At 67.2% G+C, this 56,381-nt stretch carries 52 protein-coding genes, 2 tRNA genes and 2 pseudogenes (1 of these 56 running past the window's edge); 24 read left to right on the top strand and 32 right to left on the bottom strand.

Annotation, left to right across the window (positions count from 1 at the left end; genetic code table 11):
• The 5 genes from H7K45_RS28555 to H7K45_RS28535 all read right to left on the bottom strand — a co-directional run.
• Positions 1–586: the beginning of a carboxylesterase/lipase family protein gene (locus H7K45_RS28555; RefSeq protein WP_263999540.1), read on the bottom strand. It extends 923 nt beyond the left edge of the window; the window shows 586 of its 1,509 coding nt (coding positions 1–586); its start codon is at positions 584–586; its stop codon lies beyond the left edge, outside the window.
• Between the two features lie 653 nt (positions 587–1,239).
• The gene (locus H7K45_RS31620) at positions 1,240–2,142 is read right to left on the bottom strand and encodes a rhomboid-like protein (RefSeq protein WP_308206443.1); all 903 of its coding nucleotides are present in this window, start codon (positions 2,140–2,142) and stop codon (positions 1,240–1,242) included.
• A 9-nt stretch (positions 2,143–2,151) separates the two neighbouring features.
• The gene (locus H7K45_RS28545; protein WP_372512679.1) at positions 2,152–3,090 is read right to left on the bottom strand and encodes an adenylate/guanylate cyclase domain-containing protein; all 939 of its coding nucleotides are present in this window, start codon (positions 3,088–3,090) and stop codon (positions 2,152–2,154) included.
• A 20-nt stretch (positions 3,091–3,110) separates the two neighbouring features.
• Positions 3,111–3,788 (bottom strand): TetR/AcrR family transcriptional regulator, encoded by a 678-nt coding sequence (locus H7K45_RS28540; protein WP_263999620.1) that lies wholly within the window; start codon positions 3,786–3,788, stop codon positions 3,111–3,113.
• 28 nt (positions 3,789–3,816) lie between these two features.
• Positions 3,817–4,716 (bottom strand): alpha/beta fold hydrolase, encoded by a 900-nt coding sequence (locus H7K45_RS28535; protein ID WP_263999538.1) that lies wholly within the window; start codon positions 4,714–4,716, stop codon positions 3,817–3,819.
• 181 nt (positions 4,717–4,897) lie between these two features.
• Here H7K45_RS28535 and H7K45_RS28530 point away from each other — a divergent pair, with 181 nt between their 5' ends.
• Positions 4,898–5,518: a TetR/AcrR family transcriptional regulator gene (locus H7K45_RS28530; RefSeq protein WP_263999537.1), complete on the top strand. Its 621-nt coding sequence runs from the start codon at positions 4,898–4,900 to the stop codon at positions 5,516–5,518.
• Positions 5,519–5,522: 4 nt separating this feature from the next.
• Positions 5,523–5,936 (top strand): isocitrate lyase/phosphoenolpyruvate mutase family protein, encoded by a 414-nt coding sequence (locus H7K45_RS28525; RefSeq protein WP_263999536.1) that lies wholly within the window; start codon positions 5,523–5,525, stop codon positions 5,934–5,936.
• A gap of 12 nt (positions 5,937–5,948) precedes the next feature.
• Here the strand turns inward: H7K45_RS28525 and H7K45_RS28520 are convergent, their stop codons facing one another.
• Together H7K45_RS28520 and H7K45_RS28515 are read right to left on the bottom strand one after the other, a co-directional pair.
• A complete protein-coding gene (locus tag H7K45_RS28520; protein WP_263999535.1) occupies positions 5,949–6,785 on the bottom strand; it encodes an SDR family NAD(P)-dependent oxidoreductase in 837 nt (278 codons plus the stop codon).
• An 8-nt stretch (positions 6,786–6,793) separates the two neighbouring features.
• The gene (locus H7K45_RS28515) at positions 6,794–7,642 is read right to left on the bottom strand and encodes a helix-turn-helix transcriptional regulator (RefSeq protein WP_263999533.1); all 849 of its coding nucleotides are present in this window, start codon (positions 7,640–7,642) and stop codon (positions 6,794–6,796) included.
• 149 nt (positions 7,643–7,791) lie between these two features.
• Between H7K45_RS28515 and H7K45_RS28510 the strand changes: the two genes are divergently transcribed.
• Positions 7,792–8,589, top strand: coding sequence for an alpha/beta fold hydrolase (locus H7K45_RS28510; protein WP_263999532.1), 798 nt, complete (start codon positions 7,792–7,794; stop codon positions 8,587–8,589).
• Here H7K45_RS28510 and H7K45_RS28505 read toward each other — a convergent pair.
• Both H7K45_RS28505 and H7K45_RS28500 read right to left on the bottom strand, forming a co-directional pair.
• Positions 8,520–9,470, bottom strand: a complete 951-nt coding sequence (locus H7K45_RS28505) for an alpha/beta fold hydrolase (protein WP_263999531.1) — start codon at positions 9,468–9,470, stop codon at positions 8,520–8,522. The genes H7K45_RS28510 and H7K45_RS28505 overlap by 70 nt on opposite strands.
• A complete protein-coding gene (locus H7K45_RS28500) occupies positions 9,463–10,530 on the bottom strand; it encodes a Gfo/Idh/MocA family protein (RefSeq protein ID WP_263999530.1) in 1,068 nt (355 codons plus the stop codon). The genes H7K45_RS28505 and H7K45_RS28500 overlap by 8 nt, the downstream gene beginning before the upstream one ends.
• A gap of 94 nt (positions 10,531–10,624) precedes the next feature.
• On the opposite strand from H7K45_RS28500, the gene H7K45_RS28495 reads away from it, so the two are divergent.
• Together H7K45_RS28495 and H7K45_RS28490 are read left to right on the top strand one after the other, a co-directional pair.
• Entirely contained in the window at positions 10,625–11,791 is a 1,167-nt protein-coding gene (locus H7K45_RS28495; protein ID WP_263999529.1) for an oxygenase MpaB family protein, read from the top strand.
• Positions 11,792–11,795: 4 nt separating this feature from the next.
• A complete protein-coding gene (locus H7K45_RS28490) occupies positions 11,796–13,040 on the top strand; it encodes an acyl-CoA dehydrogenase family protein (RefSeq protein ID WP_263999528.1) in 1,245 nt (414 codons plus the stop codon).
• Here the strand turns inward: H7K45_RS28490 and H7K45_RS28485 are convergent.
• On the bottom strand, positions 13,037–14,716 hold the full coding sequence (locus H7K45_RS28485; protein WP_263999527.1) for an amidohydrolase: 1,680 nt from the start codon (positions 14,714–14,716) through the stop codon (positions 13,037–13,039). The genes H7K45_RS28490 and H7K45_RS28485 overlap by 4 nt on opposite strands.
• A gap of 123 nt (positions 14,717–14,839) precedes the next feature.
• On the opposite strand from H7K45_RS28485, the gene H7K45_RS28480 reads away from it, so the two are divergent.
• Together H7K45_RS28480 and H7K45_RS28475 are read left to right on the top strand one after the other, a co-directional pair.
• The gene (locus H7K45_RS28480; protein ID WP_263999526.1) at positions 14,840–16,219 is read left to right on the top strand and encodes an APC family permease; all 1,380 of its coding nucleotides are present in this window, start codon (positions 14,840–14,842) and stop codon (positions 16,217–16,219) included.
• Positions 16,220–16,241: 22 nt separating this feature from the next.
• Complete coding sequence (locus H7K45_RS28475; protein WP_263999525.1) at positions 16,242–17,582, top strand: helix-turn-helix domain-containing protein; 1,341 nt, start codon at positions 16,242–16,244, stop codon at positions 17,580–17,582.
• On the opposite strand, the gene H7K45_RS28470 is transcribed toward H7K45_RS28475, so the two are convergent.
• Genes H7K45_RS28470 through infC form a run of 4 tightly spaced genes read right to left on the bottom strand, consistent with a single transcriptional unit; the run spans position 17,572 to position 19,682 of the window.
• Complete coding sequence (locus H7K45_RS28470) at positions 17,572–18,360, bottom strand: TrmH family RNA methyltransferase (protein WP_263999524.1); 789 nt, start codon at positions 18,358–18,360, stop codon at positions 17,572–17,574. The two genes, H7K45_RS28475 and H7K45_RS28470, sit on opposite strands and share 11 nt — an antisense overlap.
• Positions 18,361–18,391: 31 nt before the next feature.
• Positions 18,392–18,781, bottom strand: coding sequence for a 50S ribosomal protein L20 (gene rplT / locus H7K45_RS28465; RefSeq protein ID WP_149482073.1), 390 nt, complete (start codon positions 18,779–18,781; stop codon positions 18,392–18,394).
• A gap of 46 nt (positions 18,782–18,827) precedes the next feature.
• Complete coding sequence (rpmI, locus tag H7K45_RS28460; protein WP_263999523.1) at positions 18,828–19,022, bottom strand: 50S ribosomal protein L35; 195 nt, start codon at positions 19,020–19,022, stop codon at positions 18,828–18,830.
• 24 nt (positions 19,023–19,046) lie between these two features.
• Positions 19,047–19,682, bottom strand: coding sequence for a translation initiation factor IF-3 (gene infC / locus H7K45_RS28455; protein WP_263999619.1), 636 nt, complete (start codon positions 19,680–19,682; stop codon positions 19,047–19,049).
• Between the two features lie 249 nt (positions 19,683–19,931).
• On the opposite strand from infC, the gene H7K45_RS28450 reads away from it, so the two are divergent.
• From H7K45_RS28450 to H7K45_RS28430, 5 genes are all read left to right on the top strand, one after another.
• Positions 19,932–20,306 (top strand): DUF1844 domain-containing protein, encoded by a 375-nt coding sequence (locus tag H7K45_RS28450; RefSeq protein ID WP_263999522.1) that lies wholly within the window; start codon positions 19,932–19,934, stop codon positions 20,304–20,306.
• A 45-nt stretch (positions 20,307–20,351) separates the two neighbouring features.
• Entirely contained in the window at positions 20,352–23,666 is a 3,315-nt protein-coding gene (gene lysX / locus H7K45_RS28445) for a bifunctional lysylphosphatidylglycerol synthetase/lysine--tRNA ligase LysX (RefSeq protein WP_263999520.1), read from the top strand.
• A gap of 96 nt (positions 23,667–23,762) precedes the next feature.
• A complete protein-coding gene (locus H7K45_RS28440) occupies positions 23,763–25,139 on the top strand; it encodes an alpha/beta hydrolase (protein WP_263999618.1) in 1,377 nt (458 codons plus the stop codon).
• Positions 25,140–25,200: 61 nt separating this feature from the next.
• The gene (locus tag H7K45_RS28435; RefSeq protein ID WP_263999519.1) at positions 25,201–25,482 is read left to right on the top strand and encodes a hypothetical protein; all 282 of its coding nucleotides are present in this window, start codon (positions 25,201–25,203) and stop codon (positions 25,480–25,482) included.
• Between the two features lie 4 nt (positions 25,483–25,486).
• Positions 25,487–26,665: a winged helix DNA-binding domain-containing protein gene (locus H7K45_RS28430; RefSeq protein WP_263999518.1), complete on the top strand. Its 1,179-nt coding sequence runs from the start codon at positions 25,487–25,489 to the stop codon at positions 26,663–26,665.
• Here H7K45_RS28430 and uvrA read toward each other — a convergent pair.
• Positions 26,655–29,546: an excinuclease ABC subunit UvrA gene (gene uvrA, locus H7K45_RS28425; protein WP_263999516.1), complete on the bottom strand. Its 2,892-nt coding sequence runs from the start codon at positions 29,544–29,546 to the stop codon at positions 26,655–26,657. The two genes, H7K45_RS28430 and uvrA, sit on opposite strands and share 11 nt — an antisense overlap.
• Before the next feature lie 120 nt (positions 29,547–29,666).
• On the opposite strand from uvrA, the gene H7K45_RS28420 reads away from it, so the two are divergent.
• Positions 29,667–30,356, top strand: a complete 690-nt coding sequence (locus tag H7K45_RS28420) for an MBL fold metallo-hydrolase (protein ID WP_263999515.1) — start codon at positions 29,667–29,669, stop codon at positions 30,354–30,356.
• Entirely contained in the window at positions 30,353–30,853 is a 501-nt protein-coding gene (locus H7K45_RS28415; RefSeq protein WP_263999514.1) for a DUF427 domain-containing protein, read from the top strand. The genes H7K45_RS28420 and H7K45_RS28415 overlap by 4 nt, the downstream gene beginning before the upstream one ends.
• Positions 30,854–30,872: 19 nt before the next feature.
• Here the strand turns inward: H7K45_RS28415 and H7K45_RS28410 are convergent, their stop codons facing one another.
• The 3 genes and pseudogenes from H7K45_RS28410 to H7K45_RS28400 form a co-directional block, all read right to left on the bottom strand.
• Entirely contained in the window at positions 30,873–31,316 is a 444-nt protein-coding gene (locus tag H7K45_RS28410; protein WP_263999513.1) for a universal stress protein, read from the bottom strand.
• 266 nt (positions 31,317–31,582) lie between these two features.
• Positions 31,583–32,469: pseudogene (locus tag H7K45_RS28405) on the bottom strand (acyl-CoA thioesterase).
• Between the two features lie 69 nt (positions 32,470–32,538).
• Positions 32,539–32,609 (bottom strand) — tRNA-Cys (locus tag H7K45_RS28400).
• A gap of 88 nt (positions 32,610–32,697) precedes the next feature.
• Here H7K45_RS28400 and H7K45_RS28395 point away from each other — a divergent pair.
• The gene (locus H7K45_RS28395) at positions 32,698–33,402 is read left to right on the top strand and encodes an MgtC/SapB family protein (RefSeq protein WP_263999512.1); all 705 of its coding nucleotides are present in this window, start codon (positions 32,698–32,700) and stop codon (positions 33,400–33,402) included.
• A 4-nt stretch (positions 33,403–33,406) separates the two neighbouring features.
• Here the strand turns inward: H7K45_RS28395 and H7K45_RS28390 are convergent, their stop codons facing one another.
• From H7K45_RS28390 to uvrB, 3 genes are all read right to left on the bottom strand, one after another.
• Complete coding sequence (locus tag H7K45_RS28390; RefSeq protein ID WP_263999511.1) at positions 33,407–33,868, bottom strand: DinB family protein; 462 nt, start codon at positions 33,866–33,868, stop codon at positions 33,407–33,409.
• A gap of 62 nt (positions 33,869–33,930) precedes the next feature.
• Positions 33,931–35,346, bottom strand: coding sequence for an MFS transporter (locus H7K45_RS28385; protein ID WP_263999510.1), 1,416 nt, complete (start codon positions 35,344–35,346; stop codon positions 33,931–33,933).
• A 52-nt stretch (positions 35,347–35,398) separates the two neighbouring features.
• Positions 35,399–37,561 carry an excinuclease ABC subunit UvrB gene (uvrB, locus tag H7K45_RS28380; RefSeq protein ID WP_263999509.1) on the bottom strand — a complete coding sequence of 721 codons (2,163 nt, stop codon included), beginning with the start codon at positions 37,559–37,561 and terminating at the stop codon, positions 35,399–35,401.
• Between the two features lie 60 nt (positions 37,562–37,621).
• Between uvrB and H7K45_RS28375 the strand changes: the two genes are divergently transcribed.
• Both H7K45_RS28375 and H7K45_RS28370 read left to right on the top strand, forming a co-directional pair.
• A complete protein-coding gene (locus tag H7K45_RS28375) occupies positions 37,622–38,128 on the top strand; it encodes a ribonuclease FAU-1 family protein (protein WP_263999617.1) in 507 nt (168 codons plus the stop codon).
• Between the two features lie 11 nt (positions 38,129–38,139).
• Positions 38,140–38,721 carry a hypothetical protein gene (locus tag H7K45_RS28370; protein WP_263999508.1) on the top strand — a complete coding sequence of 194 codons (582 nt, stop codon included), beginning with the start codon at positions 38,140–38,142 and terminating at the stop codon, positions 38,719–38,721.
• A 7-nt stretch (positions 38,722–38,728) separates the two neighbouring features.
• On the opposite strand, the gene coaE is transcribed toward H7K45_RS28370, so the two are convergent.
• Both coaE and rpsA read right to left on the bottom strand, forming a co-directional pair.
• Positions 38,729–39,907, bottom strand: a complete 1,179-nt coding sequence (coaE, locus tag H7K45_RS28365) for a dephospho-CoA kinase (protein ID WP_263999507.1) — start codon at positions 39,905–39,907, stop codon at positions 38,729–38,731.
• A 94-nt stretch (positions 39,908–40,001) separates the two neighbouring features.
• Complete coding sequence (gene rpsA / locus H7K45_RS28360; RefSeq protein ID WP_263999506.1) at positions 40,002–41,462, bottom strand: 30S ribosomal protein S1; 1,461 nt, start codon at positions 41,460–41,462, stop codon at positions 40,002–40,004.
• Positions 41,463–41,619: 157 nt separating this feature from the next.
• Here rpsA and H7K45_RS28355 point away from each other — a divergent pair, with 157 nt between their 5' ends.
• Positions 41,620–42,759, top strand: coding sequence for a PrsW family intramembrane metalloprotease (locus H7K45_RS28355; protein WP_263999505.1), 1,140 nt, complete (start codon positions 41,620–41,622; stop codon positions 42,757–42,759).
• On the opposite strand, the gene polA is transcribed toward H7K45_RS28355, so the two are convergent.
• A complete protein-coding gene (polA, locus tag H7K45_RS28350) occupies positions 42,756–45,416 on the bottom strand; it encodes a DNA polymerase I (RefSeq protein WP_263999616.1) in 2,661 nt (886 codons plus the stop codon). The two genes, H7K45_RS28355 and polA, sit on opposite strands and share 4 nt — an antisense overlap.
• 44 nt (positions 45,417–45,460) lie before the next feature.
• Complete coding sequence (locus H7K45_RS28345) at positions 45,461–46,363, bottom strand: LysR family transcriptional regulator (RefSeq protein WP_263999504.1); 903 nt, start codon at positions 46,361–46,363, stop codon at positions 45,461–45,463.
• A gap of 71 nt (positions 46,364–46,434) precedes the next feature.
• On the opposite strand from H7K45_RS28345, the gene H7K45_RS28340 reads away from it, so the two are divergent.
• The 3 genes from H7K45_RS28340 to H7K45_RS28330 are packed head-to-tail and all read left to right on the top strand — an operon-like array spanning position 46,435 to position 48,817.
• Positions 46,435–47,109 (top strand): alpha/beta fold hydrolase, encoded by a 675-nt coding sequence (locus H7K45_RS28340; protein WP_263999503.1) that lies wholly within the window; start codon positions 46,435–46,437, stop codon positions 47,107–47,109.
• A 56-nt stretch (positions 47,110–47,165) separates the two neighbouring features.
• A complete protein-coding gene (locus tag H7K45_RS28335; RefSeq protein ID WP_263999502.1) occupies positions 47,166–47,618 on the top strand; it encodes a Zn-ribbon domain-containing OB-fold protein in 453 nt (150 codons plus the stop codon).
• Positions 47,615–48,817, top strand: a complete 1,203-nt coding sequence (locus H7K45_RS28330; RefSeq protein ID WP_263999500.1) for a lipid-transfer protein — start codon at positions 47,615–47,617, stop codon at positions 48,815–48,817. The genes H7K45_RS28335 and H7K45_RS28330 overlap by 4 nt, the downstream gene beginning before the upstream one ends.
• Here H7K45_RS28330 and H7K45_RS28325 read toward each other — a convergent pair.
• The 6 genes from H7K45_RS28325 to H7K45_RS28300 all read right to left on the bottom strand — a co-directional run bounded on the left by H7K45_RS28325 (position 48,814) and on the right by H7K45_RS28300 (position 54,685).
• Positions 48,814–49,578, bottom strand: coding sequence for an ABC transporter ATP-binding protein (locus H7K45_RS28325; protein WP_263999499.1), 765 nt, complete (start codon positions 49,576–49,578; stop codon positions 48,814–48,816). The two genes, H7K45_RS28330 and H7K45_RS28325, sit on opposite strands and share 4 nt — an antisense overlap.
• The gene (locus tag H7K45_RS28320; RefSeq protein ID WP_263999498.1) at positions 49,562–50,401 is read right to left on the bottom strand and encodes an ABC transporter ATP-binding protein; all 840 of its coding nucleotides are present in this window, start codon (positions 50,399–50,401) and stop codon (positions 49,562–49,564) included. Before H7K45_RS28320 ends, H7K45_RS28325 begins: the two co-directional genes overlap by 17 nt.
• Positions 50,398–51,603 carry a branched-chain amino acid ABC transporter permease gene (locus tag H7K45_RS28315; RefSeq protein WP_263999497.1) on the bottom strand — a complete coding sequence of 402 codons (1,206 nt, stop codon included), beginning with the start codon at positions 51,601–51,603 and terminating at the stop codon, positions 50,398–50,400. The genes H7K45_RS28320 and H7K45_RS28315 overlap by 4 nt, the downstream gene beginning before the upstream one ends.
• Positions 51,600–52,604, bottom strand: coding sequence for a branched-chain amino acid ABC transporter permease (locus H7K45_RS28310; protein WP_263999615.1), 1,005 nt, complete (start codon positions 52,602–52,604; stop codon positions 51,600–51,602). The genes H7K45_RS28315 and H7K45_RS28310 overlap by 4 nt, the downstream gene beginning before the upstream one ends.
• Before the next feature lie 84 nt (positions 52,605–52,688).
• Positions 52,689–53,900, bottom strand: coding sequence for a branched-chain amino acid ABC transporter substrate-binding protein (locus H7K45_RS28305; protein WP_263999496.1), 1,212 nt, complete (start codon positions 53,898–53,900; stop codon positions 52,689–52,691).
• Between the two features lie 176 nt (positions 53,901–54,076).
• On the bottom strand, positions 54,077–54,685 hold the full coding sequence (locus tag H7K45_RS28300) for an ANTAR domain-containing response regulator (protein WP_263999495.1): 609 nt from the start codon (positions 54,683–54,685) through the stop codon (positions 54,077–54,079).
• Positions 54,686–54,779: 94 nt separating this feature from the next.
• Between H7K45_RS28300 and H7K45_RS28295 the strand changes: the two genes are divergently transcribed.
• The 3 genes from H7K45_RS28295 to H7K45_RS28285 all read left to right on the top strand — a co-directional run bounded on the left by H7K45_RS28295 (position 54,780) and on the right by H7K45_RS28285 (position 55,906).
• Positions 54,780–54,856 (top strand) — tRNA-Leu (locus H7K45_RS28295).
• A gap of 115 nt (positions 54,857–54,971) precedes the next feature.
• Positions 54,972–55,274, top strand: coding sequence for an ArsR/SmtB family transcription factor (locus H7K45_RS28290; RefSeq protein ID WP_263999494.1), 303 nt, complete (start codon positions 54,972–54,974; stop codon positions 55,272–55,274).
• The gene (locus H7K45_RS28285) at positions 55,274–55,906 is read left to right on the top strand and encodes a cation efflux transmembrane domain-containing protein (RefSeq protein WP_263999614.1); all 633 of its coding nucleotides are present in this window, start codon (positions 55,274–55,276) and stop codon (positions 55,904–55,906) included. The genes H7K45_RS28290 and H7K45_RS28285 overlap by 1 nt, the downstream gene beginning before the upstream one ends.
• Positions 55,907–55,991: 85 nt before the next feature.
• On the opposite strand, the pseudogene H7K45_RS28280 reads toward H7K45_RS28285, so the two are convergent.
• A pseudogene (locus tag H7K45_RS28280) lies at positions 55,992–56,381 on the bottom strand (hypothetical protein); the annotation flags it as partial.

Raw genomic sequence — 56,381 nt, 5'->3', positions numbered from 1 at the left:
CGGCGCTCTCCCCGAAGATGGTCACGTTGTCGGGGTCACCGCCGAACACGGCGGCGTTGTCGCGGACCCAGCGCAGGGCCATGACCAAGTCACGGAGGAACAGGTTGTCCTCGATCGGGTGCTCCGGTGTGGACAGCGACGACAGCTCGAGGCAGCCCAGTGCCCCGAGCCGGTAGTTCACCGAAACGTAGACGCACCCCCGACGCGCCAGCGAGGCACCGTCGTAGATCGGGGTGGCGGAGCTGCCGAGGATGTAACCGCCGCCGTGGATGAAGAACATCACCGGTAGCGGTTCGTCGGACGGCTTCTCCGGCGCGACGACGTTGAGCGTCAGACAGTCCTCGCTCATGGGTTGAAACTTGCCGATGCCCAGCAGGGTGTACTTGCGGTCCTGTGGAGCGCAGTAGGTGAACCCGTGGCAGTAGCGAACCCCTGGCCACGGCTGAACCGGCCGGGGCGCACGCAGTCGCAGCGGCCCCACCGGAGGGCTGGCGTAGGGAATCGATCGCCACCGGTGGACCCCGTCGGCGGTGAAACCCTCGATCACGCCGCTGTCGACGGTCACGCGAATGGTGCGTTCGTGCATGTCCCGACGTTAGCGAACAATACGAACCCGGAGGTGCCTGACGGGCCGTTCGGGTTGGTACCGCTACCCTGTGCGTCATGCGAATCGTCCTGCTGATCGGCATGTCCGCGCTGGTGGCGGGCTGTTCCGGCGGAGCGGGCGGGCCGGTCGCCAGCACTCAGGGCGTGCCGTCGGGCTCGCCCCAGACGTCGACCCAGACCTCCACCAGGACGACGGCTGCGCCCACGAGTCGGCCCTCACCGGTAGCTGCAGCGCCCCGCCAGGGTGCCTCGATCGCCGACGTCAGCGCGTGGATCGAGGCCGGGACGCCCGTCGACGTGGCGGGCTACCGGACGATGACCCGCGACGGTCAGTCGACCACCCTTGGCGACGGTGTCGCGTTCACCACCGCGGGCGCCGAGACCAACTGCGTGACCAACCGCTACCAGGACGGTGCGCTGGCCTGCCTGGTCAAGTTGGCCGATCCACCACCGCGGCCGCCCGGCATCGAGACGGCGTGGAAGGCCAACTGGGTCGACTTCACCGGCACGACCGTCGACGTGGGATCACCCCACGGCGATCCCGGCCCCTTCGTCGACGGCACTGGTGCCGAACTGGCCGCCGGTCGAAGCCTGGCCTTCGGTGACTACCGGTGCCGCGCGGACGCGGCGGGACTATTCTGCGTCGACTACGCCCATCAGACGGCAATCGCCTTGAGTGCCAGGGGCGTCGAGCCGTTCGGGTGCCTGCGGAAGACCGCGCCGCCGGCGGACATCGGCCTGCGGTTCACCTGCTGAGGGGTTCGCCTTCGGCCCTCGCCGAGACCTCGGCAGGGTCCATGCCGCGGCCCCTGCCATGGTGACGGCGGCCCCGGCCAGGCCCGCCGCCGCGGCGGCGCCGATCAGTCCAGGCGAGCTGGCGAACACCATGAACCCGAAGCACGACGCCAACCCCAGCAGAGCCGCCGTCGGGTAGGTCCACGGACGTGGTGCACCGAACCACGTCGCGACGAGCATGCCCAGCATCAATGCCACGAGGTGACCGACGTCGGTGAAGTCCTGGTCGACGACGACTGCGGTCACCGCCACGGCCACCCACCAGCCCATCCACGCCGGTCGCCAGCGGCGGGGTATCGCCGGGGTGATGGCACCGAGCACCGCGGTCGCGCCGTAGCTCATCCCGACGTCGGCGGTGCGGGTCACGCTTCGGGGCAGCCAGCCGTAGGTGACCGCGACCCACAGTCCGGCGGCCACCACCAGCGTCGCACCGACGTGGCCCACCGCGAAGGCGATGATCAGTCGGCGGCTGCGCCACAGCAGTTCGGCGAGCGCGAGCAGGCAGATCAGGCCCGGGAGCCAGTCGGACAACGGGCCCGCGTCGACGACGAACGCGCTGCCGAGCAGCGTGCCCAAGTGGCCGTGCCGGAGATTGTGCAGATTGGTACTGGCGTGCAGGATGATGCGGTCCTGCACCGCGGGGTCGAGGCTCACCAGGGCCACGGTGACGACGGCGAGGACGACGGCATAGCCCACGGTCACCCGGACGCGGGCCAGTCGAGCGAGGATCGCCGTTACCATCGCCACCGACTATGCCCCTGGCGCCTCGGCCTCGGCCTCGTCGCTACCTGGCAGATCCCTGCGGGTCTTCACCCAGTACATCACCAGGTCGCCGGGAACCCCGGGGGTCTTCGCCGAGAACAGTTGTCTACGCACCCGTTTCACCGTGACACCCAAGGCGTCGAAGTCCTCGTCGGAGATGCGCTCCAGGGTCGCATTGGTCACCACCAAACCACCCCTGGTGGCGCGGTCCATCACTCGGGCTGCGACGTTGACGTCGACGCCCAGCCAGTCCGAGCCGATGCGCTGCGGCCGACCGGTGTGGATGCCGGCGCGCATCAACGGCGTGTGACCGCCGACCTCGACGGTCTTCACGGCCTCCAGGGCTGCCAGCACCGACTCGACGGCGGTGGCGGGATCGCGGAACACCGCCATCGCGCCGTCACCCATGCGCTTGACGATCCGGCCACCTGCCTCCAACAGCGGTGGCTCGGTCACCTGGGTGACCCGCCGGACCAACTTCAGCGCGGCGTCGTCGCCCGCGCGCAGCGACCAGTCCGAGAACCCGACGAGATCGGTGAACACCAGCGTCACTTCGGGATTGGCCGGCTGGCCCGACACTCGTTCGGTCAGCGCCTGCCACACTTGGAGTCCGGCGAGGCTGACCTCGCGCGACGCGGCGTTGCGGTCGAGGATGCGGTCGGCCGCACGCGCCGCCGCCCTTGGGCCGCCGACACCGGCCACCGACAGGGGGTCCCCGAAGTCGGGGTCACCGGGCAGCATGCGACGGGCCCGTCTGACGAGCGCGACGATGCCCTCGTCGTGGTTGGTGTTCTTCAACCAGCGCAACGGACCGCCACGGTCACCGGACCGTTCCTCGAACGATTCGGCCTCCACGCCGACCAGCCTAAGTGTCTCTCCTGGCTCGAGCCGTGGGGTGTCGCTCACATCGCGACGGCCGATCGAGATCGGCCCAGGTCGCAGCCGTATCACGTACCGGTGCTCAGCGCGATGGCCCGCATCCCCATGTCGGCGACGGCACGTGCCTCGGTGTCGTTGAGCGGCCCCAAACCGTTGAACATCCGAAACACGACCGGCCCGAACAGCAGGTCGATCGTCAGTTCTGGATCCAGGTCGGGTCGCAGCTGGCCGCGCGATTGCCCCTGCCGTATGAGCGCGGCGGTGGCGGCGCGTCGCTGCGAGAAGAATGCGTCGCGCAACGTAGTCGTGCCTTGGTCCTGGCTCGGCGCGGCACCAAGGATTTGTGCCACGACCCGGCCTCGAGCGCTGGCGTAGAAGCGGGCGAGCCGGCGAACTTGGTCGGTAAGGTCCCGCACCGCGTCCCCAGAATCCTTCACGGGAACCGCTGTGGTGGCGATGTCACCGTAGGCCGACGCCGCCAGATCGAAACCGTTCGTCCAGTGCTTGTAGATGGTGGCCTTGCTGACCCCACTTCGCCGAGCCACTTCGTCGACTGTGAACCCTGCGACTCCCCGCTCATCCAACAAACCGACGGCCGCGTCGAGCACTGCTCGTCGCGCCTGAGTGCTCACCGGCCGGCCACGCTTGCGGCCCACGGGCGGTTCGGCGTCGAGCGACGCTTCGGTCTTCGGCATGCCCGACATGATAGTGAACGATGCGTTTGCATAAATGGAGTTGATCGCCATGGTCACCGTGGGAGCGCGCATCGCACGGTCACTCGCTCGAAACACGTTGCGCGCGTATCGCCTCTGCAACCGCGCGTGGTGCCTCGTGCTGCGGAAAGTGTCCGACGCCGGAAAGCTCGACCACCTCGGCCCGCGGCAGGAGCATCTTCGCCTCCTCGAGGACGTGGCGGCCCGACACCGGGTCGTCCAGTCCCCAGACCAGCTTCACGGGGCCATCCCAGGCGGCGAGGGCGGCCTCCCACTTCTGGTGGTGGGCAGCGCGTTCGGCGTTGTATTCGATGTGCAGGTACGCGAGTCGGTGGCCATCAAGGTAGGACATGCCGATCCACAGGTCGTCGAACTCGGCGTCGGTGAGCGCGGCTCCGCGTACTCCGTCCAGCCCCGTTCGGGTTCGGGATGCGGTGATGCGACTGGCGACCAGTCTGCCGACGATCGGGATGATCAGCAGCTTCTGCAATCGCGTGGGCCGGTACGCGCTGTAGACGATGCCGCAGTTCAACACGACCACGGAGTGCACCGCGAACGCGAGGCCGTGAGCCAAGCTGCGGTGAAGGAGTTCCTGACCGACGATTCCCCCGTAATCATGGACGACGAGGCGTACTTCGTGGACGTCGAGGTGGGCCAAGAGATCTGCGACGGTGTCGGCGGATTCGTCCACCGTATAGCGATAGGGGTGCGGCTTGTCCGAGACGCCGTAGCCGAGGAAGTCCATGGTGATCACGTCGTGGTCGCGCACGAGATCGGCGGCGACCGCCGCGTAGTCATAGGACCAGGTCGGAAACCCGTGCAGCAGAAGCACTGTCGGCCCCCGGCCGCGGCGGCGATACGCGATGCAATGCCCGCGGCGGCTCTGGAACGTCTCGTTCTCGTCGATCCATGCGCGGGCCGCGGGCACGCTGGTTGCGGGATGTTCGTGATCGTCGATCATGGGCTGTCCTTCGTGTGAGGCGGCACCGCCGCGATCGAGATTCCGCTTCCCCCGGCGAGGTTCGTCGTTGCATACAGTCTTTAATTGACATACAAATGTGTATCACGATGCAATTCTGTCGATGGGATGTCAAGTGTGGGTTACGCTCGATCGAAGGCTCGAAACGGGAGGTCGACGACCAATGGCTCGCTTGACGCGCATCGAGCAGAAGGCGGTGACCCGCCGACGACTCGTCGACGCCGCTAGCCGCGTCTTCAGCCGAGTCGGGTTCGAGGCGGCACCCATTGACGTCATCGCCGAAGAGGCAGGGTTCTCCCGGGGTGCCTTCTACTCCAACTTCGAATCCAAGGACGACCTGTTCGTCGAGCTTCTCGGCCGCCATCTCGATGAAGAGATGGACACGCTCGGTCGATCACTGGACCGCATAACATCCGCTGCCGATCTGGCTCCGGCAATCGAGCGCCGCTATCAAGTACTCGGTGGTGACAGCAGCTGGTGCCTACTGACCACAGAGTTCCAGCTCTATGCGATGCGCGGCGGTAGCAAGGCGGCCGAGTTCGCAGAGATCTACGAACGCTACCGACAGCGCCTTGGCGAGCTCATTGCCTGCCACTTCAATCGCCTCGGTGTCAGCTCCGACCTCACTCCGTACGAATTTGGCGTCTCTCAGATCGCCCTATCCCATGGTCTGGCGTTGCAGCGGGCAGCAAACGACTCCTTGGACAAGAGCCTCCCGGCGCGAGCGCTCGCCACGTTCATGCGAGGGGCCATCGCCGACACGGCGCGCCCACCGTCGCCCTAGCCCCATGACTCCATCGAGCCGTTACGAAGAATTCCTGGCGCTGCACCACCAACCCCGTGCCTTCGTCATGCCCAATGCGTGGGACGGGCTTTCGGCTCTCATCCTCACGCAGAGCGGTTTTCCCGCCCTCGGCACGTCCTCGGCGGCCCTGGCGGCCACCGTGGGCCGAGTCGCCCCTCGACCGGTGAGCGTCGCAGTGGGCACCGTGGCTGAGACGCTGACCGTCGACGAATTGTCTTCTCTTGGAGTCAAGCGAATCAGCACCGGGCCGGCCCTGTACCGGCACGTGGCCGCCGCATTGCAACGTGCTGCCAAGACCCTCGTCGGCGGCGACGTCGCCGGGGCCACCTCGGGCATGACGCACGCCGAGATGACCGCCATCATCAGCTTCGGACCCGAGCGCTTACACGGGCGTTGACCAGCACGGTCGTCAGATCCTCGCGAAATCCGTTGCGGCCGCTCGGGTTCGCTCGGCCTCGGCAGTCTCCGCCAACGATGCTGCCTTCTGCGCCATCAGGGCCACGCTGTCACTGCCGAGCGGCAACCGTAGCGGCGGGTCGTCGGCTGCGGCCAACGCACGGATGGCGGCCACCGCCTTGCCCGGGTCCCCCGGTTGCTTGCCTTCGAGCCCGTCGATCGCGTGCTGCAAGGCTCCGACGGTCTCGGTGTAGGCGTCGTCGGACGTCCTCGGTCGACGCTGTTCGTGGTGCGCCAGGAAGTCGGTACGAAACGATCCTGGTTCGACGACCGAGACCTTTATCCCCAGCGGGGCTAGTTCTGCACGCAGCGCCTCGGAGATCGCCTCCACGGCGAATTTGGTGGCCCCGTAGATACCGCGGCCTGCCCCCACGGCGATACCGGCGCTGGAGCCGATGTTGACGATGTGCCCGGATCCTTGCGCGCGCAGGGTTGGCAACACGGCACGGGTGACGTTGAGCACGCCGAAGACGTTGGCGTCGAAGATCGATCGCACCTCGGCATCCGACACCTCCTCAATCGCACCGAAGACGCCGTAGCCGGCGTTGTTGACCACGACGTCGACACCGCCGAATCGCCGAACTGCGTTCTCGACCGCCGAAGCTGCCTGCTCTTCGTCGCCGACGTCGAGGGCCTGGACCGAGAGTCGGTCGCCGGCATCCGAGAATGCTCCGGCGACGCCCTCCGGCCGGCGGGCTGTCGCCACGACGTTCTCGCCAGCCTCCAGCGCCGCCGCCACCAAGAGACGGCCAAAGCCACGGGACGTTCCCGTGATGAACCACGTTGACATGGCATTCCTCATCTCGTGTCGTCGAGCCGGTCCAAGGTCGAGTCGGAAGCCGCTTCCACCGTGTTTCTCAGCCGCGAAAGGGCCTCCTCCGCAGCGCCGCCCGGTTCGGCGTGGTACACCACGAGGTGCTGTCCGGGAGCATTTGCGACTGTGAGGTTTTCAAAGGACAGCGACAACGGCCCAAGGATCGGGTGCTCGAAGTGCTTCGTCTCACCGCGCTTGGCTCGCACCTCGTGGCGACTCCACAGCGAGGCGAATTCGGAGCTCCTGACCGACAATTCGCCTACCAATTCGACGAGCCGACGGTCGTCTCGTCTAGCGCAGTCGATGCGCAGGGCCGCCACGCAGCCTTCGGCGATGAGCGCCCAGTCCCGGTAGAAGACCCGCGCCGCGGGGTCGAGGAAGATCGCCCGCAGCAGGTTGGTCTCGTCGCCGAGCCAGCCGAAGAGCGCACGGCCCATCGAGTTGACGGCGAGTAGGTCCAAATGGCGGTCGTACAGGAGTGCAGGTGTGTCCGTCCATCCCTCCATCAGCGCGACGAGGCCCGGCGCGGCCGTCTCCGGCCGAGACGGGTCTGCGGCTCCGCGGGGCGGCGGTGGTCCCACCAGCGCTCGCAGGTACGCGTTGGCCTCCTCGTCGAGCAACAGGGCGGCCGCAAGGGCGTCGAGGACCTCAGTCGAGGGCCGCACGTCACGGCCCTGCTCCAAACGCACGTAGTAGGCGGTGCTGATGGACGCCAACATGGCGACCTCTTCGCGGCGCAGGCCGGGGGTGCGCCGCGAACCGTTGGGCAGGCCGTGCTGCGCGGGTGCCACCAGCGCGCGTCGGGCTCGGAGGAATTCGCCCAAGTGCGGCATTACGCGATCCGTGCCTTCACGTTAGGTCGGCTCTTTCGTTCCTGGGTAGCCCCAGCAGGTGCACCCACGTTGGGACCATCGGACAGCCGCCCCGCCCGAGGTCGCCTAGGGTGTTTCAGGACCACCATCCACTGACGGAAGAGATTCGAATGCAGTTGTCGCGCAGGACGTTGGGCCTCGCGGGTGTTGCGAGTGTGGTGGGGCTCGGCCTGAGTGCGCGGTCGACGGCTCTCGCCCGCGCAGACGATCTGGCGGTGGCGGAGATTCGGGCGCGCAGTGTCGTACTCGTGCACGGCCTGTATGCCGACGGATCGTCCTGGATCGACGTCGTCCCGCACCTGCAGGATGCCGGCCTCGTCGTCGCGGCCGTACAGAATCCGCTGACGACCCTCGCCGATGCCGCAGCCGAGACGCGCCGCGTCTTGGCGCTGCAACCGCGCCCGACAGTGCTCGTCGGGCATTCGTGGTCGGGCACCATCGTCTCCGAGGTGGGCGGAGACGACGGCATCAGCGCGCTGGTCTACGTTGCCGCTCGCGCACCCGAGGCGGGCGAGGACTTTCCGGCCCTGGCGAAGCAGTTTCCCGCTCCACCCGCTTCCGCTGGAGTCGTCACTGCGGCCGACGGTTACGCGCAACTCGACGAGACCACCTTCCTGACCGACTTCGCAGGGGACGTGCCGACGCAGCGGGCCCGGGCGCTGTTCGCGGTGCAGGGCCGCAATCTCGCCACGCTGACCAGCGAGCGGACCACCGCTGCGGCGTGGCACGACCGGCCGACTTGGTACCAAGTCTCGACCAGGGACCGCACGATCGATCCCGAACTCGAACGCTTTCTGGCCCGACGGATGGGTGCACACACCGTCGAGCTGGACACCTCTCACCTGTCCCCGGTGACTGAACCCGGCCCGGTGGCCGCCGTCATCTTGGCGGCCGCCGGCGTCAGGTGATTCGAAGCGCTCGACCTGGCGGTGACCGCGTCCAGGACGGCCGCCGCGAAGTCGTCCGGTGCCTCCACCGGGGTGAAGTGGCCGCAGCCGACGACGCGAAGTTCTAGCTCGGCGAAGTAGTCCTCCAGGTGGTCGGCCCATTCGCGCCGGATCAACGCATCCGTGCCGGGCCACAGCACGATCGTCGGTGTCGCGATGCGAGCGTTGCGCTTTGGCGGCGTCTCGTGCAGCGCCGTGTTCACCGCCCCGGCCCCGGCGCGGTAATAGTTCACGGAGGCTACGAGAGCACCGGAGATCGCGTAAATGTCCGTGAGACGGTCGATCTCAGCTTCGTCGGGGCTGAAGTCGGGTCCCGTCCAGTGATTCCAGAAGTAGCTCAGGTACGCGCGGACGGCGTCGGACCGTCCGTCGAGCGTCTGCTCGACCAACGGAAGTTGATGAAAGGCCTGGTACCAGTACTCGCGTTGGGTGTCGGGGTCGAGGATGCGGGAGCGCACGCCGGGCAGCGGGGGTGACAGCACCAGGTACCCGACGCGGTCGGGGTGCCGTTCGGCGACCTCTCGAGCCACCCGTCCGCCGACGTCGTAGCCGGCGAGCACTACTTGGTCGACCTCGAGTTCGTCCATCAGGGCCACGACCGAACGGGCCTGCGCCGCAACGTCGTACTGCTCCACCGGGTCCATGTCGTGCTTGTCGGACTCCCCGAACCCCCTCAGGTCCGGCACGATGACGTCGGCGCGGTCACGTAGCAGATCGGTAACGGCCCGGTAGTCGTGCCGGTCACCGGGCCAACCGTGGAGCAGCACGACGGGGTGCCCGGCGCCGGTACGGTCGTAGGCCAGGCGGAACCCGTCGACGGCACGGACTTGACGTTCAGTCATGTACCACTTCCGGGTTCGTCTTCTGGATTACCTCGACGAGTCGCTGGAGCCGCACTGCGTCACGGGGTCCCGGTGCGGTGTGAGTGTCGTCGCGGACGTCGTCGCGTAGCGCGGCGTAGACCCCGGCGGTGTTGACTGCCACGGCCGGCAGCGACGCCAATTCACCGTGTTCCACGTCGACGCGTTCACCGTTGACCGTGAGCACGAGGGTCCCAGCCTGAAAGCCGGACGGGCCGCCGCCGCTGAGGGTGATCACACCGTCGCGACCCACGACGTCGAGGCGGAAGACCGCATCGTCGACGGGTCGTCCGCCGACGACGTCGGCGGCGAGCACACCGCCCCCGGCGAGTCTGCCCTGGACGAGGATGTGATCGGCGATGGTGCGTTGACGCGTCGTGGTCGAACCGGCCACCGACACCGTCGGGTACTGAATGGACGTCATCGCCGAGCACGACGTCACGTACCCGGCCAGGTGGGTGGCGAGGTCCAGCGTGTGGCCGCCCATGATGGTGGGCAGGTTCATTCCGGTAGCTAGATCCTCCAGGTAGAGAGCGGACTGGTCGACGACGCTGCCGAAGGCCGCCACCGCGGAATGAACTGTGGCATAGAGAATCCCGCCAATGTCGCCGCGGCTGATCCGCCGCAGCGCCTCGACGGTGGCGGGGCTCTTGCGGCCCTGCAGCCCGACGGCCACATGGCATCCGGTCGCGTCGGCGAGGTCGGCGATCTCGGCGGTCTCGGCCACGGTCGAGGCCACGGGCCATTCCGTGATGACGTGTTTTCCTGCGCGGAGGGCCGCGATGATCAGCTCGTGATGAGACGACACCGTGCTGGCCACCGCCACGACGTCGACGTCGTCGCTGCGAATTAGATCGAGGGGGTCGACGTACGCCGCGGGTGCGTCGAATGCGGCGGCGGCCTTGGCGGATTCTGGGCGCCTTGTCGCCACCGCGACCAGTTCTAGTCCGGGCAGCGACTGGATGGCGGGTACGTGGGCAGCCCGCGCCCATCCACGCTCCGCGTTCGCGCCGATCAAACCGACACCAAGCTGAGTGATCACGAGAACCTCCATCCGGGACAATTTCTAAACGTATCGTTCAATTTAGCGAGCTCGCACTCTTTTGTAAACGTGTCGTTCAGAAATGGAGTTCGCGATGGCCGTGGATCGCCCGGCTGCCAGCGACACGTCGGGCGATCGTGGACAACGCGCGTTGTCACGAATACGTTGGGAGGACGACCCGACCTCGTACGGCTGTGAGGACGAAGTGCCCCTGGATTCCACGACGCCCCACGGAATTGCGACGCCTACCGAGCCGTTGGGCCCCGATTCCCTTACCTGGAAGTACTTCGGCGACCTTCGCACCGGCCTGCTTGGCGTCTGGATCGGCGCCATGCAGAACATGTACCCGCAGCTCGGCGCCGGCGTGGAGGAACACTCGGTGCTGTTGCGAGAACCACTGCAACGGGTGGCGAGGTCGGTCTATCCGATCATGGGCGTGGTCTACGACGGCGACCGCGCCTCCCACACGGGGGCTCAGATCAAGGGGTACCACGAGACCATCAAGGGCACCGACGCCCACGGCCGTCGGTACCACGCCCTCGATCCCGAGACCTTCTACTGGGCGCACGCCACGTTCTTCATGCTCATCCTCAAGACCGCGGAGTACTTCTGCGGCGGCTTGACCGAGGCGGAGAAGCGTCAACTCTTCGACGAGCACGTCCAGTGGTACCGGATGTACGGCATGAGCTTTCGACCGGTGCCCGCCAGTTGGGAGGACTTCCAGGTCTACTGGGACACCACGTGTCGTGAGGGGCTGGAGATCAACCAGGCAACATTGGACATCTTCTCCATCCGCATCCCCAAGCCCTGGTTCGTCGCGCTGCCCACCCCGGTCTGGGACCAGTTGTTCAAGCCGATGGTCGCCGGACAACGGTGGATCGCCGCCGGCCTGTTCGCTCCCGACGTTCGCGAGAGAGCGGGCATGCGCTGGACTCCGGGCGACGAGGTGGTGCTGCGCCTGTTCGGCAAGCTGGTCGAGTTGGCGTTCGTCGCGGTGCCCGATGAAATCCGCTTGCATCCACGGGCATTGGCGGCCTACCGGCGCGCGTCCGGTCGCGCGCGGGCCGATGCCCCGCTCGTCGAGGCTCCGGCCTTCATGGGTCCCCCTCGCGAACGCCGGGGTCTGCCGGTGCATTACGTCCCCGGCGGTTCCGCGGCATCGGCGCTCGTCGAACGGGCCGGTTCACTGGTCCACACCACGTTCTCCCTCGCCGGCCTCCGTCCAGCGCGCGGTCGGCGTGCGCACCGAAAGGCAGCCTGAACACATGCTCGAATGGTCAGACGTCGACGTCGCCGTGCGCGACGCGGTCCGAGAGTTCGTCGACCGGGAAGTCCGGCCCCACGTCGACGACTTGGAGAGCGGCGACATGGCGCCCTACCCGGTCATCCGAAAGCTGTTCGCCACCTTCGGCATCGACGCGATGGCCAAGGAGTCGCTGGAGAAGCGACTGGCGGCGATGCGCGAGGGAACGGGTCGGTCTGGCAGTGGATCCTCCGGCGGCATGTTCGGCGGCGGCGGCGCGCAGGCCGGCATGGGCTTCGTGCTCATCAGCGAACTGTGCCGGGTGAGCATGGGTCTGGTCACGGGCGTCGGCGTCAGTCTCGGCCTGACCGTGCCGACCATTGCGTCACGCGGCACGTTGGCCCAGCAGGAACGGTGGCTGCCCGAGCTCGTCACGTACGAGAAGATCGGCGCCTGGGCGATCACCGAGCCCGATTCGGGTTCCGACGCGTTCGGCGGCATGAAGTCCTACGTGGTGCGCGACGGGGACGGGTACGTCCTCAACGGTCAGAAGACGTTCATCACCAACGGCCCAGACGCCGACGTGACCGTCGTCTATGCGAAGTTGGACGAGAAGGACGGTGCGAGCAAGCGCGACCGCAAGGTCTTGACCTTCGTCCTCGACAAGGGCATGGACGGTTTCGTGCAGTCGAAGCCCTTCCGCAAGATGGGCATTCACAGTTCCCGCACCGGTGAACTGTCCTTCCACGACGTCCGCCTCGGCCGGGACCGGCTCTTGGGCGAGACCGAGGACAATGCCTCGGGGGACGGCCGCGACAGCGCGCGCTCCAACTTCTCCGCCGAGCGCATCGGGGTCGCCGCGATGGCGCTGGGGGTGATCGAGGAATGCCTGCGGCTCTGCGTGGACTACGCGACGTCCCGCACGCTGTGGGGGCAGGAGATCGGCCAGTTCCAGCTCATCCAGCTGAAGCTGGCGAGCATGGAGGTCGCCCGAATCAACGTGCGCAACATGCTGTTTCGCGCCATCGAGGCCACCCAATCGGGGGTGGCCATCTCGCTCCCCGAGGCATCGGCGATGAAGTGGTACTGCTCGCAGGCGGCGACCGACGTCGCCATGGAGGCCGTCCAGGTCTTTGGCGGCAACGGCTACATGACCGAGTACCGCGTGGAGCAACTGGCCCGCGACGCCAAGTCGTTGATGATCTACGCCGGCAGCAACGAAGTGCAGATCACCCACGTGGCGAAGGGGTTGCTGCGGGGCGATTAGAGCGAACCGCTGACCACACGTCCTTCGAAGAGCACCGCGTCGACCTTGACGTCTCCCATCGAGTTGGCCGGCATGGTGAAGACGTCCTGATTCAGCACCGCCACGTTGGCGAGCTTTCCGACCGTGAGTGAACCCATTTCGTCGGCAAGTCGCATCTGCGCGGCACCGTTGATCGTGTAGCCGGCCAGCAACAGCTCGCGGGGCAGGACCGCGTCGGCGGCCGGCCGCACGTGACCCGGGTATGCCGCCGCGTCCAAGGGATATTCGGGGTCGACTCGGGTGGCGGCCACCTGCATGCCGAACAGGGGGTTCCCGCGGTGCAGCTCGTAGGCGGTCACGACGTCGCTCGACAGTGCGACCACGGCGCCGCTCTGCACCATCTCGTTGAAGCGGTACATCCGGTTCCACCGGTCCTCACCGAGGTGCTTCTTGGCGCCCTCACCGAAGTATCCACCCGACCAGTGGGCCGTCCAGTTCACCATGATGCCGAGCTCGGCGGGACGGTGCATGTCGGCGGGGTCGACCAGTTCACAATGGGCGAGGGTCACCTGCGTCGTCCACGGCGAGCCGTCGGCGGCCAGGGTGGTCTGGGCGGCTTCGACTGCGTCGCAGGCGGTGCGGAAGGCGCGATCACCGACGAGGTGGATGTGGACGTCGACGCCGTGGGTGTTGCAGAGCAGGAAGCAGCTGGCGAGTTCGTCGACGTCCATTCCGATGTCACCGAGGTGACTTCCGGAGGCGTGACTACAGGTCGGCGCCAGGACGGCACTGTTGCCACTCTCGTTGGTGCCGTCGAGGAAGAGCTTCACCGTGTTCATGCCGACGTGCCGGCTCGAGTGCCGGGCGTGGTAGTCCTGCAGTCGACGGATGGTCTCAGGAAGGTCTGCGATACCGCGAAACCGAAGCGCGCCTTGGTAGTACACGTGGAGTTCGCCGCGCTGATCGAGTTCCCGGAGCGCGCAAAGGATCTCGTCGTCCTCCACCAAGGCCTCGAACACCGCCGTCACCCCGTGCTCGGTCATGAAGCGAAAGAAGGGGGCGATGCTCTCCGGAGTGAGCTCCTCAGGCGGCCTCCACCCGATCCTCTCGTAGAGCTCGTCTATGAAGTGAAGGTGCACCAGCTCACGCAAGAGACCCGTGGGCTCGCCGTCGTCGTCGCGGACGAACATCTCGAGACCGGGCACCGGATCCGGGGTGTCGCGGGTGATCCCCATCAGCTCGAGCATCCTGCTGTTGACCCAATGCTCGTGCTCGCTGAAGTCCTGACACAGGCAGGGCCGGTCCGACACCGCGGAGTCCAGCAACTCCTTGGTGGGCGCGGCTGCGTCGAAGGTCGCACTCGGGTAGTACTCGAAGTACAGGAACGGGACCTCCTGGGGAGGGTGCGCCGCCGCGTAATCGTGGATGAAGCTCAAGATCTCGTCGACGTCGGTAGTCCACGGCAGTCGCACGTGCCAGGAACTCTTGGAGACCATGCTCGGGTGGGTGTGCGAATCCACGAACCCGGGCACGACGGTGCGGCCCCCGAGGTCGTAGACCGGCAATCCCTTCTCCCCCGACGTTGGTTCACCGATTCCGACGTAGGTGATCAGACCGTCTTCGATCACCACCGTGTCGGCCGTCGGCAGCTCCGGGTCGGCGGTGTACACCACGGCATTCGTCAGCACCATTCCCATGGCGACGACGCTAGGCGTCGGTGTCGCGCCTGGACATGACGATCGTGCTGGATGAGCACGACGATCCTGCCGTGATGTCGTCTGGCGCTGCCCCGGCGGTCGCCACGTGCCTACATTTGCCGAATGACTGACCTCAAGCGGGTGCTCACGCTGCGCAACCTGGTGGTGTTCGGCCTGGCGTACCTGGCTCCCACGGTGGTGTTCAACTACTTCGGCGTCATCACCACCCTCACCGGCGGCATGATGACGCTGGCCTACGCGGTCACCACCGTGGTGATGTTCTTCACCGCGTACAGCTACGCCCTCATGGTGAAGGCGTTCCCGGTCGCCGGATCGGCGTACACCTACGTGCGCAGAGGGGTCCATCCGCATCTGGGCTTCCTCACCGGATGGGTGATGCTGCTCGACTACGTTCTGCTTCCGATGGTGTGCTATCTGCTCGTCGGGATCTACATGAACGAGTTCGTCACCGCTATTCCGGTGTGGGCGTGGGTGGTGCTGGCCGCTGCGATCGGGGCCGTCACCAATGTCCTCGGCGTCAAAATGGCCGCGGGGATCAACACCGTCGTGGTCGCCGCACAGGTCCTGTTCGCTCTGGTGCTCGTCGGCATCGTGATCGCATTCGTACTGCGCGGCAACGGAAGTGGCACGCTGCTCGACGGTGCCGCGCTCTACGATCCCACCACGTTCGACGGGCCCAACGTGCTGTGGGCCGCGTCGATCCTGGCGGCGTCCTTCCTGGGCTTCGACGCGGTGTCGACGATGGCGGAGGACACCGTCGATCCGGCGCGGACGGTACCTCGGGCGGTGCTGATCGTGCCCATCGCCGCCGGTATCGGCTTCTCCGTCATCTCCTACTTCATGCAGATCGCCTGGCCGGCGGCGGCGACGGAGATCGAGGACCCCGACTCGGGCATCTTCGAGCTGCTCGTCCGCCTTGGCGGGGACACGCTGTCCACGGTGTTCCTGGTGACCGACAACCTGGCCAGCATGATCTGCGCGATCGCCGGCCTGGCCGCTGCATCGCGCATCCTCTTCGGCATGGGCCGGGACGGGGTGCTGCCCCGTCGGTTCTTCGGTTCGATCAACGAGCGCTTCCAGACCCCGGTCAACAACATCCTGCTGATGACGGCGATCTCCCTCACGGCGGTCTTCTACGCCGACAACCTGATTGGCGCCGCGGCGCTGGTGGCCTTCGGCGCGCTCAGTGGCTTCATCCTGGTGAACTACGCGGTGATCAGTCACTACGTCATCCGCGGCCGTCGCCGTTCCGGCCTCGACCTCCTGCGGTACCTCCTCCTGCCCGGCATCGGGATGGCGGTGTGCGTCGTGCTGCTCTACAACGTCGACGTGCACGCCAAGATCCTCGGCCTGGCGTGGCTAGTGGCCGGCGTCGTCTACCTCGGCGTCACGACCCGGGGATTCCGCCGTCCCGCCAGGGAACTCGACCTGTCCGAGGAGACCGGCGCCGTTGGCGAAACACGTCAACCAGCGGTGAAGTGACCGCCGGGACTACCGTGGACTGGTGCTCGACGTCCGCATCGACTTCGCCCCCGGAACCCGGGTCAGCACCGACGTCGCCTCCATCCGGCGCACCAGGCTGCACGCGCACCCCAACGCACTGGAGATCGTCTACGTCTTACGGGGCAGTCTCCACACCCGGGTCAGCAGCGAGTCCTTCGATTTGGACGCCGGCGACTTCGTCGTCCTGAACCGAGCCGATCCGCACGTCCTCGAAGGGTCCCCGGAGAACGTCACGGCGGTAGTGCACGTGAATCTCGAGGCGTTCCACGACGTCAGCCCGTACGCCGACCGAATGATGTTCGCGTGCGAATCCTTCGACCTGCCCCGGTACCGCAGGCAGGAGGCGCTGCTACGCGGTCTCGTACTGGACACGGTCGACGCCCGCGACACCGGGGACGACGGCGCACCCGCGACCGAACTCCTGCGGACGCTGTGCAACGGGTACTCGCTCGCGGACTACTACCAGCGTGACCGGCCCCTGACCGCGGCCGCGCGCGAGCGTTTCCACAGCTTGATGGCCTACGTCCAGACCCACGTCGGCAGTCGCGATCTGTTGGAGGAGGTCGCGCGCGAACACCACTACTCCAAGTCCTACGTCTCGCACTTCGTCAAGGAGACCGCGGCCATCAGCTTCACCAGCGCGGTGAACGCCGCGCGCGCCATGCATGCCGAGATCCTCTTGCTGACAACGGATTACACGATGCGTGACATCTCCGCACAGTGCGGATTCTCCGACGTCAAGTACTTCACGCGTTGCTTCGTGGACTGGTTCAAGCAGACCCCCGCCGAGTACCGTGCCGCCAATCGACCCGCGGTGCAGCGTGACGACGACGTCGTACCGGTGCCCGCCGAGGTGACCGCCGAGCTGATTCACGAGCACCGGCGACGAGTGGCGTCGCCCACCGACACTCCGAGACTGTCCATCACGCCGATCCTTCTCAAGAACGTGGGATCGCGGGCCGACCTCCTCACCAAGGTCGCCGACTTCCCCGCCGATCGACCACTTGCTCCGGAAGCCGCGCCTGCAGGCGTGCGGCGTCGAAATCATCTGATGCCAATGCGCTTTGGGCCGGCCGAAGTGCAGGGTCGCGGCGCTCTGAGTGGGCTGGCGTCATTCGATCAGGCTGGCATCACGCCCTGCATCGTCGTGGAGTATTCAGGACGTGAGGCGACGGCGTTCTTGATCGACGCGCTGGCCACGCAGCTGCGCGATGCCGGCCTGACGACGGTTCCAGTGTGGTTGAGCTACAGCGGTATTCATGCCAGGGGGGCCGTCGACTGCCTCGTCGACGACGCACACACCCGGCATGACTTGGACATCCAACCGGTGTTCACGCGCTAGAGCCGTCAGATCCGCGAAGCGCCGCTGCGCTTTGGTAAAGACAGATCGCCGCGGCGGCAGCCACATTCAGGCTCTCGGCTCCCCCGGCCATCGGGATCGTCACCCGCACGTCGGCCGCCTCGGCGACCGTCGTAGGCAGCCCGTGAGCCTCCGAACCGAACAGCCACGCGGTGGGCACGTCCAGCTTCAGGTCGTCAAGGGAGGTTTCGCCGTCGAGGGTGGTGGCCATCACGACGAGCCCGGCGTAGACCAAGTCTCGGACGAGCTCGAGCGTGTCCGGCGCCTCGACGACCGGCACGGAGAAGATGCTGCCCGCCGAGGCTCGCAGGCACTTCGCGTTGTAGGGGTCGACACCGTCGCCGGCCAGCACCAGAGCGTCTGCGCCCATTGCGTCGGCGAGGCGGATCAGCGTGCCCGCGTTGCCGGGATCGGCGGTGTCCACCGCGACGGCCACCAACCGAGGCGCCGACAGCACCTCGGCCAGTGACACCTCCGGCATGCGGCACACCGCCACCAGGCCGACGGGAGTGACGGTGTCCGACAAGGCCTTCGCGGCCCGGTCCGTCACCGGATGGACCTCGACTGCACCCAGCAGGTCGGCGAACCGGTCGAGCGCCGATTCAGTGGCGAAGACGTCCTCGACGAGACCACGCCGCAACGCCGCCTCGACGAGGTTGGGACCTTCGGCGAGGAAGCGCGCGGCGTGGCGACGTCCTGCGGGACGCTGCAGCTTGATCGCCGCAGCTACCCGATTCGACTTCTCCGTAAGCGCCGTCAATTCCCGGGTCGCTTCGCTCCTGCCCTCCGAATCAGGCGGCTTCGCCCGACGGTGCGTTCACGTCTTCGGGCAGAGCTGCCTTGGCGACCTCGACCAGAGCGGTGAACGCAGCCTCGTCGCTGATCGCGATCTCGGACAGGTTCTTGCGGTCGACCTCGACGCCAGCCAGCTTCAGGCCCTGGATCAACCGGTTGTAGGTGATCCCGTTGGCGCGAGCGGCCGCGTTGATGCGGGTGATCCACAGCTTGCGGAAATCGCCCTTGCGCGCCTTGCGGTCACGGTAGGCGTAGGTCAGCGAGTGGAGCTGCTGTTCCTTGGCCTTGCGGTAGAGGCGCGACCGCTGACCGCGGTAGCCCTTCGACGCCTTCAGTACGGTACGCCGCTTCTTCTGGGCGTTTAGTGCGCGCTTGACGCGTGCCATGGGGTGTTCCTATCTCGAGCGGGTTCGGGGTGGAGGTTGGGTCAGATCAGCCGTTGAGCATCTTGTTGATGCGCTTGGCGTCGTTTTCCGCCACCACGGTGCGGCCGTCGAGCCTGCGGGTGCGCTTGGTCGCCTTGTGCTCGAGAAGGTGCCGGCGACCGGCCTTCTGGCGCACGATCTTTCCCGTGCCGGTCTTCCGGAAGCGCTTGGAAGCGCCGCTGTGGGTCTTGGCCTTGGGCATGGAGTCCTCGGTTCTCGTGGTGGATCAGGTCGTGGATGAAGCGGGTGGAGCGTCACTCGGCGGTGCCGCGGCCGGCTCGGCCGGAGCGGGAGTCGCGCGCTGGGCCTGAGGTGCAGCAGCGTCGTGTGCCGCTCGGGCCTTGGTCTTGGCTCCGCGGTGCGGTGCCAGCACCATCGTCATGTTGCGACCGTCTTGCTTGGCGGACGTCTCGACGAAGCCGTAATCGGCCACGTCGGCGCCGAGCCGCTGCAAGAGGCGGTAGCCCAACTCGGGTCGCGACTGCTCGCGACCACGGAACATGATGGTCACCTTGACCTTGGACCCTGCTTCGAGGAAGCGGACGACGTGGCCCTTCTTGGTCTCGTAGTCGTGGTCGTCGATCTTGGGTCGCAGCTTCTGTTCCTTGACGACGGTCTGCTGCTGGTTCTTGCGAGACTCGCGCTCCTTGAGTGCCGTCTCGTACTTGAACTTGCCGTAGTCCATGATCTTGCAGACTGGCGGCTTCGCAGCCGGAGCAACTTCGACGAGGTCGAGATCGGCATCCGCGGCGACGCGGAGAGCATCTTCGATGCGCACGATGCCTACCTGTTCACCATTCGGTCCGATCAGACGGACTTCAGGTACACGTATGCGCTCGTTGATGCGGGTCTCAGTGCTGATGGGGCCTCCTATGTAGTCTTCGAGGAGTCCACGCCATCAGCCATCCGCTCGACAGAGCGAAGAGGCCCCGTCAATGACAGGGCCCAATGCCGACCGATCACGACTTTCGTCGCCTGCGCGCTGCACAGAACAACCACCTCGCGGTGGGTGTGACCGGACCGTTGGACCCGGAGGGTCAACGGTGGGAGTGGGACTCCACTTGCTGTCCTGGCGTAGGCCGGGACGGTCGCACGTGTCAGTCTAACAGGCATGACCGAGGTTCCCGAACTCCCCGAAGACCCCGCCCGCACGGACTCCGAACCCACCGTTCGCGAACTCGCCGAAATCCCCGCCGTCGAGGTCATCACCAGGGCCGCGGTGATGCTGATGAGCGCTGCCGCCGAGAAGCTGGGGTTGTCCGAGGACGACCCCGAGGAGTCCCCGCACCGCGACCTGGACGAGGCTCGCCGGCTCATCACCGCGCTGGCCGGTCTGGTCAAAGCGTCGGTGGAGTACCTTGGGCCACACGCGGGGCCGGTTCGCGACGGGCTCAAGCAGCTCCAACTGGCATTCCGCGAGTCGTCGGCATTCCCCGAGGAGCCCGGCCACGGTCCTGGGGAGAAGTTCACCGGCCCCGTCTGGTAGCCACTGCCAACACTTTCGCGGGTTGAGCGAATACTGTCGCGGCCTATGACGCTGACTACGCCGAAGCAGCATCGGACCTCGACCTTCCGGTGGGTGCCCGCTGCCGCGGGCTGGCTCGTCGGCATCATCGCGACGCTGTCGCTGATCGCCAGCATCTCGCCGCTGGTTCGCTGGGTCATCCGGGTGCCCCGCGAATGGGTCAACGACTACATCTTCAACTTCCCCGACACCAGCATCGCGTGGGCATTCGTCCTGGCCCTGCTGGCCGCCGCCCTGGCCGCCCGCAAGAGCGTGGCGTGGTGGATCCTCGTCCTGTACATGGTCGCCGCGGTCGGCTGGAACGTCGGCGACGTCTCCACCGGACCCGAATCGGTGATGGAGGACATCGGGGAGGTCATCGGCCTCGTCTTCCACGTCGCGGCAATTGCGTTCCTGGTGCTGGCCCGCAAGGAGTTCTGGGCGCGGGTGCGCCGCGGCGCGTTGTTCAAGGCCGCCGCGACGCTGGCGGCCGGAATGACGGTCGGCATCCTCGTCGGGTGGGGACTCCTGGAGATGTTCCCGGGCTCGCTGGAGCGCGACGAACGACTGCTCTACGCGGCCAACCGCGTGGTCGTGTTCGCCGGCGTGGACGCCGACGCCTTCGACGGTCACCACCCGCACGTCTTCGTCAACGCCCTGCTCGGCTTCTTCGGTGCCGTGGCGTTGATGGTGGCGGCGGTCGTCCTCTTCCAGTCGCAGCGCGCCGCGAACGCTCTCACTGGTGAGGACGAGTCGGCGATCCGCGGAATGCTCGAGGTGTGGGGCAAGAACGACTCACTCGGCTACTTCGCCACGCGCCGCGACAAGTCGGTGGTGTTCGCCCCCAACGGGCGGGCCGCCATCACGTACCGCGTGGAGGTCGGTGTCTGCCTCGCCAGCGGTGACCCGCTGGGTGACCCGCGATCGTGGCAGGCGGCGATCGGGGCGTGGCTGACGTTGTGCCAGTCCTACGGATGGGCGCCGGGCGTGATGGGCGCGAGTGCGACTGCCGCCCAGGCGTTTCGCGAGGCCGGGCTCAACGCCCTCGAACTCGGTGACGAGGCGATCCTGTACCCGGACAGGTTCAAGCTGTCCGGTTCGGACATGAAGCCCGTGCGGCAGGCCGTCACCCGGGCTCGGCGCGCCGGGCTCGCCATCCGCATCCGACGTCACCGCGACCTGACGCCCGAGGAGATGGCCGACGTCATCAAGCGGGCCGACGACTGGCGCGACACCGAGACCGAACGTGGCTTCTCGATGGCGCTGGGTCGCCTCGGCGATCCGGCCGACGGCGACTGCATGCTCGTCGAGGCGGTCGACCCGCAGGAGAACGTGGTGGCCATGCTCTCCCTGGTGCCGTGGGGCACCAACGGTGCCTCGCTGGACCTGATGCGGCGTTCTCCGCAGTCCCCCAACGGCACCAACGAGTTGATGGTCAGCGAACTGTGCCTGCAGGGCGCCGACATCGGCATCACCCGCATCTCGCTGAACTTCGCCATGTTCCGCTCGGCGTTCGAGGAAGGCGCCCAGCTCGGCGCCGGTCCGGTGGCGCGGCTGTGGCGGGCCATGCTGGTGTTCTTCTCCCGCTGGTGGCAGTTGGAGACGCTCTACCGGTCGAACATGAAGTACATGCCCGAGTGGGTCCCCCGCTTCGCCTGCTACGAGGATGCCCGGCTCATTCCCCGCGTCGGCATCGCTTCGGTGATCGCCGAGGGTTTCCTGGTGTTGCCATTCAGCCGGCGGGCCGAGCAGCACACCGGACAACACACCGGGCTGCACACCGCCGCTCCGGACGCGCTGGTGCAGTCGGGCCGGCTGCACCCCGACGGCAGCGCGCCGGATCTGACCATGCTGGAACTCGACGGGCCCTCCGACGAGCACGTCAGCCGACTCCCCGAACAGGTCCGCGTCCGGATGGCCAAGTTGAAGGCGTTGCAGGACGCCGGAGTCGACGCCTATCCCGTCGGCCGGGCGCCGAGCCACACCGTCGCGCAGGCCCTGGAGACCACCGGCGAGACGGTGTCGGTCTCGGGTCGTGTGCTCCGTCTTCGCGACTACGGCGCGGTGCTGTTCGCCGATCTGCGCGACTGGTCCGCCGAAGTCCAACTGCTGCTGGACAATTCGCGTCTAACCGAAGGCTGCACCGCGGACTTCACCAAGGCAGTCGACCTCGGGGATCTGCTCGAGGTGACCGGGACCATGGGGACGAGCAAGTCCGGCACCCCGTCGCTGTTGGTCGACCAGTGGCGGTTGATCGGCAAGTGTCTACGGCCGCTGCCCGACAAGTGGAAGGGCTTGACCGATCAGGAGGCGCGGGTACGGACCCGCTACGTCGACCTGGCCATCAACACCGAGTCGCGAGACCTGATCCGGGCGCGCAGCGCCGTTCTACACGCGATCCGGGAGACGCTGTTCGCCAAGGACTTCCTGGAAGTCGAGACGCCGATCCTGCAGCAGATCCACGGCGGAGCCAACGCGCGTCCGTTCGTCACCCACATCAACGCCTACGACTTGGCGCTGTACCTGCGGATCGCCCCAGAGCTGTACTTGAAGCGGCTCTGCGTCGGCGGGGTGGAACGGGTCTTCGAGTTGGGACGGGCCTTCCGCAACGAGGGCGTGGACTTCAGCCACAACCCCGAGTTCACCCTGCTGGAGGCCTATCAGGCCCACGCCGACTACAACGTGTGGATCGACGGCTGCCGCGAGCTGATCCAGAACGCCGCGCTGGCGGCGAACGGCGCGCACGTCGTGATGCGGCCACGGGCAGACGGCACACTCGAACCCGTCGACGTCTCCGGTGAGTGGGCCGTCAAGACGGTGCACGGTGCGGTGTCGGAGGCCCTCGGTGAACACGTCGCGGCCGATACGGATCTGGCGACGCTGCGGCGGTACGCCGACGCCGCGAAGATCCCGTATCAGACCCACTGGGACGCCGGCGCCGTCGTCCTGGAGATGTACGAGCACCTGGTCGAGGATCGCACCGAAGCTCCGACGTTCTACAAGGACTTCCCGACGTCGGTGTCGCCGCTGACCCGGCCACACCGGAGCCTGCCCGGAGTCGCGGAGCGGTGGGATCTGGTGGCCTGGGGGGTCGAGTTGGGTACCGCCTACAGCGAGTTGACCGACCCCGTCGAGCAACGCCGCCGGTTGCAGGAGCAGTCGTTGCTTGCCGCTGGCGGCGATCCGGAGGCCATGGAGTTGGACGAGGACTTCCTCCAGGCCATGGAATACGCGATGCCGCCCACTGGTGGCCTGGGCATGGGCGTGGACCGCGTCGTCATGCTCATCACCGGCCGCAGCATCCGCGAGACCCTGCCCTTCCCGTTGGCCAAGCCCCGATAGGGGGCTTCACAGCCAACCGTCAGCTTCCCCGTCCACGATGACGTCGTGACATCGTCGTTGGCAGCCGGAGACTTTCGGCAACAGCACCTCTCGTTGATGCACGGCTGGTTGCCGCTGGTGATCCAGGCCCTCACGGTGGCCATCCTGCTGGCCGCGATCGGCAGGCGCAGCCGGCGCTGGGGAGTGGTGTGGCTTCCCGTCGCGCTCGCCGTCGGCGCGGCGATGGCCGCGGCCACCTACTGGGTCATCTCCTCCCAGGGCATGTCGGACGACCCAGCTCCGAACTTGCTGTGGGTTTGGATCGCCGTCACCGGGTTTGCCGCAGTCGTGTTCGTCGCCGGGTGGCGCAACTCCGGCTGGGGTCGCCGCACGGCGTCGGCCGTCGGACTGCCGATGGCACTGCTGTGCGCTGCGTTGGCGCTCAACCTCTGGGTCGGCTACTTCCCGACCGTGCAGACGGCATGGAACCAGCTCACCGAAGGGCCGCTGCCCGACCAGGCCGACCAAGCCACCGTCGTGGCGATGCAATCCAAGCATCAGGTACCCGCGAAGGGTGTCGTCGTACCGGTGAACATCGACTCGTCGGCATCTGGCTTCAAGCATCGCGGCGAGCTCGTGTACCTACCCCCCGCCTACTTCGCGTCCAACCCGGCGCCGCACCTCCCGACGCTGATGATGATCGGCGGCGAGTTCAACACTCCCGGTGACTGGCTACGGGCAGGCAACGCCATCAAGACCGTCGACGACTACGCCGCGGCCAACGGCGGAAACGCTCCCGTGCTGGTGTTCGTCGACACCGGCGGGGCATTCAACAACGACACCGAATGCGTCAACGGCCCGCGCGGCAACTCCGCGGACCACCTGACGAAGGACGTGGTGCCGTTCATGGAGTCCACCTATGGCGTGAGCACCAACCGGGCGAACTGGGGTCTGGTGGGCTGGTCGATGGGCGGCACGTGTGCCGTCGACCTGGCCACGATGCACCCCGACGTGTTCTCCACCTTCGAGGACATCGCGGGTGACCTGGCACCCAACTCCGGCAACAAGCAGCAGACCGTGGACCGCCTCTTCGGCGGTGACGCCGCCGCCTACGCCGCCTTCGACCCGACGGCCGTGATGACCAAGCACGGCCGCTATCAAGGGATCTCGGGGTGGTTCGCCATCAATGGTTCGGCTCCGTCGTCGGGACCGACGGTCGTCAACGCCGTCAACTCCAATGGCACCGGCCTCGGGGGCAAGGATGCCTCGGTGCGACTCAGCGACCAAGCCGCGGCCGCGAACAAGCTCTGTGCCCTTGGTGCGGCCAACGGCATCCAATGTGCCGTGGTGACCCAGCCCGGCAAGCACGACTGGCCCTTCGCGGACCGTGCCTTCACCGCGGCGCTGCCGTGGCTGGCCGGCCAGATCGGCACGCCGGGCGTCCCGCGGCTGGGGCTTCCAGGTGCCACCCCGCTCGCATCACACGCTCAGTAGTCGGAATCGGCGGCAATCCCACTTCTAGGCGACCCGTCGCGACGGCGGTACCGTGACGAACGTGGGAGACCCCGAGGACATCGTCGACGCCGAGATCGTGCCCGACCCGCCCGCCCCGGCGCCGCAGGACACCGGATACACCGAGGGTGGCGTGCCGACCTTCGAGTCCGTCCGCGAGAAGATCGAAACCAGGTACGGCACGGCCGTGGGCTCATCCGAGCTCGCCTCGGAGACCTCCGAGGGCCGCGAAGTCGAGGAACGCTACGAGGCCCGGCAGCGCGCCGCCCACGACCGTCTCGAGCAGATCAGGGCGTCGATGCGCGACGAATCGGATCGAGCCTGACCCCATGCGCTCGTTCACCGTGGCGGAACGGCGAGCGCGGCTGGGGCGGCGGCATTTCCTGTCCGATCCCAGCGACCTCCCCGTTGCCGACGTCGCCGGTGCGTTCGTCGGTCTGCACACCACCGATCCGGCCACGCCGTACCTGTCATTGTGGGCCCGCCGCAACGGCTTTCGCGTCGACGACCTCCACGCGGCGCTGTACACCGACCGCACGGTGGTCAAGCATCTCGCGATGAGGCGCACGCTGTGGGTGTTCGACACCCTCGCCGTGCCGGCCGTGCAGGTCGCCGTGAGCGACCGCGTCGCGGCCGCCGAACGCCGACGGCTGGTCGCCGACGTCGTCAAGGCGGGCATCGCGAGCGACGGCGAGGCGTGGGTGACCCGGGCCGCCGCGGCAGTCCGCGTCCATCTCGACGAACACGGCCACACCAGCGCCTCGGAGTTGCGGACCGCGCTGCCCGAGTTGGCGGGGACGTACAACCCGGCCCCCGGTAAGCCATGGGGCTCCGAGGGACCCATCTCGCCGCGCGTCCTGACCGTTCTCGGCGCCGAGGGGCTCATCGTTCGCGGGCCCAACGACGGCACCTGGACGACGTCGCGCCCGAAGTGGACGCCGGCGACTCGGTGGCTCGACCCAGCCGTGGCCGTCGACCTCGACGCCGGTCGGAGCGCGCTCCTCGACCGATACCTACGAACATTTGGGCCGGTGACGCTCGCAGACGTCAAGTGGTTCTTCGGGCAGACGCTCGGCTGGACCCGCGACGGTCTCCGCGACGTCGGTGCCGTCGAGGTCGACCTCGCGGGCACTCCCGGCTACGCGCTGCCCGACGACCTCGAGCCAGAGGCTGCCCGTGAGCCGTGGTGCGCGCTCCTGCCCGGTCTCGACGTCACCACCATGGGCTGGCAGCAACGCGACTGGTACCTCGGGCAGCACGCGACGCACGTGTTCGACCGCAACGGCAACGGGGGGCCGACCGCATGGTGCGACGGTCGGATCGTCGGTGCCTGGACGCAGGACGCCGACGGTCGCGTCGTCGTGCAACTGGTCGACGACGTCGACGCCGGCGCCTCCACGGCGTTGGCGCGCAAGGCCGACGAGCTCACGGAGTGGCTCGACGGGGTGCGCATCGCACCGCGGTTCCCCTCCCCCTTGTCGAAATCGGGAGCGCCGGCTACGCGCTGACCTTGCGCCGCTTCTTCGCGGGTGCGGGTTGCGGCAGCAGCTCGGTGAGGAACTGCCCGGTGTAGCTCTCCGCCACCGCGGCCACGTCCTCCGGGGTGCCTTGCGCGACGACCGTGCCGCCACCGCCGCCACCCTCCGGGCCCATGTCGACGATCCAGTCCGAGGTCTTGATCACGTCCAGGTTGTGCTCGATGACGATGACGGTGTTGCCCTTGTCGACCAGACCGTTGATGACCTTGAGCAGCTTGCGAATGTCTTCGAAGTGCAGACCCGTGGTCGGTTCGTCCAGCACGTAGACGGTGCGCCCGGTGGACCGCTTCTGCAGCTCGGCCGCCAGCTTCACGCGCTGCGCCTCGCCGCCGGACAACGTCGGGGCCGGTTGACCCAGCCGGACGTATCCCAAACCGACGTCGACCAGGGTCTTGAGGTAGCGGTGAATCGAGGAGATGGGCTCGAAGAAGTCGGTGGCCTCCTCGATCGACATGTCGAGGACCTCGGAGATCGTCTTGCCCTTGTAGTGCACCTCGAGCGTTTCCCGGTTGTACCGCGCGCCGTGGCACACCTCGCACGGCACGTATACGTCGGGAAGGAAGTTCATCTCGATCTTGATGGTGCCGTCACCGGAACACGCCTCGCAGCGACCGCCCTTGACGTTGAACGAGAACCGCCCCGGCTGATAGCCGCGCACCTTGGCCTCGGTCGTCGCGGCGAACAGCGTGCGGATCTTGTCGAACACACCGGTGTAGGTCGCGGGGTTCGACCGCGGCGTACGACCGATCGGCGACTGGTCCACGCGGACCAGCTTGTCGAGTTGGTCCACCCCGTTGATGCGCAGGTGTCGACCCGGCACCTGGCGGGCGCCGTTGAGCTTGTTGGCCAGCACCGACGCCAGGATGTCGTTGACCAGGGTCGACTTGCCCGACCCGGACACGCCCGTGACCGAGGTCAAGACGCCGAGGGGGAAGGCCACGTCGATCTCGCGCAGGTTGTTCTCCCGCGCGCCGACCACGGTCAGCTGACGTTTGCGGTCGATCGGTCGGCGGATCGCGGGGACCTCGATGCTCTCCTTGCCGGAGAGGTACGCGCCGGTGATGGATTCGGGGTTGGTCAGCAGATCGGCGTAGGTGCCGCTGTGCACGATGTGGCCGCCGTGCTCCCCCGCCGCCGGTCCGATGTCGACCACCCAATCGGCGTGGGCGATGGTGTCGAGGTCGTGCTCGACGACGATCAGCGTGTTGCCCAGATCGCGAAGCCGGACCAGCGTGTCGATCAACCGCCGGTTGTCCCGCTGATGCAGGCCGATCGACGGTTCGTCGAGCACGTACAGCACTCCGGCCAGGCCGGAGCCGATCTGGGTGGCGAGCCGAATGCGCTGCGCTTCACCGCCGGAGAGCGTGCCAGCCGCGCGTGACAACGTCAGGTAGTCCAGGCCGACGTCGAGCAGGAAGCCCAGCCGGGACTGCACCTCCTTGAGCACCTGCCCGGCGATGGCGTGCTCGCGAACGCCGAGGGTCAACGCGTTCAGGAACTTCGAGCAGTCGGCGATGGAAAGCTCGCACACCTCGGCGATCGACTTCGCGTCGTCGGCCGCCGCCAGTGTGACGGCCAGGATCTCGGGCTTGAGCCGGGTGCCCTCACAGACCGGGCACGGCACGTCGCGCATGAAGCCGTCGTAGCGTTCCTTCATCTGCTCGGATTCGGTCTGCTCCATGCGGCGGTGCAGGAACGCCATCACGCCTTCGAAGTCGGCGTAGTACGAACGGGTGCGCCCGTAGCGGTTCTTGTACCGCACGTGAACCTGCTGGTCGCATCCCTCCAGGATCGACTTGCGCGCCTTGGCCGGCAGCTTACGCCATGGGGTGTCGACGTCGAAGCCGAGAGCATCGCCGAGACCCGACAGCATGCGGGTGAAGTAGTCGGCGTTGTGCCCCATCGACCACGGCGCGATGGCGCCCTCGGCCAGCGTCAGCTCGGGGTCGGGAACCACCAGTTCGGGGTCGACCTCCTTGCGGATGCCCAGCCCTGCGCATTCGGGACACGCGCCGTACGGGGAGTTGAACGAGAACGACCGCGGTTCCAGGTCGTCCACCGCGAGGGGGTGGCCGTTCGGGCAGGCGAGCTTCTCGGAGAACCGCTGCTCGCGGTGCGGTGAGTCCTCTTCGAGGTCGACGAAGTCGAGCACCAGGATGCCGTCGGCCAAGCCCAGCGCCGTCTCCACCGAGTCGGTCAGGCGCTGCTTGGAGCTCGCCTTCACGCTGAGGCGGTCCACGACCACCTCGATGTCGTGCTTCTCCTGCTTCTTCAGCTTCGGCGGGTCGGTCAGGGTGTGGACGACGCCGTCGACGCGGACTCGGCTGTAACCCTGCGAGTTCAACTTCTCGAAGAGGTCGACGAATTCGCCCTTGCGGGTGCGCACCACGGGGGCGAGCACCTGGAATCGGGTGCCCTCCTCCATCGCGAGCACCTGGTCGACGATCTGCTGTGGTGTCTGCCGCGCGATGCGTTCACCGCAGACGGGGCAGTGCGCGGTGCCGGCGCGGGCATATAGCAGGCGCAGGTAGTCGTAGACCTCGGTGATGGTGCCGACGGTCGACCGCGGATTGCGGTTGGTCGACTTCTGGTCGATCGACACCGCAGGCGAGAGCCCCTCGATGAAGTCGACGTCTGGCTTGTCCATCTGCCCGAGGAACTGCCGGGCGTACGCCGACAGCGACTCGACGTATCGGCGTTGACCCTCGGCGAAGATCGTGTCGAAGGCCAACGACGACTTGCCAGAACCGGACAGCCCGGTGAAGACGATCAACGCGTCGCGCGGCAGGTCGACGTCGACGTTTCGCAGGTTGTGCTCGCGCGCACCCTTGACTATCAGGCGGTCAGCCAACTGATATCTCTCCTGGTCTGATGGTGCGCCGCAACCTGCTCGAAGCGCACCGCGCTCATGGTATGTCGACCCTCCGACAAGTCCCAGCCGCGTACCGGGTCACCCCGTACGGTGGCAGTCATGACTGGTCCGAGAACTTCCGTTACCGACGACTACACCGGCCACGTGGAGCCGGGTTCGGCGGCAAGGCGAACCCTTCCCGGTGCGACGATCGTCAAGGCGTCCGTCGGCCCCATGGACAACAACGCTTACCTGATCACCTGTTCCCACACCGGCGAGACGCTACTCGTCGACGCGGCCAACGACGCCCCCGTCCTCTTGGACCTCGTCGAGCGTCACGCGCCGACTCTCGCAGTCATCCTGACCACTCACCAACACGGCGACCACTGGCAGGCCCTCGCCGAGGTCGCCACCGCGACCGGCGCACCGACCGCCGCGCACCAACTCGACGCCGGCGCGCTGCCGGTCACGCCCGACCGCATCCTGGCCCACGGCGACACCGTCGATGTCGGTGAGCTCACCTTCGACGTCGTCCACCTCCGCGGGCACACCGAGGGGTCGGTGGCTCTCGCGCTGCACGGCCCCGCCGCGGGCGACGCCGTACACCTCTTCACCGGAGACTCCCTGTTCCCCGGCGGCATCGGCAGAACCGCTGACGCCGGCGATTTCGAGCGGTTGCTCGGCGACGTCACGACGCGCGTATTCGACGTCTACTCGGACTCGACGGTCGTCTATCCAGGGCACGGTGACGACACCACCCTCGGCCTCGAACGACCGCACCTCGACGAGTGGAAGCAGCGGGGCTGGTGAGCGGCTGGCCACGACCCGACAAGATCGGCCCCGGCCAAGAGTCGGTCTGGGACTATCCGCGTCCGCCTCGGCTCGAGACCTTCGCCGGGTCGATCACCGTGGAGTTCGGCGGGCAGACCATCGCCTCGACAGACCGCGGGTGGCGGGTCCTCGAGACCAGTCACCCACCGACCTACTACATCCCGGCGTCGGCGTTTCGGGACGGCGCACTACGGCCTGCAGCGGGGTCGTCGTGGTGCGAGTGGAAGGGCATCGCGTCGTACTTCGACCTCGTCGCCGGTGACCGCGTCGCCGAACGAGCGGGCTGGACCTATCTGGAGCCGACCCCCGGTTTCGAGCCGATCGCCGGTGCCGTCGCCGTGATGGCCGCGCAGGTCGACCGGTGCACCGTCAACGGCGAGGTTGTCGAGTCGCAGCCCGGGGGCTTCTACGGCGGCTGGATCACCAGCTGGGTGAAGGGCCCGTTCAAGGGCATCCCGGGGTCCAGGGGCTGGTAGCGCCCCCGGACCCTCGTCGTCAGGAGGTGTGGACGATCAGGACGTCGGACTTGGACCGGCGCGCCACGTTGGCGGGCACCGAACCGAGCAGCCGACCGGCGATGGTGCTCAGGCCCACGTTGCCGACCACCAGGAGATCGGCCTTGACTTCCTCGGCGAGGTCGACCAACGCGTCGACGGGCGCACCGACGACGGCCTTCTCCTCGACCTCCTTGGCTCCGGCGGTGTGAGCCCGATCGCGGGCCTCGCGCAGGATCGCGTAGATGGGGGCGTTGCCCGCCATCTTGTAACCCTCGTCCTTCAGGACGTCGGCGGCACGGGAGTCCTCACTTTGCGGGAAGTACGCCGTGGCCACGATGAGCTTGGCCCCGGCTCCCGCGGCGATCTGCGCGGCTCGGTCGACCGCGCGCAGCGATGAATCCGAACCGTCTGTTCCGACCAAGACGGTCTGATAGGCGCCCATTCGAAGCCCTCCCAGGGGGTTGATTGCCAAGCCATCCGAGACAGTAACCCGAAGTTCAGCGAACAGGGGGCGAATCAGACGGATGGCGCGTGTAGTCCGACGATGATCGTAGCGTCGGCGAACGTGGCCCCGGCCGCGGTGGTGAGCAAACCTACCCCGTACGACGGCGACGGTCCCCGTCGCACTCGGGTGTGGGAAGTGACCTGAATCATCGCGGCCGATACCCGCTGGCAAAGTCGTTGACGCTCATGATGATTCGCCGCGGATCACCCGGTCGACGGCTGACCGGTCCGAGGCCGGCCGAAGTACAGCTCCTGCGTGGCGACGCACACCAGCTCCCCCGTGCGGTTGTACATCGTGGCCGTCGCCAGTCCGCGCCCGCCAATTCCGCTCGGCGACAACTGGTCCGACAACACCCAGTCGCTGAGGTCGACCGGCCGGTGGAACCAGAGTGCGTGGTCGATCAGCGCGTTGTAGGACGTGGCCTGCGTGGTTCGCCGCATGGTGACGGCGGTCTCGAGCATCGTCGTGCCGGTGACGTAGGTCAACAGGCAGCTGTGCAGGACCTCCGCGCTGTCGGCGTCGTCGATGACCGGCGTGGATGGCCTCCACCACAACCGAATACGCGGGGACGGCTCGGGCAGCTCTTGGGCCAGCCGTGGCGGCGGGTCCACGTAGCGCAACTCGAAGGGATGGGGCGCACCCAGTAACCCCCGAGTTCGTCGGCGTAGTCGGCCAGTTGCTCGCGAGCCCCGAGCAGCGACTCGGGCGCCGGGACGTCGGGTATGGGCCCGTGATAGTCCAGACCGTCCAGCGGTGTGCTGAAGGAGGCAAGGGCCTCCAGCAGAACCTCGCCGTCCTGGCGCGCGACGATCTGCCGAGTCGAGAGGGTGCCACCGTCGCGGGCGCGCATGACGTGGAAGTCCACCGGCCGGCGGGCGTCCCCGGCCCGGATGTAATAGACGTGAATGCTGTGCGGGTCTCGTCCCGGTGCCGTGCGGCTGGCGGCCATCAGCGCTTGGCCCGCGATGTGACCACCGACGATGTGGTGGGCGGGGTTGTCGAGCTGCGTGGCGACGAAGTCGTCGGGACCGATCTGGTCGACGTGAAGCGTCGCGACGATGTCGGCCAGCGACGGCGTGAAGGAGCTCATCGGCCGCATCTTGCCGTAGCCCACACGGTCGGAGAGTTGGGGGCATGGCGAACACCGTGCCCCGACGCGAGCGGATGACGGGAATCGAACCCGTGTAAACGGCTTTGCAGGCCGGTGCCTAGCCACTCAGCCACACCCGCGTTGTCCATGACATTGCCACCGCGACGCGCTGCGCCCAACCGTTTGAATCGCCGTGATCGCTTCCGTGCCTCGCGATACCTTGTCCGCATGCATCTCTGGCTGGCGGATCCGCCCTTCTTCGGCGGCCCCGGGCAAGGCACCCGGCAAATCGTCGAGTTGTTCGTCGCCTTCGGTCTGACCGCGCTCATCGGACTGGAACGCGAGATCCAGGGCAAGAGTGCAGGACTGCGAACCCAGACGATCGTCGGCACCGCGGCGGCACTCATCCTCCTGGTCAGCAAGTACGGGTTTCAGGACGTTCTCGTCGACGGGCTCGTCGTGGTGGACCCGTCCCGTGTGGCGGCCCAAATCGTCTCCGGCATCGGCTTTCTCGGTGCGGGAATCATCATCTTCCGGCGCGGTTCGGTACACGGCCTGACGACGGCGGCCGCGGTGTGGGAGTCCGCGGCGATCGGCATGGCCGCCGGCTCGGGCCTGCTGTTGCTCGCGTGCACCGTCACCGCCATGCACTTCCTCATCATCCTCGGCTTCATGCCGCTGGCCCGCCGGCTGGCCAACCGGCTGAGCGGATCGATCCGGGTGCACGTCACCTACGACGAGGGGCGTGGCGTCATGACCGCGCTGCTACAGGCATGCGAGCGTCGCAACTGGCAGCTCGCGGAGCTCGAGGCCGACCCCACCGGCGGGGTGCTGTTGACGCTGTCCGGCAACGGCATCCTCAACGCACCCAATCTGCTCGCCCGCATCGACGGTGTCACCGCCATTCGGCAGCTCGACGACGATCCGGACTAGAGCGTCACCGGCCCGTCGCCCCGTCGATCAACTCGCGCAGGATGTCGGCGTGACCCGCGTGGCGGCCGATTTCCTCGATCATGTGGGTGAGCGCCCAGCGGAGGCTGGGTGAGTCCCGTCCCGGCACCGGCGCGTCGAGGTCAGTGAAGCCGTCGAGCATGTCGTTCACTTTGTGGATCACGGATCTGTAGCGCTCGACGACGTCGTCGACGCCGTCCTCGCTGGCTGCCTGAAAGGTTCCAGGCCAGTCGGATACGTGGTCGCCGAGGAAGATCCACCGTTCGACGGTCGTGACGTGGTTCAGGAGCCCGAGCAGGTTGGTGCCCGAGGGCACCTGTGCGGTGCGAACGTCCGGTTCGGGCGCGCCCTCGACCTTGCCGATGATGGACGTCCGGAGGTAGTCCAAGAATCCCCGTAGCGTCTGCACCTCGGTGTTGCCGGTGCGTGGTGGCCCGTTGTCGGTCATCGCACCAGTGTGGCCGAGAGCCTCTCGCCCGCCTAGCGCATTGCCGTTCGGGCAACCTCAGACTAGACGGTCGTCCGGCCGCGGCTGGCCCGGTAGGAGGCCACGCACCCGAGCGCCGCCAGCACCGCCATCGACGCGAACAGCCATCTCGCCGCGGTCGCGTCTCCGCGGTCGGTCAGGTTGACGACCACGCCGGCGACCCCGGCTCCGAACGCACCGCAGATCAGTTGAACGGTGTTGATCGCCGCCGCCGCGGTGCGACCTTCGGACGGGTCGTCACTGCTGCCCATCGCCCACGCCGAGAGATGCGGCCACGCAACACCGATGCCCGTGCCGGCGATCAGCAACGCCAGTACCCAGACCGCGACGAGCACGACCGAGGCGTCCTCGACCTGGCTCACCGCGGCAATCGCCAGACCGCAGGCCATCAGCAATGGCGCACCCGCCACGGTCGCGACGATCACCCGGACCTTGGTCAGCGAGGCGCTGGCGATCTCGCCGACGGTCCACCCCACCGACAGCGACACGCCGAGGAAGCCGGCCGCCACCGGCGTCAGGTGCGCCAGCCGCTGACCGAACAGCGGCACGTACATGTCGGTCATCGTGGCGGCCATCAGCATGCCGAGCGTCAGGTAGACCCACTTCAGCGGACCGGGTCGGAATGCCGTGGGCGGCAGCACCGACGCCGTCGTGCTGCGGTCCACCACCAAGAAGACGACGACCAGGACCACCCCGAGCACGAGGAGCCCGCCGGTCACCGCGACGTTGCGGGCAATACCCGCGACGCTGATCGCCAGGGCTGCTGCACCGAGCAATGCCAACGACCACACAGGGATGCGGTCGGCGGCAGGCCGTTCGACCCCGGCCGCGCGCCCGGGTAATGCGAACGGGACCAGAGCCGCCATCGCCACGGTCAACACGGCCAGCACGCCGAAAGCCCAACGCCACGAACTGAATTGCGCGAACAGACCGCCGGCGGCCGGCCCCACCACCGTTCCGACGCCCCACATGGCCGACACCAGCGCCGACGCCTTCGTCCACAACGCCTGCGGCAGAGCGGTGTTGATGACCGCGTAGCCCAAGCCCGCGAGCAGGCCGCCCGCCGCGCCTTGCACCACGCGCCCCAGGAGCAGCATCTCCATGCTGGGTGCCACCGCACACCACACGCTGCCGACCGCGAACACGCCGAGGCCGCTGAGATAGGCCCCGCGTGGTCCCAGTCTGGTGAGCACCGAACTCACCGTGGTCGCCGCGACGACCGACGCGACGAGGTACACCGTCGTCACCCAGGCGTAGAGGCGTTGACCACCGATCTCGGCCACGGCGTTTGGCATCAGGCTGATCGTGAGGAACTCGTTGGTGGCGTACAGCGCGACACCGCCGGCCAGCACGGTCGACGCGCCGAGGTGCCGTGGCCCGAGCAGCTCGCGCCAGCCCGCGGCCGGAACGTCGCTCTGCGTGTCGTCCGTCTGAGTCACCGGTTCACCGTACGAGCTCAACCACGGTTGAGATCAAGCGTGTCGCCTGCGCCTACTTCAAGCCCGCGGCGTCCATGCCGCGCAACTCCTTCTTCAGGTCGGCAATCTCGTCGCGAATGCGGCCCGCCAGCTCGAACTGCAGATCACGCGCGGCGGTCATCATCTGGGCCGTCATCTCCTTGATGAGATCGGCCAGTTCCGCGCGCGGCATGTTCTTCGTGTCGCGCCCCTCGACGATGCCCGAACTGACCGCGCGACCGGGTTCGCCCTGTGCGCGCCGACCGCGGGAGGCGTTGCGACCGGACCCGCCGACGTCCACGGTGGCATCGGTGTCGTCCGCCTCGCGGTACACCTGATCCAGGATGTCGGCAATCTTCTTCCGCAGCGGCTGCGGGTCGACGCCGTGTTCCAGGTTGTAGGCAATCTGCTTGGCCCGGCGACGGTCGGTCTCGTCGATGGCCTGCTTCATCGAGTCGGTCATCTTGTCGGCGTACATGTGCACCTCGCCGGACACGTTGCGCGCCGCGCGACCGATCGTCTGGATCAGGCTTCGCGCCGACCGCAGGAAGCCCTCCTTGTCGGCGTCGAGGATCGAGACCAGGGAGACCTCCGGCAAGTCGAGGCCCTCGCGGAGCAGGTTGATGCCGACCAGCACGTCGTACTCACCGAGCCGCAACTGGCGCAACAACTCCACGCGACGCAGCGTGTCCACCTCGGAGTGCAGGTAGCGCACTCGAATGCCGAGTTCGAGAAGGTAGTCGGTGAGGTCTTCGGCCATCTTCTTGGTCAACGTGGTGACCAGCACGCGCTCGTCGAGTTCGGTGCGCTTGCGGATCTCACCGATGAGATCGTCGATCTGCCCCTTGGTCGGCTTCACGACGACCTCCGGGTCGACCAGACCGGTCGGCCGGATGACCTGCTCGACGAACTCGCCGCCGGACTGGCTGAGCTCGTACGGCCCCGGGGTCGCCGACAGATACACCGTCTGCCCGACCCGGTCGGCGAACTCCTCCCAGGTCAGCGGTCGGTTGTCCACGGCCGACGGCAGCCGGAAGCCGAAGTCGACCAGGTTGCGCTTGCGCGACATGTCGCCTTCGTACATGCCGCCGATCTGCGGCACGGTGACGTGCGACTCGTCGATGACCATCAGGAAGTCCTCCGGGAAGTAGTCCAGGAGGGTCGCCGGTGCCGTACCCGGGCCGCGGCCGTCGATGTGACGCGAGTAGTTCTCGATGCCCGAGCAGAATCCGACCTGCTTCATCATCTCGAGGTCGTAATTCGTCCGCATCCGAAGCCGTTGCGCCTCAAGCAGTTTGCCTTGGCCCTCGAGCTCGGCGAGACGCTCCTCGAGCTCCTTCTCGATGCTGGCGATCGCAAGGGCCATCCGCTCGGGACCCGCCACGTAGTGGGTGGCCGGAAACACGCGCAGTGAGTCGACCTTGCGCACCACGTCCCCGGTCAGCGGGTGCATGTAGTAGAGCGCCTCGATCTCGTCGCCGAAGAACTCGATCCGCACGGCCAGTTCCTCGTAACTGGGGATGATCTCCACGGTGTCGCCGCGCACCCGGAACGAGCCCCGGGTGAACGCCATGTCGTTGCGGGTGTACTGCACGTCGACGAGGAGTCGCAGCAGGGCGTCGCGCGGCACCTCGTCACCCACGGTCAGTTCGACGGAGCGGTCCAGATAGGACTGCGGCGTACCGAGACCGTAGATGCACGACACCGACGCCACCACCACGACGTCGCGTCGCGACAGCAGGTTGTGGGTCGCGGAGTGCCGCAGGCGTTCGACGTCGTCGTTGACCGAGCTGTCCTTCTCGATGTAGGTGTCGGTCTGGGCGATGTACGCCTCGGGTTGGTAGTAGTCGTAGTACGACACGAAGTACTCGACGGCGTTGTTGGGCAGCATGTCTCGAAGCTCATTGGCCAGCTGCGCGGCCAGCGTCTTGTTCGGCGCCATCACCAGGGTGGGCCGCTGCAGCTTTTCGATGAGCCACGCCGTGGTCGCCGACTTGCCGGTGCCCGTGGCACCCAGCAGGACCACGTCGCGTTCGCCGGCGTTGATGCGGCGTTCCAGCTCGGCGATGGCCGTGGGCTGGTCGCCGGCGGGAGAGTGCTCGCTGACGACCTGGAAGTCGCCGCCCACGCGCACGACGTCGTCGACCGCTCGGTACTCCGAGTGGGCGACGACTGGATATTCGGTAGCGAAAGCCATGTTCACCAGGTTAGAACCAACCACCGACAAGTTCTCTTCCCAGGGCATTACGCTGGCCGAATCCACCCCCCGAAGCGAGAGACCTTCGACGTCGCCGCGCGCACCAACACCGACCCCAAGGGCATCGTGCGTGCGGTGGACGTCTACGACGTGCGCCCCTGGGGTCTGTACATGGCGCGTCCGACGCCCGGTCGGGCACAGTTCCACTACCTCGAATCGTGGTTGCTGCCGTCGCTGAGCATACGAATCTCCGTCTTCCACTTCAGTCCTGGCTACGAACGCGCCCAGGACTTCTACCTCGACGTCGGGCCGATCGTCGTCGACGGCGACGTGTGGCGGACCGAGGACCACTACCTCGACCTGGTGGTCCGGACCGGCACCGGGGTCGATCTCCTCGACGTCGACGAACTGTTCGCGGCGGTGCGCGAAGGGCTCCTCTCGACCGAAGCCGCCGCCGCGGCGGTCGCGACGGCGGCGTTGGCGATCGACGGTCTCGCGGCCAACGGTTACGACGTCGACGCGTGGCTGGCGCACCTCGAAATGGCCCTCACCTGGAGGGCGGCGTAAAGTCCCGGTTTATGAGCTTGACTAAGTGTGGGCTGGTGGCTTGCTCGGCGGCGGTGGCCCTGCTGCTGGGCGCCCAGCTGCTGCCCGCCGTTGCCCTCGCGGACCCCGACGTCACCGGTCAGTCCGCCGACGCGCCCGCACCACCCCCGGACGCCACGGCCGACCTTGGGCCAGGCCCCTACAACGTCGTCTACCGGGCCCGGGTGGACGGCGTGTCGCGGGGTGCCACCATCAGCTACGCCATCGCCGACGGCCAGGTGAACACGGCGACTCCCACGATGGTGCCCGGCCGGACGTTCGAGGCGACCGGCGTGGTGACCAATGCCCGAGACGCCGGCATGCAGGTCGCCATCCAGTGGCCGTACTCGGCCAGCCTGCACTGCGAGATCTTGGCCAACGACCAGATCATCGCCGAGGCCGACCAGTTCGTCGCACCGCGGCTCACGCCGCAGCACAACGATCCCGGCTACGGCGTGCTGAGTTGCGGCACCGTGACCAACTTCCCGACGGGCAACACCGCCCCCATCGACGACCCCGCGCCTGCTCCAGCTCCTCCGGCGCCAGACGCGCCCGCTCCGGCGCCCGCCGGCTGATCTCGGCTCAGGGCCGCCAGCCCGTGGCGTCGGCCCATCCCCCGGCCCGGACGTACGCGTCGGCCAGCCACGGTTCCTTGGCCTCGGCGTAGTCGTCGGTGGTTTCGGGCCCTTCGGCCGTCGAGGCGCGTTTGACGGACAGGTACTCCGCCCGCACGTCCGCCTCGGCGATCAGCCAGTCGCGGAACAGCAGGGCGAACCGCTGATTGGGCCAACCGTCGACCCGCAGGTGCACGTTGGTCGGCCGACCGGGATCTCCGGAGGCATGCAGGCGCTTGCGCCACACCGAGGTGTCGTCGGTGTGCGCCACGTCGTCGGTGACCCCGTCGACCCGCGGATAACCAGCCGCCAGCAGTGCGTCGGCGAGCTCGTCGGCCACGTCCAGGGATGCCACCGTCACCTGGACGTCGATCACGTCCTTGGCGTCGAGACCGGGGACGGCGGTCGACCCGATGTGGTCGACGCGTATCGCGTGGTGCCCGCAGGCGGTGCGGAGCCGGGCCAGGATGCGGGCGGCTTGGTCGGGCCACGTCGGATCGGCGGTGACCAACTTGGGTAGCGACCGCGCGGGCGTGGACTCCCGGACGTTGCGGGCGAACGGGGCGATGCGCTCGTGCCAGAGTTCGCGCGCGGCCGCCGACAGGTCCTCGGCGCTGCCGGAGTTGTCCAGCCACACGTCGGCTACCGCGCGGCGCTGCTCCTCGCTGGCTTGGGCGGCGATACGGGCGCGGGCGTCGGCCTCGCTGAAGCCGCGGTGCTCGATGAGGCGACGGAGCCGAACCTCGGGGTCGGCGTGCACTATGACCACCAGCGGAAAGAGCGACGCCATCTGGGACTCCACCAGCAGTGGGATGTCCTCGACGATCACGGCGTCGGACGGGGCGGCCTCGATCAATTCGGCGCGCCGTGTGCCGACCAGCGGATGCACGATTCCGTTGAGGGTCTTTCGCTTCTCGTCGTCGGGAAAGGCGATGGCTGCCAGCGCCGGCCGGTTCAGCGCGCCGTCGGGCAGCAGAATCTCCGACCCGAAGGCCTCCACCAGCGCGGCCAATCCCTCCGTGCCGGGCTCGACGACCTCGCGAGCGATGACGTCACCATCGACGACGATGCCACCCAGTTCGTTGAACGTCGATGAGACCGTTGACTTTCCGGCGCCGATGCCGCCGCTCAACCCGATTCGAAGCATGGGCCCAGTCTGTCAGGCCCCCGCAGACGACGAACGCCCCGGCTCTGATGAGCCGGGGCGTCCTGTCGTACTACGTGTTACGCCGTGCTGAATGTCAGGCGTTGCCCGCGAGCTTCTCCCGCAGCGCGGCCAGCTGAGCATCGCTGGCCAGCGTTCCGCCGGTGGACTCGGGACCCGAGCTGGACGACGTCGAGGACGAGGAGCTGTTGGCGGTGGCGGGCCTGCTGGCCGCCTCCGCGTCGGCTGCCGCGAACTTCTCCATCTGCGCGGTGTGCATCTTGTGGCGACGCTCGGCCTCGGCGTACCGGGCCTCCCACTCGTCACGCTGCTTCTCGAAGCCTTCGAGCCACTCGTTGGTCTCGGAGTCGAAGCCCTCGGGGAAGATGTAGTTGCCCGCGTCGTCGTAGCTGTCGGCCATGCCGTACTTCGACGGGTCGAACTCCTCGGTGTAGTCCTCGTTGGCCTGCTTGAGGCTGAGCGAGATACGACGACGATCGAGATCGATGTCGATGACCTTCACCATGGCGTCGTCGCCAACCTGGACGACCTGGTCCGGCACCTCGACGTGGCGCTCGGAGAGCTCCGAGATGTGCACCAGGCCCTCGATGCCCTCTTCGACGCGAACGAACGCACCGAAGGGCACCAGCTTGGTGACCTTGCCGGGGACGATCTGGCCGATCGCGTGGGTACGCGCGAAGTGGCGCCACGGATCTTCCTGAGTTGCCTTGAGCGACAACGACACCCGCTCGCGGTCCATGTCGACGTCGAGCACCTCGACGGTGACCTCGTCGCCGACGGTGACGACCTCGGAGGGATGGTCGATGTGCTTCCAGGACAGCTCGGAGACGTGCACCAGGCCGTCGACGCCGCCCAGGTCCACGAAGGCACCGAAGTTGACGATGGAGCTGACGACACCCTTGCGGACCGCGCCCTTCTGCAGCTGGTTGAGGAACTCGCTGCGGACCGCGGACTGCGTCTGTTCCAGCCACGCCCGACGGCTCAGGACCACGTTGTTGCGGTTCTTGTCGAGCTCGATGATCTTGGCCTCGATCTGCTGACCGATGTACGGCTGCAGGTCGCGGACCCGGCGCATCTCCACCAGCGACGCCGGCAGGAAGCCACGGAGGCCGATGTCGAGGATCAGACCGCCCTTGACGACCTCGATGACGGTGCCCTTGACGGCCTCGTCCTTCTCCTTGAGTTCCTCGATGGTGCCCCAGGCGCGCTCGTACTGAGCACGCTTCTTGGACAGGATCAGGCGGCCTTCCTTGTCCTCCTTGGTGAGGACCAGGGCTTCGATCTCGTCGCCGACGGACACAACCTCTGAGGGGTCGACGTCGTGCTTGATCGAGAGCTCGCGAGAGGGGATGACGCCTTCGGTCTTGTAACCGATGTCGAGCAAGACTTCGTCGCGGTCGACCTTGACGATCGTTCCCTCGACGATGTCGCCATCGTTGAAGTACTTGATGGTCTTGTCGATCGCGGCCATGAAATCCTCGGCCGAGCCAATGTCGTTGATGGCTACTTGCGGCGAGGTGATGGAGGGGCTTGGCATGTGGTGGATGGCTCCGGACAGGTTTTATCGTAGGGACGGAATTGGTGTTGTGTACTGGTGCTACGCGCGTGGAGCGCGCACACGGGTACCCGAAGAGCCTACTCGACCGGGTACACGCTGGACAAACCTGGGTCTAGTCGACCGTTAGGCTGCCACCGTGTCGTACCCCTACGCGCCGTCAACCCGCAAGATTCGCAAGGTCGGCGCACCGCTAGGCGCCATCGTCGCCATGGGCGTCGTCGCAGGTCTCTCGGTAATCCTGTTGACGGCCGTCAACCCGGCGGGCACGGCGATCGGCTTCGTGTTCGCCACGATCGCGGTCGTCGCGGTGCTGCTGGCCTACCTGTGGTTGGACCGGTGGGAACCCGAGCCCCCACGCCTGCTGGTGTTGGCCTTCGGCTGGGGTGCGTCGGTGGCAGTCGTGGTCTCGATCGTGCTGGAACTGGTCTTCGGATCGCTGTTGGCGACCGGCGAGGCCGCGATCGACGAGTTCGTCACCCTGGCGATCGTGGCGCCCATCGTCGAAGAGGCCGCCAAGGGCGTGTTCCTGCTGATCATGATGACGGGACGTCGCCGCAACGAACTGAACTCGCTGACCGACTGCCTGGTCTACGCGGGCATCGTCGCCGCCGGCTTCGCCTGGCTGGAGAACATCGCCTACATCGGCGGCGGTGAGACCCTGGGCGGGTCGCTGGCCACGGCCGGGCTGCGGCTCATCATGGGGCCCTTCGCCCATCCGCTGTTCACCACGATGACCGCCATCGGCGTCTACTTCGCGTTGCAACGCCGCAACCCCGTCGGGAAGGCGGGATGCATCCTGGCCGGTTACGCCGGCGCGGTGGTGATGCACGCACTGTGGAACGGGTCGTCGTTCTTCGGCATCGAGGCGTACTTCCTCGTCTACCTGCTGTGGATGGTGCCGGTGTTCGGCCTGGCGATCGTGTTGGCGGTGACCAGTCGGCGCCGCGAGCAGCGCGTCGTCGCGGCGAAATTGCCCGGCATGGTGGCCGCTGGCCTGGTGACGCCCAACGAGGCCACCTGGTTGAGGTCCCTGGCGGCCAGGAAGCGTGCAGTTGCCGAGGTGGCCCGCTTCGCCGGCAAGCCCGCCGCCACCGGGGTCAAGGCCTTCGCCGCGCAGGTCGTCGAGTTGGCCTTCGTCCGGGACCGCCTCGACCGGGGCTTCGGCGACGCCCGGGTGCACGCGTTGCTGACCGAAGAGACTTACGCGCTGTACGCGGCGCGCGCGGCAACGCCCGTGCTGCAGACCTTCGCGGCCTACCGCTCCCCCGTCGTTTAGTGCGCCGCGGCGTCCCAACTGCGGCCGTAGCCCACCGACACCTCCAGCGGGACGTCGAGCGGGTAGGCCCCACCCATCTCCGCGCGGACCAACTCGTCGAGACGATCTCGCTCACCCTCGGCCACCTCGAACAGCAGCTCGTCGTGGACCTGCAACAGCATCCGTGACCTCAGTCCGGCGTCGCGGATGGCGGCCTCGGTGTTGATCATCGCCACCTTGATGATGTCGGCGGCGCTGCCCTGGATCGGGGCGTTCAGCGCCGCCCGCTCGGCGGCCTCGCGGACGTTGCGGTTGCTGCTGTCCAGCTCCGGCAGGTAGCGCCGCCGACCGAACACGGTCGAGGTGTAGCCGTCCTTGCGGGCCTGGTCGACGATGTCGCGGAGGTAGTCGCGGATGCCGCCGAAACGGGAGAAGTACGCATCCATCTGCACCTTGGCCTCCTCGGTGCTGATCTTGAGCTGCGCGGCGAGACCGTAGGCGCTCAGACCGTAGGCCAGCCCGTAGGACATCGCCTTGACGCGGCGGCGCAGTTCGGCGGTCACTTCGTCGATGGGGACGTCGAATGCCCGGGATGCGACGAAGGAGTGCAGGTCCTCACCGGTGTTGAACGCTTCGATCAGGCCCTCGTCCTTGGACAGGTGGGCCATGATCCGCATCTCGATCTGGCTGTAGTCCGCGGTCATGAGCTCGGTGTAGCCGTCGCCCACGATGAAGCCGTTGCGAATTTCGCGACCGGCCTCGGTGCGGATCGGGATGTTCTGCAGATTGGGCTCGGTCGACGAGAGTCGCCCGGTCGCCGCGATGGTCTGGTTGAACGTGGTGTGGATGCGCCCGTCGGCGGCGACCGATGCCAGCAGCCCGTCCACGGTGACCTTCAGCCGGGTGGCGTCGCGGTGGGCGAGCAGATGCTGCAGGAACGGATGTCCGGTCTTGTCGAAGAGTCCCTGGAGCGCGTCGGCGTCGGTGGTGTAGCCCGTCTTGGTGCGCTTGGTCTTCGGCATCTCCAGCTCGTCGAACAGCACCACCTGAAGCTGCTTGGGCGAGCCGAGGTTGATCTGCTTGCCGATCACCGCGTAGGCGGCCTCGGCGGCGTTGCGGATCAGGTCGGCGAACTGACTCTGCAGCTGTCCCAGCAGGTCGGTGTCGATGGCGATGCCGGTCGACTCCAGCTGCGCGAGCACCCGTTGCACCGGGAGCTCCATGTCGCCAAGGAGTGCCGAGGAGTCGATCCTGGCCAGCTCCTCGTCCAAGGCGTTGGCGAGGTCGGCCACCGCCGAGGCTCGCAGGAGCAACGTCTGCACGGCTTGGTCGTCGACCCCGTCTTCGTCGTCGAGGAGCGAGAGTTGTTGCTGCTCGGGGTTTTCGGCGCGGAGCTCGCGCTTGAGGTAGCGCACGGCGAGGTCGTCGAGGGCGAAGCTGCGTTGTCCGGGGCGCACCAGGTAGGCCGCCAGGGCGGTGTCGGAGGTGACGCCCTTGAGCTCCCACCCGCGGCCCGCGAGGTCGTGCATGGCGAGCTTGGCCTCGTGCAGGGACTTCGGGATCGACGGATCGGCGAGCCAGGCGGCCAGGGCCTTCTCGTCGGCGGGATCCATCGCGGCGGTGTCGAGGTAGACACCCTCGCCGTCGCCGGAGACGATCGCCAGCGCGGTCGCGTCCGAGTCGAACGCGAGGTGGTTGCCCACCACGGCGAGGCCAAAGCGTTGCCCCTTGCCGTGGTCGGCGAGCCACGTCGCCAGCGTGCCGCGTTCCAGCGCCCCGCCGCGGACGTCGAAACCCTGGTCCACTTCGGGATCGGCGGAGGCCAGGGTGTCGAAGAGGCGGTCGCGCAGGACGCGAAATTCTAGGTCGTCGAAGAGTCGGTGGATCTGGTCGCGGTCCCAGGGCATCATCCGGAGCGTGTCCGGGGTCTGCGGAAGCGGGACGTCCTTGACCAACTCGGTCAGATCGCGGTTGAGGATGACGTGAGAGAGGTTGGCGCGCAAGGCGTCTCCAACCTTGCCCTTCACGGTGTCGACGCCGTCGACGAGTGCCTGCAGCGAGCCGTACTCGACGATCCACTTCGACGCGGTCTTCTCGCCCACACCGGGAATGCCGGGCAGGTTGTCGCTGGGGTCGCCGCGCAGCGCCGCGAAGTCCGGGTACTGCGTGGGGGTCAGACCGTACTTCTCGACGACGGCCTCGGGGGTGAACCGGGTCAGCTCCGAGACGCCCTTGCGCGGGTACAGCACCGTGACGTCGTCGCTGACGAGCTGTAACGCGTCACGGTCGCCGGTGACGACCAGCACCCGGTAGCCCTCGGCCTCGGCCTGGGTGGCCAGGGTCGCGATGATGTCGTCGGCCTCGAAACCCGGCTCGGCCAGTGCGGTGATGCCCAATGCCTGGAGGACTTCCTTGGTGATGTCGATCTGGCCGCGGAACTCGTCGGGGGTCGCCGAGCGACCCGCCTTGTACTCCGGGTACTTCTCGGAGCGGAACGTCTGCCGTGAGACGTCGAAGGCTGCCGCGATGTGCGTCGGCTGCTCGTCGCGCAGCAGGTTGATCAGCATGGCCGTGAAGCCGTAGACCGCGTTGGTGGTCAGGCCGCCCTGGGTCTTGAAGTTCTCCGCGGGCAGGGCGTAGAACGCCCGGAACGCCAGCGAATTGCCGTCCAAAAGCATCAGCGTGGGCTTGGTGTCGATCTTGGTGCTGGTCTTGGCGGGGCTCACGCCCTCACTCTATTCACCCCCGCCGACACGACGAGACGCCGTGCCGTCTGCAGCAAGGCGGCCGCGGCGGGGCTGACGGGGCCCGTCGACCGCGCGGCCAGCACCAGACGGCCTCGCAACTCCGGCCTGATGCTGACGGGGTGCAATGCCGGCCTGGTTCGCGCCACCGAGCTCGGCACGATGGCGACGCCGAGCCCTCGCTCGGCGAGCTCCGCCACCGCGATGGGGGTCGACGCCTCGAAGGCGATGCGGGCTGACAACCCCGCGGCGGCGAACGCTTGGTCGAGCCTCGTTCGCAGACCGGTGCCGACCGGAAGGGCAATCAGCGATCTTTCGGCGAGAGCGGCCAACCCGATGGTCGTCGTGCCCGCCATTTCGTCGTCATGACTCACTGCCGCGTCGAACGCTTCGTCGGTGAGCACGTCGACGTCGAGCCCCTCGGGACGTTCGTCGGAGACCACCGACACGATCGCCACGTCGAGCGCGCCATTGCGCAACCGATCCATCAGGACGTCGGAATTGTCCGTACTCAAGGTGATCTCGACCCCTGGGTGGGCGGCGTGAAAGTCGGCGAGCACGCCCGCGAGGTCGACGTCGTGGGCGGTCACCGTGCCGATGGAGACGGAGCCGGCGACCAGGTTGGTGAGCTCGGCGACCGCGCGGGTGACGTCGCCGACGGACGCCAGCGCAGCCTTCGCGTGCGGGAGCGCCGCCCTGCCTGCCGCCGTCAGGACCACGGTTCGGGTCGAGCGGTCCAGCAGTGGCTGCCCGAGTTCGCGCTCCAGCTTGCGGATCTGGGCACTGACCGCCGGTTGCGCGACGTGGAGCCGCTCGGCGGCCCTCGTGAAGTTGGCGAGTTCGGCGACGGCGACCAGGTACTCGAGCTGCCGGAGTTCCATAAGCAGTCACGATAGTTTGGCGCTCGAACTGGTATTGGACTTATGGAACGATCCGTCCGACGCTGGGATGCATGACACCCACGTACGTCCTCATCCCCGGTGCGTGCCACGGCGCGTGGTGCTTCGACGATCTCGCCGCCGACCTGCGAGGCCGTGGTCACCGGGTGCTGAGCTATACCTTGACCGGCGTCGCCGAGCGTGCGAACCTCGCCAACGGCGGTGTCAACCTCGACACGCACGTCACCGACGTCCTCAACGCGCTCGGCACCGTGCCGGACCCGACCGGCTTAGTTCTCGTCGGACACAGCTACGGCGGCATGGTGATCACCGCCGTCGCGGATCGGATTGCCGCGCAGGTTGATTCGCTGGTCTACCTCGACGCGTTCATTCCCGAGGACGGTGACTCGTGCTGGACACTCACCAACGACGAGCAACGGGCCTGGTACGCAGCCGTCGACGCCACCGGATGGGGAGTGCCGCCACTGCCCTTCTTCGACGACCGCGCCACGGCGCATCCTCTCGCCTCGCTCATGCAGCCGATCCGTCTCACCGGTGCTACGAATCGGATCCGCCGACGCGTGTTCGTCTACGCCGAACGCTGGCCGACGCACTCGCCCTTCGCGGCGACGTACGCCAAGGTGCGCGATCACCCGGGGTGGAGGACCTACTCACTCGACGGCGCGCACAACCTCATGCGCGACAAGCCCGAGGAGTTGGTCCAGATCCTGCTCGACGCCACGTCGTAGCATTCATAACTGCAACACGTTGCAGTTTGGGGTGCCGCATCGTTTAGTCTGACCCCGTGCCTGCATCTACCGACGCCTCCGCCGCACTACCGGCCATCGACGGATGGTTCGCCGCCGACGACTCGGGCGTCGTCCACCTGATCGCCGGCAAGTGCACGCAATGCGGCACCTACGTGTTCCCGCCGCGGGAGGACAACTGCCCCAACCCGGCGTGCACCGGCGAGGACCTCGAGCAGGTCCCGCTCTCCCGGCGGGGCACGCTGTGGAGCTACACCGAGAACCGCTATCCCCCGCCTGCCCCCTACCCGGCCCCGGATCCCTTCGTGCCGTTCGCGATCGCCGCAGTCGAACTCGTCGACGAGGGACTGATCATCCTGGGCAAGGTGGTCGAGGGCACCTTGGCCGCCGACCTGAAGGTGGGCATGGAGATGGAGCTGACCACCATGCCGCTCTACACCGACGCCGACGGCTTCGTCCGCACGGTGCACGCCTGGAGGGTCGCCTCGTGACCAGCGTCGAGCCGCTCTACGTCCTCGGTGCCGGCATGCATCCCTGGGGCAAGTGGGGACGCGACTTCACCGAGTACGGCGTGGTGGCGGCACGCGCCGCGCTGGCCGAGGCCGGCCTCGACTGGCAGCAGATCCAACTCGTCGCCGGCGCCGACACCATCCGCAACGGCTACCCCGGTTTCATCGCCGGCTCGACCTTCGCGCAGAAGCTCGGCTGGAACGGCGTCCCCGTCAGTTCCAGCTACGCCGCGTGCGCCTCGGGCTCGCAAGCCCTACAGAGCGCCCGCGCGCACATCCTGGCCGGCTTCTGCGACGTCGCCTTGGTCATCGGCGCCGACACCACGCCCAAGGGCGCCTTCGCCCCCGTCGGCGGCGAACGCAAGAACGACCCGGACTGGCAGCGCTTCCACCTGATCGGCGCGATGAACCCGGTGTACTTCGCCCTGCTGGCGAGGCGCCGAATGGATCTCTACGGCGCCACGTCCGAGGACTTCGCGCAGGTGAAGGTGAAGAACTCCCGCCACGGCCTGCAGAACCCGAATGCGCGCTACCGCAAGGAATCAGCGGTCGCCGACGTGCTGGCCAGCCCCGTGGTCTCCGACCCGCTGCGCCAGCTCGACATCTGCGCCACCTCCGACGGCGCCGCCGCGCTGGTCGTCGCCTCGAAGTCGTTCGCCGAGAAGCACCTTGGTTCCGTGGCGGGTGTGCCCTCGGTGCGCGCGGTCAGCACGGTGACCCCGCGCTACCCGCAGCACCTGCCCGAACTGCCCGACATCGCGACCGATTCCACCGCCGTGGTCGCCACCCCGGATCGAGTGTTCAAGGACCAGATCCTCGACGCCGCGTACGCCGAGGCCGGAATCGGCCCCGAGGACGTGTCGCTGGCCGAGGTCTACGACCTGTCGACGGCGCTGGAACTCGACTGGTACGAACACCTCGGCCTGTGCGCCAAGGGTGAAGCCGAAGAGCTGCTGCGCAGCGGGGCCACCACCATCGGCGGTCGGGTGCCGGTCAACCCGTCGGGAGGGTTGGCCTGCTTCGGCGAAGCCATTCCCGCTCAGGCGATCGCCCAGGTCTGCGAGCTCACCTGGCAGCTGAAGGGCCAGGCCATCGGCCGACAGGTCGAGGGCGCCACCGTCGGCGTCACCGCCAACCAGGGCCTCTTCGGCCACGGCTCGTCGGTGATCGTCGCGCGCTAGGCGACGCCGAGGTACGCCGCACGAATGCTGTCGTCTGCCAACAGGTCTCGGGCGACCCCGGCCCGCGTGACCGATCCCGTCTCCAGAATGTAGGCACGGTCGGACCGGCTCAACGCCTGTTGCGCATTCTGCTCGACGAGCAACACCGTCGTGCCTTGCTTGTTGATCTCGGAGATGATCTTGAAGATCTGCGAGATGACCATCGGCGCCAGCCCCATCGACGGTTCGTCGAGGAGCAGCACCTTGGGGCGCGCCATCAATGCACGTCCGATCGCCAGCATCTGCTGCTCGCCGCCGGAGAGGGTGCCGCCGACCTGGGTGCGGCGTTCCGCCAGTCGCGGGAACGTCTCCATCACCCAGTCGAAGCGCTCACGGTGCTCGGCCTTGGTCGGGAACTTCCGTCCGTAGCAACCCATTTCGAGGTTGTCCACCACGGTCATGCCGGGAAAGACGCCGCGACCCTCGGGCGCCTGGATGAGACCGTCGGTGACTCGGCGGTGCGCCTTGACCTTGGAGATGTCCTGACCGTCGAACCACACCGACCCCGACGACAGTGGCCGCAGACCGGAGATGGCCCGCATCATCGTGGTCTTGCCCGCACCGTTGGAACCAAGGAGCGTGACGAGCTCGCCGTCGTGCACCTTCAGCGAAACACCGTGCAGCGCCCGAATTCTGCCGTAGTGGACGACGACGTCGCGCACCTCCAGCAGTACGGGACGCGGATCGGCGTCGCTGGCCGTGGCGTCATTCGAGTTCGTCATCGGGCACTCCCAGATAGGCGGCGACGACCTTCGGGTCCTCGCGAATGTCGGCGGGCAGGCCGTCGGCGATCTTGCGCCCGAACTCGAGCACCACGATCCGGTCGGTCACACCCATGACCAGTCGCATGTCGTGTTCGATGAGCAACACGGTGTAACCGTCGTCCCGAATGGCCTGAATCAACTCGATCAGGGCCGACTTCTCGCTCGGGTTGAACCCCGCCGCGGGCTCGTCGAGACACAGCAGCTTGGGCTCGGTGGCCAGGGCCCGCGCGATCTCCAGGCGACGCTGGTCGCCGTAGGGCAGGTTCTTGGCCTTCTCGTCGGCGCGCTGCGAGATGCCGACGAATTGCAGCAGCGCCGCGGCCTTGTCGATCGCGGACTTCTCCTCCCGCCGGTGCCGGGGCGTCCGGACCAGGGCACCGGGAACCGACGTCTTGTGCCGAGCGTCGGTGCCCACGACGACGTTCTCCAGGGCCGTCATCTCACCCCAGAGGCGAATGTTCTGGAACGTGCGGGCAATGCCTCGGCGCGTGATCTCGTGCCGCTTGATCTTGCCCAGCGGCGCACCGTCGAACATCACCGTGCCCGACGTGGGTCGGTAGACACCGGTGATGGCGTTGAAGCACGTCGTCTTACCGGCGCCGTTGGGTCCGATGAGACCCAGGATCTCACCGCGCTTGATGTCGAACGTCACCGCGTCCAGCGCGGTCAACCCACCGAACTTCACCGTCAAGTCCGTTGTCTGCAGCAGTGTCTCGCCCTCGGCGGCCTTCACCTCGCGGTGCAGTGCCGCCATCTCCTCGTCGATCTCGCCGCTCGTCATGCCGCCGCCTTCGAGTCGTCGGCCTTGCTCAACAACTTCTTCGCCGACGACGCGTAGGTGAGGAGCTGCTGGCGTACCGGGAACAGGCCCTGCGGTCGGAAGATCATCATGATGACCAACGCGAGACCGAAGAACAAGTACTTCAGGTCACCGAGGTTGACGCCGAACAACTCCACGCCGAGCAACCGGTTGGGCAGGTAGACGACGATGAACGCACCAATGATGACGCCCAGCTTGTTGCCCTGACCGCCGAGTACCACCGCGACGAGGAACAGCATCGAGTTGATGATGTTGAAGTTGGTCGGTGCGACGTACTGCACCTGACCGGCGTACAGCGCTCCGGACAAGCCGCCAATTCCGGCGCCGATCACGAACGCCCACAGCTTGAACTTGAACGTGTTGACGCCCATCACCTCGGCGGCGTCCTCGTCCTCGCGGATCGCCACCCAGGCCCGGCCGACGCGACTGCGCTCGAGGTTCCCCACGAACAGCAGGATGGCGATCATTAGCGCCAGCCCGAGCCAGAACCACCACGTGCCGTAGTTGGCGTGGCCGGTCGAGTTGCCGCTGGAGAAGACGCCGTTGGGGAGCCGCTCGCTCTCCCCCACCCGTGGGTAGGCGATCTGGTTGAGACCGCGCGACCCGTTGGTGATGTCGGAGAGGTTGTCGGCCATCAACCGGATGATCTCGCCGAAGCCCAGCGTCACGATGGCCAGGTAGTCGCCGCGCAGTCGCAGCGTCGGCGTGCCGAGGATCAGTCCGGCCAACGCGGTGACGGCCATGGCGATGGGCACGCACGACAGCCACGCCCAGTCCTTGCTGAAGAAGCCGGTGGCCCCCAACTTGTTCCACGGGCTGTCCGGGCTGGTCAGCAGGGCGACGGTGTACGCGCCGACGGCGTAGAAGCCGACGTATCCGAGGTCGAGCAGACCGGCCTGGCCCACCACGACGTTGAGGCCGATCGCGATGATCGCGATCATCACGAAGGCCGCCATGGTGCCGCCGAAGCTGATGCCGGGGGTGTCGATGAAGCCCGGCGTGTACAGCGGCAGCAGCGCCAGGACGCCGAAGCCCACGATGCCGACGACCCACTTGGCTGGGCGGCCGAGCCCGTCCCACCACTGCCGAAGGCCGTCACCAGGGGCCAGGAAGCGTGGCGCTGCAGTGCTCTTCGGAGTGTCCGTTCGCGTCTGATGGCTCATGCGCGTGCCTTCCCGAGGCTCTCACCGAGGATGCCGGTCGGGCGGATCAGCAGCACCAGCACCAACAGCACGAAGGCGACGACGTCGCGCCACTGCGTGCCGAACACCGCCTGGCCGTAGTTCTCCATCACGCCGAGGATCAGACCGCCCAGCAGGGCGCCGCGGAGGTTTCCGATGCCGCCGAGGACGGCGGCCGAGAATGCCTTGATACCGAGAAGGAATCCGCCGGAGTAGATGATGCCCTGGGGCACCTTGAGCGTGTACAGCAGCGCGGCTGCGCCGGCCAGCAGACCGCCGATGAGGAACGTCGTCATGATGATGCGTTCACGCGAGACGCCCATCAGGGTGGCGGTCGTCGAATCCTGAGCCACCGCGCGGATGCCACGGCCGAACTTGGTGCGGTTGATCGCGATGTCGGTGAGCAGAGCGAGGACCAGTGCCGAGGCGACGATCACCAGCGTCACGTTCGTCACCGTTGCACCGAAGATGGTGAATTGCGCCTTGGGCTGCACCAGGAGGATCGGCTGCTGGGCGTTCGAGCCTCCGTACCCCTTGATGAGCTGAGGAAGGATGAAGTGCACGAACTCCTGAAGGACGAAGGACATGCCGATCGCGGTGATCAGGAATGTCAGCGGCCGGGCGTTGCGGCGCCGTAGCGGCCGGTAGGCGATGAACTCCAAACCGACTGCCGCGGAACCGGATACCAGCATCGCGAAGATCATCGCGACCGCGAGGTAGAGGATCGTCAGCAGCACACCCTTGTTGTAGGCGTTGCCGCTGGGGGTAAAGCCCAAGATGATGTCCAGGCAGAAATAGGTGCCGAACATGCCCAGCATGAAGATCTCGGAGTGCGCGAAGTTGATCAGTCGCAGGACGCCGAAGACCAGCGTGTAGCCGACGGCGACGAGCGCGTAGATGGCACCCCACGACAGACCGTCGACGGTCAACTGCCAAAAGCCGTTGACGAGGCCGTCGACGTTGAAGTTGATGTTGGCGGCCATTAACACCGGCGGCGGCTCCTTGCAGGTAAAAGGATACGAGGCGCGTCCGGGCCGAATGGCCGCGGACGCGCCTCGCGTCGGGGACTACTGAACCTTGAAGATCCAGATCAGGTTGGTGGTCAGCTCACCGGTGGGCGACCACTGGTAGTTGCGGGCCACGCCCTGACCGTTGTAGTTCTTGACGTAGTCCAACAGCGCCGGCCTGGTGATGGCACCCGAGTCGATGCCCTTCAGCATGATCGTTCCGAGGTCGTAGCCCTCGGTGCTGTAGGTGCCGGGCTCCTGACCGAACTTCTTGGTGTATTCGTCGGCGAACGTCCCGGTGGCCGGGCCGCACGGGCAGGACAGGATGGAACCCTTCGAGGACTCCCCCGCCTGCTTGACGAATTCCGGGTCCTTCGTGCCGTCGGCGCTGACGAACGTGGCCGAGACCCCGCCGTCCTTCAGCTGCTGGACGAACGGCGCCGCCTCGGAGTAGTAACCGCTGTAGAAGACGGCGTCCGGGCTGACTCCCTTGATCTGCGTGACCGCCGCAGAGAAGTCCTTGTCGCCCTTCTTGACCTGGATGTTGCAGGCCGAGTCGGCCACCGGGCCGAGGGTCTCGCGCACCGGGATGGCCAAGCCGAGGCCGTAGTCGGTGCTGTCGTCGACGACGCAGATCTTCTTGTAGCCCAGCGTGTTCTTCAGGTAGTTGGCCACCGAGGGCCCCTGCACGCCGTCATTGGCCAGACCGCGGAAGAAGGTCTTCCAGCCGTTCTCGCTCAAGGTGGGGTTGGTCGCCGACGCGGTCGCGGCGACGAGGCCGGCCTGATCGAAGACCGTGCCGGTCGCCTTGGTCTCACCGGAGAACGCCGGGCCGACGAGGCCGATCGTGTACTGGTCGTCGACGATCTGCGGTGCGATGCCGGTGGCCTTCTGCGGGTCGCCCTCGGTGTCGAACGGCTTCAACTGCACCTGGCAGCCCGGGTTGGCGGCGTTGTGCTTGTCGATCGCGAGCTGCACGCCGTTCTTGATGTTGATGCCGAGCGCGGCGTCGGGCCCGTTGAGCGCACCTGCCATCGCGATCGACACCGGCGGGCAGGTCGCCTTTCCGTCGCCGGTGGGGTCCGCGGGCTTGACACCCTCGGCGGCCTTCACCTCGGCGCCGTTCTCGTCGATCTGCACCTGTTCGACGATCTTCAGGTTCGACTGGGACGAGCTCTCCTCGGGTGCCGACTGGTTACAGCCTGCGATTCCGAACACGAGCAAGCCCGCGCTCCCGAGAGCAAATGCATTACGTGCCATGCGACCGCGCACGTGTCACCTCCGTGTCAAGTTGTCATTGGCACCGACGACGCAGGTCGCGTCCCCCGGGGCGCCGATGCTTCCGGTAGAACATAGCCAACCCGGGGCTTCGGTGCGCGATGTTGACGAACGCGGACTGGGTGTCGCCTGTGCGACTGGGCGAAAACCGGTCCGACGACACGCAACCGTTACGTCTCGGGTGTGTCCAGGGTCTCCAGGACGACCTCCGCGACGCGTCGCATGGTGGTGCGACGGTCCATCGCCGCACGCTGAATCCACTTGAATGCCTCGGGCTCCGACATCTTCTGCTTGGCCTGGAGCAAACCCTTGGCGCGCTCGACCAGTTTGCGCGTCTCGAGCCGGTCGGACAGGGATTCGACCTCGGATTCCAGCGCGGTGATCTCACCGAAACGGCTGACGGCCAACTCGATCGCCGGAATCAGATCGTTGATCGAGAACGGCTTCACCAGGTACGCCATTGCCCCGGCGTCGCGGGCACGCTCGACGAGTTCGCGCTGGGAGAAGGCGGTGAGGATGAGGATGGGCGCGATGCGCTTGGTCGCGATCTCGGCGGCTGCGTCGATGCCGTCGCGGCGGGGCATCTTCACGTCCATGATGACGAGGTCGGGGCGGAGGCTCTCGGCGAGTTCGACGGCCTCCTGCCCGTCGCCGGCCTCGCCCACCACCTCATAACCCTCCTCGCGGAGCATCTCCGCGAGGTCCATGCGAATGAGTGCTTCGTCCTCGGCGATGAGGACACGGTGTGGTGTGGCGGAGTCCGCCGGTGACCCGGTCATGGGGTCATTGTCGCGTGAAGTGGCTCCGGTGGCGACCTTGGGGCCGTGACGGGCCGGTCGTCGGATCATCTAAGGTAGGAACCCTTGACGCGACGCCCTCGTATCCCAATTGGCAGAGGAAACGGATTCAAAACCCGTGCAGTGTGAGTTCGAGTCTCACCGAGGGCACCATTAACAGCTGACGGCGACACATCCCGATGCGTACAGAGCCGTTGGTGGACAGCGTCATTGACGCGGCTTTGGGTTCAGCCGTTTCTGAATACATGTTTCGATGTATCATCATCGGATGCCAACCCTCTTGGCTCGGGATGCCTTGGCCCGTTTTGGCCATGCGCTCTCCGACGACACCCGCGCGTCGATCCTGCTGAGCTTGCGCGACGGCGGGCGCCATCCCTCCGATCTCGCCGACGACCTCAACGTGTCGCGCCAGATCGTCTCCAACCATCTGGCGTGCCTGCGTGGCTGCGGGCTGGTCGTGGCCGTCCCGGAGGGGCGACGGACCCGCTACGAACTCGCCGACGCGCGCATCGCCCACGCGCTTGACGACTTGGTCGGATTGGTGCTCGCCGTCGACCCGGCGTGCAGCTGATGGTGCTGCGCGTCGACCCTTCGCCGTCCCGCCGGCGGGTCCTGACCCGTCGCATCCGGATGTTGGTCGCGGCCACCATCGTCTACAACGTCGCCGAGGCCGTTGTCGCGCTCGCGGAGGGCACTCGGGTGTCGTCAACCGCACTGGTCGGATTCGGCCTGGACTCGGTGATCGAAGTGTCCTCGGCCGCCGCGGTGGCATGGCAGTTCGCCGGGACCGATCCCGAAGCCCGCGAGAAGACCGCACTTCGGGTCATTGCGTTGTCCTTCTTCGGATTGGCCGCCTACGTGGCGGTGGACTCCGTGCGCGGATTGTGTGGACACGGTGTAGCCGAACCCTCCCGGATTGGCGTCGCGCTCGCTGCAGCCAGCCTGGTCGTCATGCCCGTCCTGTCGTGGACGCAGCGCCGCGCGGGTATCGAACTCGGCTCGCTGTCGGCGGTCGCGGACTCCAAACAGACCCTGCTGTGCACCTACCTGTCGGCGGTACTTCTCGTCGGTCTGCTGCTCAACTCGCTTCTCGGGTGGGCGTGGGCAGATCCCGCCGCGGGCCTTCTCATTGCCGGGATCGCCGTCCGGGAGGGCCATCAGGCATGGCGGGGACGCGTCTGCTGTGCGGGCGGGTGCGGCTGACCCGCTGAGTCCCCCGACGCACGAACCGCCGCGACCCTACGGGGGCAGGAGTCGCGGCGGTCGCAGTGGCTCAGGCGGACGGTGGCTACCCCTCGTCTCCGCCGCCGCCTGATCCACTGCCGCTCGTCGAATGCGACGCGCTCTTCGCATCGGATTCCTTTGCGGCACCGGTTCCTTCGGAACCTGTCTTGGGCTTGACCTTGTTGGCCGAAGCGTCCTTGTCTGCCTTGTCGGACTTGTCCGCCTTGCTGGCGCTGTCGGGCTTGTCCGACTTGCTGGGCTTGTCGTTCTCGTCCTTCGAAGGACTCGTCGACGACGCGTCCTTCGTGTCGGACGTTCCGGGCTTGTCACCCTTGTCTGGCTTGGTGGTGGTGTCGGGCTTGGTGGTGGTGTCGGGGGTTGTGGTGGTGTCGGGCTTGGTCGTGGTGGCTGAGTCGTTGGTGGTGGGGGTGGTGGTCACCGGTTCTGCGGCCGG

The sequence above is a fragment of the Mycobacterium yunnanensis genome (assembly GCF_025823185.1).
In the GTDB taxonomy this organism is placed as follows: Bacteria; Actinomycetota; Actinomycetes; order Mycobacteriales; family Mycobacteriaceae; genus Mycobacterium; species Mycobacterium yunnanensis.
The sequence above is the reverse complement of the archived record's forward strand: the minus strand, read 5'-3'. Positions and strand labels throughout refer to the sequence as shown.

Excerpts from the sequence above, each read along its gene's own strand:
- H7K45_RS31620 (WP_308206443.1), bottom strand. The coding sequence starts at position 2,142 with ATGGTAACGGCGATCCTCGCTCGACTGGCCCGCGTCCGGGTGACCGTG.
- H7K45_RS28540 (WP_263999620.1), bottom strand. The coding sequence starts at position 3,788 with ATGGCGATCAACTCCATTTATGCAAACGCATCGTTCACTATCATGTCG.
- H7K45_RS28535 (WP_263999538.1), bottom strand. The coding sequence starts at position 4,716 with ATGATCGACGATCACGAACATCCCGCAACCAGCGTGCCCGCGGCCCGC.
- H7K45_RS28530 (WP_263999537.1), top strand. The coding sequence starts at position 4,898 with ATGGCTCGCTTGACGCGCATCGAGCAGAAGGCGGTGACCCGCCGACGA.
- H7K45_RS28525 (WP_263999536.1), top strand. The coding sequence starts at position 5,523 with ATGACTCCATCGAGCCGTTACGAAGAATTCCTGGCGCTGCACCACCAA.
- H7K45_RS28520 (WP_263999535.1), bottom strand. The coding sequence starts at position 6,785 with ATGTCAACGTGGTTCATCACGGGAACGTCCCGTGGCTTTGGCCGTCTC.
- H7K45_RS28515 (WP_263999533.1), bottom strand. The coding sequence starts at position 7,642 with ATGCCGCACTTGGGCGAATTCCTCCGAGCCCGACGCGCGCTGGTGGCA.
- H7K45_RS28510 (WP_263999532.1), top strand. The coding sequence starts at position 7,792 with ATGCAGTTGTCGCGCAGGACGTTGGGCCTCGCGGGTGTTGCGAGTGTG.
- H7K45_RS28505 (WP_263999531.1), bottom strand. The coding sequence starts at position 9,470 with ATGACTGAACGTCAAGTCCGTGCCGTCGACGGGTTCCGCCTGGCCTAC.
- H7K45_RS28495 (WP_263999529.1), top strand. The coding sequence starts at position 10,625 with ATGGCCGTGGATCGCCCGGCTGCCAGCGACACGTCGGGCGATCGTGGA.
- H7K45_RS28490 (WP_263999528.1), top strand. The coding sequence starts at position 11,796 with ATGCTCGAATGGTCAGACGTCGACGTCGCCGTGCGCGACGCGGTCCGA.
- H7K45_RS28485 (WP_263999527.1), bottom strand. The coding sequence starts at position 14,716 with ATGGGAATGGTGCTGACGAATGCCGTGGTGTACACCGCCGACCCGGAG.
- H7K45_RS28480 (WP_263999526.1), top strand. The coding sequence starts at position 14,840 with ATGACTGACCTCAAGCGGGTGCTCACGCTGCGCAACCTGGTGGTGTTC.
- rplT (WP_149482073.1), bottom strand. The coding sequence starts at position 18,781 with ATGGCACGCGTCAAGCGCGCACTAAACGCCCAGAAGAAGCGGCGTACC.
- rpmI (WP_263999523.1), bottom strand. The coding sequence starts at position 19,022 with ATGCCCAAGGCCAAGACCCACAGCGGCGCTTCCAAGCGCTTCCGGAAG.
- H7K45_RS28450 (WP_263999522.1), top strand. The coding sequence starts at position 19,932 with ATGACCGAGGTTCCCGAACTCCCCGAAGACCCCGCCCGCACGGACTCC.
- lysX (WP_263999520.1), top strand. The coding sequence starts at position 20,352 with ATGACGCTGACTACGCCGAAGCAGCATCGGACCTCGACCTTCCGGTGG.
- H7K45_RS28440 (WP_263999618.1), top strand. The coding sequence starts at position 23,763 with ATGCACGGCTGGTTGCCGCTGGTGATCCAGGCCCTCACGGTGGCCATC.
- H7K45_RS28430 (WP_263999518.1), top strand. The coding sequence starts at position 25,487 with ATGCGCTCGTTCACCGTGGCGGAACGGCGAGCGCGGCTGGGGCGGCGG.
- H7K45_RS28420 (WP_263999515.1), top strand. The coding sequence starts at position 29,667 with ATGACTGGTCCGAGAACTTCCGTTACCGACGACTACACCGGCCACGTG.
- H7K45_RS28410 (WP_263999513.1), bottom strand. The coding sequence starts at position 31,316 with ATGGGCGCCTATCAGACCGTCTTGGTCGGAACAGACGGTTCGGATTCA.
- H7K45_RS28395 (WP_263999512.1), top strand. The coding sequence starts at position 32,698 with ATGCATCTCTGGCTGGCGGATCCGCCCTTCTTCGGCGGCCCCGGGCAA.
- H7K45_RS28390 (WP_263999511.1), bottom strand. The coding sequence starts at position 33,868 with ATGACCGACAACGGGCCACCACGCACCGGCAACACCGAGGTGCAGACG.
- uvrB (WP_263999509.1), bottom strand. The coding sequence starts at position 37,561 with ATGGCTTTCGCTACCGAATATCCAGTCGTCGCCCACTCGGAGTACCGA.
- H7K45_RS28370 (WP_263999508.1), top strand. The coding sequence starts at position 38,140 with ATGAGCTTGACTAAGTGTGGGCTGGTGGCTTGCTCGGCGGCGGTGGCC.
- coaE (WP_263999507.1), bottom strand. The coding sequence starts at position 39,907 with ATGCTTCGAATCGGGTTGAGCGGCGGCATCGGCGCCGGAAAGTCAACG.
- rpsA (WP_263999506.1), bottom strand. The coding sequence starts at position 41,462 with ATGCCAAGCCCCTCCATCACCTCGCCGCAAGTAGCCATCAACGACATT.
- polA (WP_263999616.1), bottom strand. The coding sequence starts at position 45,416 with ATGCTTTTGGACGGCAATTCGCTGGCGTTCCGGGCGTTCTACGCCCTG.
- H7K45_RS28345 (WP_263999504.1), bottom strand. The coding sequence starts at position 46,363 with ATGGAACTCCGGCAGCTCGAGTACCTGGTCGCCGTCGCCGAACTCGCC.
- H7K45_RS28340 (WP_263999503.1), top strand. The coding sequence starts at position 46,435 with ATGACACCCACGTACGTCCTCATCCCCGGTGCGTGCCACGGCGCGTGG.
- H7K45_RS28325 (WP_263999499.1), bottom strand. The coding sequence starts at position 49,578 with ATGACGAACTCGAATGACGCCACGGCCAGCGACGCCGATCCGCGTCCC.
- H7K45_RS28320 (WP_263999498.1), bottom strand. The coding sequence starts at position 50,401 with ATGACGAGCGGCGAGATCGACGAGGAGATGGCGGCACTGCACCGCGAG.
- H7K45_RS28315 (WP_263999497.1), bottom strand. The coding sequence starts at position 51,603 with ATGAGCCATCAGACGCGAACGGACACTCCGAAGAGCACTGCAGCGCCA.
- H7K45_RS28310 (WP_263999615.1), bottom strand. The coding sequence starts at position 52,604 with ATGGCCGCCAACATCAACTTCAACGTCGACGGCCTCGTCAACGGCTTT.
- H7K45_RS28300 (WP_263999495.1), bottom strand. The coding sequence starts at position 54,685 with ATGACCGGGTCACCGGCGGACTCCGCCACACCACACCGTGTCCTCATC.
- H7K45_RS28290 (WP_263999494.1), top strand. The coding sequence starts at position 54,972 with ATGCCAACCCTCTTGGCTCGGGATGCCTTGGCCCGTTTTGGCCATGCG.
- H7K45_RS28285 (WP_263999614.1), top strand. The coding sequence starts at position 55,274 with ATGGTGCTGCGCGTCGACCCTTCGCCGTCCCGCCGGCGGGTCCTGACC.